The sequence below is a fragment of the Ochrobactrum sp. XJ1 genome, from assembly GCF_024701725.1.
Classification (GTDB): Bacteria; Pseudomonadota; Alphaproteobacteria; order Rhizobiales; family Rhizobiaceae; genus Brucella; species Brucella anthropi.
Genome location: NZ_VDGD01000016.1, coordinates 1 through 57,671, shown reverse-complemented (window position 1 = coordinate 57,671; position 57,671 = coordinate 1). Strand labels below are relative to the sequence as shown.

The following is a 57,671-nucleotide window of genomic DNA, read 5'->3' as shown; positions in this document are numbered from 1 at the left end:
CTATCGACAAGGTGTTTGGTAAAATTTCTCCAACCGGTGACGGCAATCTTGGTCTCATAGTGCGCGAAGCGGTCGGTGTTGTCGGTATGGTCTTGCCCTGGAATTTCCCGGCGGGCACGCTTTCGTGGAAGATCGGCCCAGCTCTTGCCTCCGGGAATTCTATTGTCGTAAAGCCCGCAGAACTTGCCTCTCTGTCGACGCTTCGTATTGCAGAACTGGCCCTTGAAGCCGGTATTCCTGCGGGTGTCTTCAACGTTGTGCCGGGCCTTGGCCACGTCACTGGCAAAGCATTAGGCTTGCATCCAGATGTTGATATGTTGACATTTACCGGATCCACAGAGGTCGGACGCCAGTTTCTGCACTATTCTGCTGATAGCAATCTGAAGAAAGTTGTTCTCGAATGCGGTGGCAAAAGCCCGCAGATCATCATGGATGATGTGGGTGACCGTATCGATCTGATCGCCGAGAATCTTGCCGGGGCGGCCTTTTGGAATATGGGGCAGAACTGTACATGTGGATCGCGCATTCTTGTACATTCCTCCATCAAGGATGCTTTCCTTGCAGCACTTATTAAAGCAACGGATCAGTGGAAAGTAGGGCAACCAACTGATCGCTCGACGAAGCTCGGTCCGCTGATTGAAGCCTCAGCGTTGAAAAGGGTTCTGGACGCCATTGAGACGGCGAAGGCGCAAGGAGCCAAGATCGTTACCGGTGGCAATCAGGCTCTCCTGGAGAGTGGGGGCTGGTTCGTTGAGGCGACCATCATCGATAATGTGAAACCCGGCATGGGGATTGCGCAAGACGAAATATTCGGTCCGGTCGTTGCTGTATTAAGTTTCGACACTGAGGAAGAAGCGGTCAGGCTTGCGAACGATACCCCTTATGGACTTGCCGCGACTGTATTTTCCAATGACATCAATGTGGCAGTCCGTATGGCTAGTAAGGTGCAAGCCGGTACAGTGGCAGTCAATGGTTACGGAGAAGGTGACATATCCACCCCCTTTGGGGGTTACAAGACTTCCGGCTTCGGGGGGTATGATAAAGGTCTAGAGGCCTTTGATCAATATACGCAACTGAAGACCATTTGGGTAACTTTGAATTGATCACACTCATAAGCGTTTCAGGCGGGCGATAAACTTTGCCTGAAGCGCCTTCCAACAAGGTTTCGCCGGAAAAAGATGATGACCCAGACGGTGACCATTAGTGTACTCGAAGCCACTCGGCTTAGTCTCGATATACTGGAAAGCACGGGGCTGAATTTAGATCAGTGCTTAGCGGTAACGGACGTCGTAATACGCGCTCAACAGGACGAATGTCATTCGCATGGCCTTTACAGGCTTATCGGATACGCCCATTCCGTCCGCGCCGGGTGCGTAAACCGACAGGCAAGACCGACAGTCATCGATCTTGCACCAGCCGTTGTGAAAGTTGATGCGGATCATGGGTTTTCTGCGCTCGCTTATAATGCTGGCGTCGGCCTTGCGGTTGACAAGGCCCGTTCGCAAGGCATGGCCGCCCTGGCAATTAATAATTGCTATCATTTTTCTGCGCTATGGCCAGAGATTGAACCGTTGGCAGAGCAGGGATTGGCCGCAATCGCGATGACTCCAAGTCATGCATGGGTTGCGCCTGCGGGCGGCAAAAAGCCTACTTTCGGCACCAATCCCTTCGCCTTTGCCTGGCCGCGTCCAGGCCGCCACCCTTTCGTCTTCGATTTTGCGACAAGTGCAACGGCGCGTGGTGAGATTGAGCTGCACCACCGTGCGAACCTCCCGATTCCGACAGGACTAGCTATCGACCGACATGGAGAACCCACTACCGATCCCGCAGAGGCACTTGACGGCGCAATGCTGACTTTCGGTGGCCACAAGGGTTCAGCACTCTCGGCTATGGTGGAGCTTCTGGCAGGTCCCCTCATCGGGGACATGTTGAGCATAGAATCAAAAGCATTCGATGGTGGGATTGGTGCGGCGCCAATGCACGGCGAACTCATACTTGTCATTGATCCAGCAGTTTTTTTAGGAGGTGACATCGGTGCCAATCTAGCGCGCGCAGAGGTGCTGTTCGAAGCTATTGCGGGGCAAGGCGCCAGGTTGCCGTCGGAACGCCGGTTTGCAGCGCGGGCACGTACGGCTGATAAAGGCATCACTATCCCGCGCGAACTCCATTTCGAACTACTGGCGCTCACGGGTCAATACGAAGCAGTGTAGAAAACCATGGTGCCGGAATATACAGAGAGGTAGGCTGAACATGTGCCTCGAGAGAAAAGTGCGTTTCGGTATCGTTGGAGCGGGCGTTGCCGCAGAAACTCATGCTCGGGAGTTGATCCAGGTGAACGGCGCTTCACTGGTGTCTGTTTATGCTCGTAATGAGAGCAAAGCACGGTCCTTCGCCAATAGTTTTGCAATTCAGCGACATTTCTCCGACTTGTACGCTTTTCTGGCGGATCCAGAACTTGATGCTGTCATCATAACGACGCCAAATGGATTACATCTCGATCTTGCGCTTGCCGCAGCAAAAGCAGGTAAGCATCTGGTAATCGAAAAGCCACTTGAAATCAGTGAGGTTCGCGCTGCACGTATAGTTGCGGCAAGCGAACAGGCAGGCATCAAGCTTTTTGTCGTCTATCAGAGACGCTTCTCCGATGCCGCTGCACAAGCCTATGCAGATATTCGCTCTGGCCGTATCGGTAAAGTTGTGCTGGTCAACATCGTTGACAATCAATATCGCAAGCCATCTTACTACATTGATAATGCCTGGCGTGGTACCCGGAACGTTGAAGGTGGAGGGTGCGTCATAACGCAGTCTACACACCTGCTTGATCTGGCACAGTATCTTGTCGGGCCAGTACGATCGCTCTTTGCGAATACCAGAACAACTTATCATGACATCGAAACCGAGGACGTAGCCGTAGCTGCACTGGAGTTCGAGAATGGGGCTATTGGTACGTTTTCCTCCTCTACGGCTGCGTTTCCCGGCTCACGTCATCTACTCACCATCGCGGGAACTCACGGGACAATCATAATTAATGGCGAACATGATCAAGTTGTGTTCCGCCAGATGGCAGCCGAACCTGGAATGATCGAACTTCCAGATGATTTTAGTTTCGTTGATCCGATCAATCCCCGAGATTATCCGACGCTTGGTCAAAGAAAGCAGCTGCAATTTATCGTTGATAGCCTGCGAAGTGGAGTAGCAGATGAGCGGATGCAGGGAGATCCTTTGTCGACAGTGAGGATAATAGATGCAATTTACCAATCCGCAGATCAAAACAAGAGGGTTTATTTGCGCGTAGATTGAAAAACGGATCCCGCACTTCGTTTGAAAAACATTTCGTGACGTGTTATATATTACCGATAATAGATTTACGGGGCCGAAGTGAAAAACCAATTACAACAATCGAATTTGCGTGATCAGGCGTTAGCGATATTAAAACTCCGTTTGGTGTCGGGTGATCTGGCGCCGGGACAAATTTACTCCGCTGCAGCCCTTGCAGCCGAACTTGGTGTATCGAATAGCCCCGTACGCGAAGCCATGCTGACACTCGTCAACCAGGGACTGATGGAGACCGTGCGCAATCGTGGATTTCGTGTCACGCCGCTCAGCAATACGGAAAGGCAAAATATCTATGATTTGCGTGTGCTTCTCGAGATTCCATCCATGTCCAAACTGGCGACCATGAAAGATAAGGTTGCTGGGCGTAAAAGCGAGTTTGCGCAAATTGCAACGAACATGGTGAGTTGTGCTCGCATTGGCGATGTCGTTGGATATTTGGAATACGACCGTCAGTTCCACATCGGTCTGCTTGAAATCCTTGATAACGACCATCTTGTCGCTATAGTCGCTAACCTTCGGGAGCAAACGCGCCAATATGGTCTTAGAACGCTGTCTGAGAGCGGCCTTCTCGTCCGTTCAGCTGAAGAACACCATCCAATATTGGACGCACTGGCCAGCGGAAATGTATCACTGACGACTGAATTGATGACGAGGCATCTCAGCCATCTCGTGGGCGACTGGGCAGGGGATGCGGGCTCATAACTGACCTATCTCGCCAAGAAACAATGCATTTTTCCCGTCTTGTGAATTGTTACATGCCGAGCGATAGCCAATTTGCATTGACGCCTTTATGGCGTTAGTAGTCTGTAACCGGCAAGCACGAAGAGGGTTGACATTGGAACCGCAGATCCAGACGAATAACTTACGCGATCAGGCCCTTATGATCCTGAAGTCTCGTCTTATTTCCGGTGAGCTCGTACCCGGGGAAATTTATTCTGCTGCTTCTCTAGCCAATGAATTAGGCGTATCGAACAGCCCAGTGCGCGAAGCCATGTTGACATTGGTTAATCAAGGGCTGATGGAGACGGTCAGAAACCGTGGTTTTCGGGTAATACCGGTTCGACGCAAGCAACTCGAGGACATTTACGACGTACGGATGCTTCTGGAAATTCCAAGCATTCAAAAACTGGCAGAAATTCCAGATACAGTTCGGAAAGTCGAACCTGAGTTGAGACAAATTATAAGGGAACTACGGCGTTGTTCTGAGGAAAGCGATATTGTCGGCTACCTGACCGCTGATAAGCAGTTTCACCTACAGCTGTTGGGTTTGCTCAATAATCCTTATCTTGTTTCGACAGTTGAAAATCTGCGTGATCAGGTTCGCCAATACGGTGTGTCAGCAAACGAAGTTCTTTCTCGTTCGGCGATAGAGCACGAAAATATTCTTGACGCGATCATCGAAGGAAACCCACCTAAGGCGGCTGAGTTAATGCGGCTGCATGTCCATCAACTGGTGAGTGATTTTAGCGGTACGAATAACGCGGACGCATAAGACGTGGCGCACTGATCGTTTTAAATTCGAATGTCGCTGATGTTGATATATGGGCGCTTTGGCTAGGCGGCGTGGACGAATTGGTTGACGAATTGATCGCAGCTTGATTCAAGACTGCTTTTTGGAGGCAGTCATGAGCCGAGGCGATCTGAGCGAATCCGAATGGCGTGTTCTGAAGGATTTATTGCCGATTGAAGCAGTCAATCGGGGACGCGGTCGTCGTCCGGAGCAAAATCGTGCGATCATCAACGGCATACTTTGGAGACTTCGCTGCGGGACGCCTTGGCGGGATGTCCCACCCAAATACGGCAATTGGAATACGATCTATCGGCGGTTTCGGCGTTGGAGCGAAGCCGGGGTCTGGGAGGCTGTTTCGATCACGCTCGCTGAGATCATGGCTGACAGCGGCCACTACAGCATCGATAGCACCACAGTTCGGGCCCATATTTCGGCAGCGGGCGGAAAGGGGGGATTCATCGACGCGCTCTTGGCCGCTCGCGGGGCGGGTTCACCAGTAAACTTCACTGTCTGGCTGATGCCAGAGGAAGACCGCTTGCCTTCCATCTGACGGTTGGCGAAGCCGCAGATTGCAAGGCTTACGACACTCTGATCAGCTTACCCGAGCAAGCGCCACAGGCGCTTCTTGCTGACAAGGGATATGATGCGGATGCCATTCGTGATGATCTTGCCAGCCGCAATATCAAGCCCGTCATTCCTGGCAGAGCAAACCGCCGCGTGAAGATTGAATATGATCGCACGCTGTATAAACAGCGCAACCTAATCGAACGGATGTTTGGCAGACTGAAAATCAACCGCGCCATTGCTACTCGATACGACCAACTCGCCGAGAGCTTCATCAGCATGGTTCATATTGCTACCGCAAGATACTGGCTCAAATTCGTCCACGCCGCCTAGGGACTAAGCGTCCATTAGCTTTATTGACTGGCAATCACGCGCTAGGCGCGTCTTTCACCCTCGAAATTAGAAAACTGAAGTTGTCATCGGATGCATCGTCAAAACGCTTTTGCGAAATTGAGAGCCGCGGCGCTCAAACTTGTCTGAGATTCAACCTGCTGCTTCAACACGCCCGTGAATCAAACAAGTAACAACATCTTTCGCAATACTTAGTTGGATCGACGAAGCCCATTTATCTGGATACTCACGATCTCTTTGGCCAAGGCAATTTTATCGTTCTCAGTTTGAATGCTTCTCGGCTGATACCAGATGGACAACCAGTTGATCGCGCCGAGTATGGCTTTGGCAGCTATCGAGACATCGACCTCCCGAATACTGCCGTCATCGATCCCGTCGCGAATTATCTGCTTGAACAAATCCTCGAACCGGCGCCGGATGGCAATAAGCTCGTTGAGTGTGCGGCGCTGATCTGGCGTGGTTGCCGCCAGTTTGTGCATATGGACGCCTTGCACCACCACGGCTTCGAAAGCGACGTTGGTCATCATGGCTAGTGCATGCGCCATGAGCATCTCCTCAAGTCGGTGCAGGCCGGAGCCGTTCATCGTCGTGACCGGTTCGACAGCCTTGAACAGTCGATTCATACCTTCGCGATGCACGTCGAAGAACAAATCCGTCTTCGATGAGTAGTAGTGATAAATGCGCCCTTTGGTCGAACCCATCCTGCGCGCCACATCATCGATGCTTGTTGTGGCGAAGCCTTGCTCCATGAAGCACTGAGCGGCGGTTTCCAGGATTACGACATTCCCGGTACTGTCCGTTCGGTTATTTCGGCGGCTGTCAGCCATCTGCTACTCCGATCTATGCATAGGTAAGCGGCAGCCTAGCCTAGCAAATTTCGATGCCAAAATGCCACTAGACAAAGCCATGTTCAAGTGCATACTACTCAGTATTATGTCGATCAATGCGACTACCGTCGATTTCTCGACGCATGGAGGAAGTAATTTTGGAAATTAGCCCTAATTCTGCTGCGTCAGCACTCCTTGCAAACGCAGAAAGCCAGTTCTTGTACTCGGACTGGATCAAGATCGATCAACAGCTTGTGGATCGGTTTGCGGACGTGATCGACGATCATCAATTCATTCACACAGACCCGGAACGCGCAGCGACGGAAAGTGTGTTCGGTGGCACCATCGCACACGGGTTTCTTGTGCTCGGCCTGTTGACCAAGCTCAGCCGCGAGGTTTTGCCGGAAGTTGCGGCCGGTACGGTTGAAATCAACTATGGTTTCGACAAGGTCCGCTTCCTCTCGCCGGTGAAGGTGGGTTCTTCCATTCGTGGCGTATTCAGTCCCAAGTCGGTGCAGCCGAAGGCTAACGGTCAGCTCCAGACCCTTGCAGCGACTGTTGAAATCAAAGACGAAACCAAGCCAGCGCTAGCCGCTGACTGGCTCATACTGACAGTAGGTTGAGGATCACATGGCCATTTCTTTTGAAAATCGTGTTGCAATTGTAACGGGTGCGGGCGGCGGGCTTGGGCGCACTTATGCCCTCGAACTGGCAGCGCGCGGCGCAAAAGTCGTCGTGAACGATTTCGGTGGCAGCCGCGACGGGACCGGCGGGGCATCGGAGGCAGCCGAAAAGGTCGTTTCGGAAATTCGATCCAAGGGCGGTGTCGCCATTGCCGACGCTGGCAATGTCACGAAGTTCGAAGACATGCAGGCGCTGGCGAAGAGCACGGTCGAAGAATTCGGTCGCATCGATATTCTCATCAACAATGCCGGGATCTTGCGCGACAAGAGCTTTGCGAAGATGGAAATGTCTGATTTTCGCGCCGTGGTTGACGTGCATCTTATTGGCTCGGCCAATGCCAGCCGCGCGGTGTGGGACGTCATGAAAGGCCAGAACTATGGCCGCATCCTGATGACGACCTCCACCTCAGGCGTTTATGGCAATTTTGGTCAGTCCAACTATGGTGCGGCCAAGGCAGGACTCGTCGGCCTGATGAATGTGTTGCATTTTGAAGGCGACAAATACGACATCCATGTCAATGCCATTGCGCCCACGGCTGCAACGCGCATGACCGGTGACGTGCTGGACGAAGAAATGCTGGTGCGCCTCGCACCCGAAAACGTCGTTCCGGCAGCTCTCTTCCTCGTCAGTGAAAAGGCGCCAAGCCGCACAGTGCTTCTGGCAGGTGCGGGAACTGTGGCCCGTATGGCGATTGTAGAAAGTGAAGGGGTTTATCTACCGAAGGGTGAGCGAACACCGGAAGCCGTTGCCGCTGCTTTCACAAAGATCGATGACATGACCAATTTCATCGAGACCGATGCCGGTTTGGCGCATGTGGACCGCATCATCGCGACGTCCCGCGCTAATGAGGTTATCGAATGACGGCGTCAAAACCCCGTCCGAAGGCTGAACCCCGGTCAGCCTATCGGGAGTTCTATGATATGCAGACGCGCTGGAGCGACATGGACATTTATGGCCACGTCAACAATGTCGTCTATATGCAATATTGCGATGCGGCATTGAACCGGTCGCTTATTGCGGCAGGTGCTCTGGAGCTGAATGGCTCCACGCCTATTGGTATCGTTGCACGCAATTCAACGAATTATTTCTCCGAGATTTCCTATCCTGACAATGTCGTTGTCGGGGTTCGCATCGAGCATATCGGCAATACCAGCCTGCTGTGGGGATTTGGCATCTTCAAGGATGGCGAAGAGCTGACCGCTGCTGTAAGTGAATATGTGCATGTCTATGTAGACCGAGACACGCGACGGCCTGTTCCGCTTACCCCGGAACTGAGAGAATTAGCTGAAAGGCTTTACGTTCCAGCGTCAGTGGAGGAGCTCTGATGAGAGAAGCTGTAATCGTATCAACTGCGCGCACACCGATTGGCAAAGCCTATCGCGGAGCTTTCAATGACACGTCTGCGCCAGCGCTGGCTGGCCATGCGATTGCCGCTGCGGTTGAGCGCGCGGGCATCGATGGTGCCGAAGTTGAGGACGTTGTACTTGGTGCTGCGCTTCAGCAAGGCACAACGCACATGAATATCGCTCGCACCTCCTTGTTGCGGGCTGGCCTTCCGGTTTCAGTTCCTGGCCAGTCGATGGATCGACAATGCGCTTCAGGGCTGATGGCTATCGCAACTGCCGCCAAGCAGATCACGGGCGACGGTATGACGATTGCCATCGGCGGCGGCGTAGAGCAGATCTCGCTCGTGCAGAACGACCATATGAACGTCTATCGATGGCGCGACCCTTGGTTGACGGAACATCTGCCTGCTACTTACATGAGCATGATCGAGACGGCGGAGATCGTTTCCGCTCGTTATGGTATATCGCGTGAGGCTCAGGATGAGTATGCGCTTCAATCGCAGCAGCGCACAGCGGCGGCACAGGCAGCAGGCCGCCTGAACGCAGAAATTGTACCGCTTCGCTCTTCCATGCTGGTCAAGGACAAGGCCACGGGCGAGGTTTCCGCGAAAAGCGTTGAGCTAGCGATGGATGAAGGCAATCGCCCCGAAACCACGCTGGAAGGCTTGCGCGGGTTGAAGCCGGTCTTTGCCGGTGGTCAGATGATCGCGCAGGGGAACTATATTACTGCTGGCAACGCCTCACAGCTTTCCGATGGTGCTTCGGCGTCTGTGCTAATGGAAGCAAAGGAAGCAGAAAAGCGGGGTCTTTCTCCGCTCGGTATTTATCGTGGAATGGCGGTCGCCGGATGCGAACCTGACGAAATGGGTATCGGCCCTGTTTATGCCGTACCCAAACTGCTCAAGCAGCATGGCCTTACAGTTGATGATATCGATCTGTGGGAGCTGAACGAAGCCTTCGCAGCGCAGGTACTTTACTGTCGAGACAAGCTCGGCATCGACAATGAAAAACTGAACGTCAGTGGCGGCGCTATTTCGATTGGCCATCCTTATGGAATGTCGGGCGCGCGTATGACCGGGCATGCCCTCATCGAAGGCAAGCGGCGCAATGGACGCTATGTGGTGGTGACCATGTGCGTTGGCGGCGGTATGGGCGCTGCGGGCTTGTTCGAAATATGTTGATTGAAACGAAAAAGGCCGGTTTAACCGGCCTCAGATTGATTACAAACCCCTCGATTTTTGGAAGCAGTCAAAAACGAGGGGTTTTGATTCCGATTTGTTCACGTTCTGAATCTGGGACGTTCCGTGAATCTGAGGTCATTTTGACCCTGCCGGAGGTTTGTCAGCAGCCTGAGGCCGGTTTAACCGGCCTTTTTCATGATGTTGTCAGCGGCGCTGTTAATAAGCGGCTTTATAAATCGCCAAGGCATCCGCCTCAGTGACCTTGCGCGGATTGTTGACCAGAAGGCGGGTCTGTTTCATGGCGTCGCGCGCAAGCAGGGGCAGGTCGTCTTCCGTAATATTCACTTCGCGCAATGTCTGCGGCACGCCGAGCTCACGGCTGAGGTCCGCCAGTTTTTCGACAAAGGCTTCAGCACGGTTTTCTGCCGACACGGTGTTCAGTTCCGGGAAAACATCTGCTGCAATTTCCGCATAAACGTGGCTTGCTTCCGGTAGGTTGAAGCGCAAAACATGCGCAAGCACGAGCGCATTAGACAAGCCATGGGGTACATGGAAATGCCCGCCAATCGGATAGGCGAGGGCATGAACTGCAGCAACCGGAGAATTGGCAAAGGCCTGACCGGCAAGCAGCGAGCCGAGCAGCATGGCGGCGCGTGCGTCGCGGTTACCGCCGTCAAAGACAGCTGTGCGAATATTGGCGCCGAGCAGTTGCAGCGCGTTGCGCGCCAATGAACGTGACAACGGGTTGTTGTTGGCGGAGGCCGAGGCATAGGCCTCGATGGCATGCACCATCGCATCGATACCAGTTGCAGCTGTTACCGCTGGCGGCAAGCCGACAGTCAAATCCGCGTCGAGGATTGCCATGTCCGGCAGCAGCAGTGGAGAGACAACGCCCTTCTTCTCCGATGCGCCAGTGGTGATGATTGAGATCGGTGTGACCTCGGACCCGGTGCCCGCTGTCGTCGGCACCAGAACGAGCGGAAGGCGCGGCCCACGTGCGATATTGACGCCGTAAACGTCGTTGAGTGCTTCGCCGCTCTTTGCGAGCAGAGCTGCAACCTTCGCAACATCCATTGATGAGCCGCCGCCAATGGCGAGAACGCCTGTCGCTTCATGCGCCAAGATGTGATCTTTCAGAGCCAGAACATTGTTTTCTGGCGGGTCGGCCTGCACATCATCAAAGATCGAAACGGCAATGCCTGCCTGTTCCAAAGCGTTTGTGGCCGGGTCCAGAAGCCCGAGTCTACGCAATCCCTTGTCGGTTACGATGACCACGCGCTTGCCCAGCAGATGCCCGGCAATATCAGCGATCTTCGCCAGCCCGCCGGTCTGCAGCACGATGGATAGCGTTGTATTGAAAACGAAATTTTCCATGATGTTCAGGTCTTTCGATTTTGAGAGATCAACCCGCGCGCTTCACATTGAGTTCGCGATCGATCGTATCTCCGGTAATGCCTTCGCTGCGTAGTACATGTTTCTGAATTTTACCGCTCGAGGTTTTTGGAAGAGATTCCAAAATTCGCACATAGCGCGGCACCATGAAGCGTGGCAGACGACCTGCGAGAAACTCCAGCAGTTCCCCCGCAACGATTTCCTGCCCTTCGACAGGAGTTACGGCGATCAGCACTTCATCTTCACTCAATTCGCTCGGCACTGCGATGGCCGCGCACTCTTTGACACTGTCGTGGAAAAGCACTTCAGCTTCCAAGGCGAAGGACGAGATATTTTCGCCGCGCCGCCGAATGACGTCTTTCAGGCGATCTACGAAGAAATAGACGCCATTTTCATCCTTGCGAAAGCTGTCTCCGGTGTGAAACCAACCATTGCGCATCGCTTCGACGGTGGCCTTCGGGTTGTTGTAGTAACCTTTCATCAACGCCCAGGGGCGGTCGGAGCGGATGACCAGTTCACCGGCTGTGCCATCCGGCACTTCGATGTCGTTTTCGTCAACCACACGCAGCTGATACCAGGGGCGTGGCTTTCCCGCTATTCCCTTTTGCGTAATGCCGGGTCCCGCAACAAGCGGGCTGGCGATTTCGGTCATGTTGTAGATGGTCCATGCCTCGACGCCGAATCTTTCCGCAAATAATGGGCCATCCTCGCCGAACGGGGTAATGAAGGCGCGCCGCAGCGGGTGGTTATGATCGTCCGGTGATGTAGGCTGCTTAAGAAGGAAGCTCGCCATGACGCCGAGCAACAGACAATAGGTCGAGTTCGTTTCTCGAACAGCCTGCCAGAAATGCTGAGTTTTGAACTCGCGCATCATGCCGATGGAAAGGCCGCGCGCCAGCATCGCATAGACATAGAGTGTGGAGCCGCAATGGAAGATCGGACCGCAGATCATGCAACGATCCGTTTCATCCACGCAGTCAAAGGCGTCAGGACCCATTGTATAAAGCTGCACATAAGAGGTTACGACACCCTTGGCATTGCCCGTCGTGCCAGATGTGTACATGATGGCAAGCGTGTCCCAAGGCTCAATCGGCTTGTCGAGAACAAGTTCGGTCTCGCTGACTGTTTCCACGTCAGTCAACGGCAGGATTTCTACGCCAGCAATGATGCAGTCTATGGTGCCTTCGACCACCAGAACTTTGCGCAGCTTGCCGGGGGTGATACTCAGCAATCGTTCCACCAGATCGGCGTGAGCAACCATCAGTGGTGCATCCGCGTCGTCCAGAATATGTTCCAGCGGGCGTCCACGTGCTGCAGTGTTGATCGGCACATAGACAGCGCCAATATAGTTGATCGCGAACCAGGTGGTGAGTAGATCCGGGCCGTTGCCCATAAAACAAAGCACGTGATCGCCGCGTTTTACGCCATGGGATTGCAGCGTTGCCGCGCGCTGGCGAACGCGGTCGCGGGTCGTCTTGTAATCCCATTCCGTCGACGGCCAAAAATGCACGAATGGTGCCGTGGGGCGCTCGGCTGCATATTGATCGAGAAGATATCGTAACACGGAATGGTTACGGTTGAGCGCGCGCTGGTCTGGCGTCATGTTCTGAATTCCTCCTGCCCGGCCGCAACTAAACCTTCAAAAGAGGGCAGTTGCAAACCTGTTTGGAATATGCAACATACTCGGTAGTATGTCAAAGCGAAAACATCTGGGAGGATGGAAATGGCCATAGTCGATATCAAGCGCGAGGGACCGATTGCGGTGGCGCGCTATGACCGTGGCGGCAAGGCCAATGCTCTCAATGAAGAATCGATCAAGGCGCTCATACAAGCGGCGGACGAACTATCGGCGGATGACAGTGTTCAGGTCGTTGTTATCGCCGGAACCGAAAGCCGATTTTCCGGTGGCGTTGATTTGAAGGATGAGAACCTGTGGCGCAACGATGCGGACGCTGTCTCTCGCCACACGGCCATGTCGCTCGGCGGCGTCATGTGTGATCGGTGGCGGTTGCTGCCGCAGATCACGATCGCAGCGGTCGAAGGCCCGGCCGTCGGTGGCGGCGGCATTCTGGCGTTGGCAGCCGATTTCCGCGTTATGGCAGAAGGAGCTTTCTTTCAGTTTCCAGAAGTCCGTCTGGGCATGACGCTGGGTTGGGGCGGGCTGCCGCTCCTTTCATCGCTGATCGGTCCGACGCGTGCTAAGCGTGCGCTCTTCGCCAATGAGCGGATCGGCGAACAGGACGCGCTCAATATGGGGCTTTGCGACAAGATTGCGCCTGCGGGTGGTGCGATCGAAACCGCAAAACTCTTCGCGCAGACAATCGCTGAATGCCCGCCTTTAGCCCTGCGGATGACCAAGAGGGCTATTGATCAAGAACACCGCGCCAACTGGGCCGCACCTTATGAAGCCGACCAGTTTTATCTGGCGAGGCTGATTGCAGAAAGCAGCAGTCAGTCGGGTTGACACCGTTATAATTTGGGAGGAGGAAAACATGAAAATGAAATCAATGATGCTGTCGGGTGCTTTTGCAGCGATGATGCTCGCAAGCCCGGCTTTGGCCGAACCCGTTCGACTGGGCGTGCTGACGGATATGTCCGGCATGAATTTCGATCTTGCTGGGGAAGGCTCGGTCGTTGCGGCCAAGATGGCTGTGGAGGACTTCGGTGGCAAGTTGAATGGCGAGGCCATTGAAGTCATCGTCGGCGATCATCAGAACAAGCCGGATATCGGATCCACGCTGGCGCGCAGCTGGATCGATGAGAAGAACGTCAAGGCCATTATCGACGTGCCGACATCGTCGGTCGCAATGGCGGTTCAAGAGATCACGCGTGACAAGGACGTAGCTTTTCTGGCATCGACCGCAGGTTCCTCGGACCTGACTGGCAAGGCCTGCTCGCCAACGACGGCGCAGTGGACCTGGGATACTTATTCACTTGCCAATGGTACCGGTCGCGCCATGACGCAGGAAGGTGGCAAGAAGTGGTACTTCATCACGGTTGACTACACCTTCGGTCATGCCCTCGAACGGGACACGACAGAAGCCGTCAAGGCAAGCGGCGGTGAAGTTGTAGGTTCAGTGCGTCACCCCCGTGAAACCACGGATTTCTCCTCCTTCCTGCTACAGGCGCAAGCGTCGGGCGCTGACGTGATTGCCCTTGCTAACTCCTCGGGCGATACGATGACTGCGCTCAAGCAGGCCAATGAATATGGTATTGCTCAGGGTGGACAGAAGATTGCGGGCATGTTGCTGTTTCTCTCCGACGTCCATAGCGTTGGCCTCGAGACTGCAAAAGGACTGACACTCACCACCGGCTTCTACTGGGATTATGATGACCAGACCCGCGCTTGGTCGAAGCGCTTCGGCGAACGGATGAACGGCAAAATGCCGACAATGGTTCATGCTGGCGTTTACTCGGCGGTCATGAATTATCTCAAGGCTTCGGAAGCAGCGAAGTCCACCAGCGGCAAAGTGGTTCTGGACAAGATGCGCACGATGGATATCAATGACTTCTTCGCCCGCAACGCAAAGCTGCGCGCAGACGGTCGTATGGTACACGACATGTATCTTGTTCAGGTAAAGTCGCCTGAGGAATCCAAAGGTCCGTGGGACTATTATAAAGTTCTGCGCACCATTCCGGGCGACGAAGCGTTCCGTCCGCTCGATAAGGGCGGCTGCCCGCTCGTGACGCAGTAAGAGGCTTTTTGGATGACAGCTTCTGGCAATGTGACGGCTCTGCGTGAAGCAGGGCCGGTAAGCTCGAATTCTTCATCGCAAGCCCCTCAGCGTCCTGTTTTGTCGGCGCGCGGCTTGGGCAAGTCGTTTGGCGGCTTTTATGCGGTGAGGAATGTCGATCTTGATGTGGACCATGCCCGCGTTCATGCGCTGATCGGCCCGAACGGGGCTGGCAAGACGACGGTGTTCAATCTCCTGACCAAGTTTCTCCAGCCGACAAGCGGCGAGATCACGCTTTTGGGCGAAACGATTACCAAGACCGATCCGGCCAAAGTGGCGCGGATGGGACTGGTGCGCTCGTTCCAGATTTCGGCAACCTTCCCGCATCTGACCGTGCTGGAAAACGTCAAGGTGGCGTTGCAGCGCCCGAACGGTCTTGCCACGCAGTTCTGGCGTTCGCTTGCAGCACTGGACCGGCTGGATGCGCAAGCCCTCGCGCTTCTGGAACGCGTCGGCCTTGCCGATGCCCGTCATGCACTGGCCGCCGATCTCTCCTATGGCCGCAAGCGCGCGCTCGAAATCGCCACCACGCTTGCGCTCGATCCCAAAGTCCTGCTGCTCGACGAGCCGATGGCCGGCATGGGCCATGAAGACGTCCACACCATCGCCGCCCTCATTGCCGATGTCGCAAAGGATCGCGCCGTTTTGATGGTGGAACACAATCTCAAGGTGGTGGCCGATATCGCCCACCATGTCACGGTGCTGCAACGCGGCGAGATCCTCGCCTCCGGCAGCTATGCCGACGTCTCGAAGGACGAGCGCGTGCGCACCGCCTATATGGGAACCGAACATGAATAAAGGCCAACCGCTCCTGTCCGTGCGCGGACTGAATGCCTGGTATGGCGAAAGCCATGCCCTGCATGGCGTCGATCTCGACATCTGGCCGGGCGAAACCATCACGCTTCTGGGCCGCAACGGCGTCGGCAAGACCACAACCTTGCGCGCCATCATGGGCATCATCCGCAAGCGCACCGGCACGATCACGCTGGACGGCCGGGATATCATGCGCGTGCCCTTGCATCGCAGCGCCCATGCGGGGCTTGGCTTCGTGCCGGAAGAGCGCGGCATCTTCGCCACGCTCAGCGTGCATGAGAACCTGTTGCTGCCGCGGGTCGTCGCAAAAGGCGAGCAGAGCCTGATGTCGCTCGATGAGATCTATGCGCTGTTCCCGAACCTGCATGAACGGCGCAACAGCCCCGGCACCAAACTGTCGGGCGGCGAGCAGCAGATGCTGGCCATTGCGCGCATCTTGCGCACCGGCGTAAAGGTGCTGCTGCTGGACGAGCCGACGGAAGGTCTGGCGCCTGTCATCGTGCAGCGCATCGGCGATGTGCTGGTGGAACTGAAGAAGCGCGGCATGACCATCCTGCTGGTCGAGCAGAACTTCCGCTTTGCCGCCAAGGTCGCAGACCGCTTCTATCTCATGGATCATGGCGTGGTGACGGAGAACTTCCCGACCGCCGAGCTGCCCGACCGCATGGCGGCCTTGAACGAAGCGCTGGGAGTCTGATGACATGACAATGATTTTTGGAATCCCTTTGCAGGCGCTTCTCGGGCAATTGCTGGTTGGCCTCATCAATGGCTCGTTCTACGCCATGCTGAGCCTTGGCCTTGCCATCATCTTCGGGCTGCTGCGCATCATCAACTTTGCCCATGGCGCACAATATATGCTGGGCGCTTTTGTCGGCTATCTGTTGTTGAGCTGGCTTGGCATCGGCTATTGGCCAGCACTTGTTCTGGCCCCGATCATCGTCGGTCTTGGCGGTGCGATCGTCGAGCGCGTGGCGCTGTCACGGCTTTATAATCTCGATCCGCTCTATGGCCTGCTCTTCACCTTCGGCCTGGCGCTCGTGATCGAAGGCACGTTCCGCTATTATTACGGCGCGGCCGGACAGCCTTATGCGGTGCCGCCATCGCTTGCAGGCGGGCATAATCTCGGCTTCATGTTCCTGCCGAATTATCGCGCCTGGGTGGTCGTGGCTTCGCTGATCATCTGCCTTGGCACCTGGCTTTTGATCGAAAAGACCAAGCTTGGCGCCTATCTGCGCGCCGCCACCGAAAACCCGACACTGGTCAAGGCCTTCGGCATCAATGTGCCGCTGCTTTTGACCTTCACCTATGCGCTGGGTGCAGCGCTTGCAGGTCTTGCCGGCATCATGGCCGCCCCGATCTATCAGGTCAGCCCGCTGATGGGTTCCAACATCATCATCGTGGTCTTTGCCGTGGTGGTGGTCGGCGGCATGGGCTCAATCCTCGGCGCCATCATCACCGGCTATGTGCTGGGGCTGGCCGAAGGGCTCACCAAGGTCTTCTATCCGGAAGCCTCCAGCATCGTCATCTTCGTCATCATGGCTATCGTCCTTCTGGTGCGACCCGCCGGACTGTTCGGGAAGGAGGCCTGATATGGCTGATACCGCTCTTAAAGCAACGGCTGCAAGCCAAGGCACCGCTGCATCCCGCAAGCCTGCGATCAACAGCCTCTCGATCATCGTGCTCGGCATTGCCCTCGTCGGGCTGCTGGCAGCACCCTTCATGGTCTACCCCATCTTCCTGATGAAGATGCTGTGCTTTGCGCTGTTTGCCTCTGCCTTCAACCTTCTGTTGGGCTATACCGGCATTCTGTCCTTCGGCCATGCGGCCTTCTTCGGCGGTGCTGCCTATATCACGGCCCATACGGTGAAAGTCTGGGGTGTCACGCCGGAACTCGGCCTCGTGCTTGGCGTTCTCGCCGCAGCAGCGCTTGGCCTCGTCATCGGTTATCTCGCCATTCGCCGCCAGGGCATCTATTCGACGATGATTACGCTAGCGCTGGCGCAGATGTTCTTCTTCTTCTGCCTGCAAGCCACCTTCACCCATGGCGAGGACGGATTGCAGGGCGTGCCCCGCGGATATCTCTTCGGCATCATCGACCTCAACCAGCCGATGAACATGTATTACTTCGTGCTGGCCGTGTTCGTCCTTGGTGTCTTTATCATCTGGCGCATCATCAACTCGCCCTTCGGCATGATCCTGAAATCGGTGCGCGAGAATGAAAACCGTGCGATCTCGCTCGGTTACTCCGTCAACCGCTACAAGCTTGCAGCCTTCGTCATGTCGGCAGGGCTTGCAGGCCTCGCAGGCGGCTTGAAGGCGCTTGTCTTCCAGTTTGCAACGCTGACCGATGTCGGCTGGCAGATGTCGGGCGAGGTCATCCTGATGACGCTTCTGGGCGGCATCGGAACACTCATAGGCCCCATCGTCGGCGCCGCCTTCGTCGTCGCACTGCAGAACTATCTCGCAACATCCGACTTCCCCGTCACAATCGTAACGGGCCTCATCTTCATGGCATGCGTCCTCCTCTTCCGTAAGGGAATCGTAGGCGAGTTCTATGCATGGCTAGAGCGGAGGAAATGAGCATGAGCGAAGCGTTACCCATATATCGCACAAGCGTTTCGCCGAACTGGATCGACTATAACGGCCATATGGGGGACTACGCCTATGGTATCGTCTTTTCCGATGCGGCGACCGCGTATATGAATCGAATTGGCATCGACGCTGTTTATCGTGCAAAAAACAATGCCACGCTCTACACGCTCGATAGTCGTATCGGGTATTTGAAAGAATGCCATGCCGGTGAAACATTGCAGGTAGAACTGGCCTTGATCGATGCCGATCACAAACGTTTGCATGTATTCATGAGATTGTTCACTGCCGATGGGGAGATATTGGCGCTTTGCGAGCAACTCTTGATGCACGTAAGTCGAGAAGGGGAGCATCCACGAGCAGCAAATCTGCCGAAAGAAGTGCGAGATGTCGTCTTGGCAGATCTCCGATCCTCGAAGTCTGTTGAGAAACCGGAGTGGATTGACAGGCGTATTGGTCTGTCTCAGATCGTCGCCCATGAGACTAAGTTGGATTACCGTTCGTGAATAAAGATTGAGTATTTAAACCGGTTGATTCAAAGCTTCGATTTGGAGGCAGCTTTGGGCGAACGGATAGGTCCGACGGACGATGAGTGGGCGGTGGTTCATCTTCGTCCAGCAAATCAGCTGGCGCGAGCATTGGCTATTCTGTCGGGATTGGACTGGGCAGGGCCACCGGAGGCTGGAGCTGGGGTGCAAACGGCGGCTCGGGCAAGTCGAACAGCAATGGCACAACGCAGGTTAATAGCCTCGCTACCGGGTCCGGCGATATCAACATCGAATCCGGTCGCGACACCAATCTGAAGCATGCGGTAGTCGAGAGTGAGACAATTACCGCCAATGTCGGGCGCGATCTCAACATCAACTCCGTTCCTGATACGGGTGAAAGCTCCAACAAATCGTCTTCGTTCGGTGTCAGCGGCTCATTGAGCGGCGGAACGCCGAAAGTTACCGGTGTGTCGCTGGGCTTCGGAACTGGCTCCGGTGAAACCAACTGGATCAGCGAGCAGTCTGGGCTCGTGTCGAAAGGAGAGATGGATGTTCGCGTCGAGGGCAATACGCATCTTGGTGCCGGAAGGATCATCTCTAAAAGCGGTGATCTGAAGCTCGATACCGGTAGGCTAACCCATGAGGATTTCTCTGGTTCGAAGAAACATGAAGGCTTCGACATTCAGGCCAATATCGACCTGACGCCGAAGAATGTAGATGGCGACAAGCAGCAGCCGGATCAGACGTCACAGCCGCGAACAACATGGCACTTATCAGCTCGACGATACACGTCCGGAAGTGTGTGCCACCGTCGGGACGGGCGAGATCATCATCCGTAACAAGGACAAACAGGCCGAGCTTGAAGCTCGCGCCAGACCAAAGACCTTGCCGCGCTCAGCCGCGATCGTGACAAAGCTTACGAGATCACCAAGGATAGCCAAAGTTCTTGACTGGCAATCACAGACTGGTCTGCTGCCGTCTTTCGTTTTCCGCAAAATCTGTCGATCATCTTTTTAGTAAGCCTTCTACAACATCGCAATCGAGTGCTTCTCTTAATGCTTCAAAACGAATGCAATCTGCGCTTCTGAAAACTTCGATGCCTTCATGGAACTCTCCTTCTCCCCGATAAGGGGTCAGAACAAGAGCTGCTCGAAATCGTACGCTAAGCTTGAACGGAGCGGGAACGCTTGATTGACCGCATTTCAAAAAGGGCATCTATGACCGGACATTCTGGAACCTGATCGCCGGTGCATTGCGCCGCCATATTCGACATGGCCCGCTCCAGACGCCGCAGATCGGCGATTTTCTGACGGATATCTTTCAAATGTTCGATGGTGAGCGCATGGACCTCCCGGCAGGTGTAGGTATGCCCATCGACCAGGCGAAGCAGGCCGCGCAACTCGTCCAGGCTGAAGCCGAGTTCACGGCCGCGCCGCACGAAATGCAGCCGCCTTGCGTGTTCAGTTGTGTAGATACGATAACCCGCTGCGCTGCGGGCGGGCTTCGGCATGACGCCGATTTTCTCGTAATAGCGGATCGTCTCTATGTTGACGCCGCTGCGCTCGGACAGCACGCCGATCGAAAATTCATCATTCTGTGTCATCACATAGCTCGCACAAATCCGTGAAAATTTCTCGCTTGACCCTGTAGTCGCTACAGGCACTAGGGTCACGATAGATCAATTGCGGGAGCATGTGAACGATGATGCAGGATGAAACACGGACGCTGGCAAATACAGTCACAGAGCCAGCCGAAAAGGGTTTTGATCGGGCAGCATTGCTGTCGGTCGGCGGCATCGTTGCGGCACTGGGCGCAGCAACCTGTTGCGTGCTACCCTTTGCCTTGTTCTTCGCTGGCATCAGCGGCGCGTGGATCGGCAATTTGACCGCGTTCGAACCCTACCAGCCTGTGTTTATCACGATCGCGCTCGCCTGCCTCGGCTACGGTTTCTATCTCGTCTATCGCAGGCCGAAGGCGGCTGAATGCGCCGAGGGTTCCTACTGCGCGCGTCCATCATCCCATCGGAACGCCAAGATCGGCCTTTGGGTCGCAACTGTCTTGATCATTATCGCCGTGGGCTTTCCCTACGCCGCCCGCCTTGTCCTCGATGCTTAATCCCAAGGAGAATCTCATGAAAATCCTGCCCCTCATTGCCCTTACTGCGTCCCTGCTGACGGGTGGTCACGCTTTTGCCGCCGAGCAGACCGTAACCTTGAATGTTGCCAATGCCACCTGCGAACTCTGCGGCCCGATTGTGAAGCGGGCGCTCAGCAACGTTCCAGGCGTGCTCGATGTTGATGTATCGGAGGCGACCGGCGCGGCGATCGCGAAGGTGCGCTTTGACGACAGCCAGACGAATGTCGCCGCGCTGATCACCGCAACCACCAATGCTGGCTATCCGTCCGGCGTTTCGCAGTAAGGAGGTTCAGCATGACAGATGGAAAGTTCATCGGCCTTGGCGAAGTCGGGTTTCTCGCCGTCATCTGTTGCGCCGCGCCATTTCTTTTGGTCGCCGCTGGCTCTTTTGGCTTTTCCGCATGGTTCGCAGCGGCCGGCTATGTGCTGATCCCGATCGCTCTCGCCGCGATTGGGGCGTCCGCACTTTATCTTTACCGGCGTCGGCGTTCCGCCTCATCAGCGGATGCCAATTGCTGCTCGATGAATAACAAGACAACAAAGGTGAATTGAATGTGTGAAGCTTGCGACGTTCCAACTTCCAACAAAGGCAACGGCCGTTATGATCTTGTGGTCGTCGGAGCTGGCTCGGCCGGTTTCTCCGCCGCGATCACGGCCGCCGAACTAGGCGCCCAAGTGGCTCTTGTCGGGCATGGCACGATCGGCGGTACATGCGTCAACATCGGCTGCGTGCCCTCGAAAGCCCTGATCCGGGCCACGGAGGCTGTACGTCACGCCAACGATGCGGCTGCCCGGTTTGATGGGATCGAAAGCGGCGCGCGCGTGGTTGATTGGGCCGCTCAGATCGCCCAGAAAGACGCTTTGGTTGCCGGTCTGCGACAGGCGAAATACGCTGATCTGCTGCCGGAGTACAACAATGTGGTCTACCACGAAGGTCCGGCCCGCCTCGTTGACGGCGGTGTCCAGGTCGCGGGCCAGCACATCGGCTCCGAGCGAATTATCATCACCACCGGTGCGCGTCCGGCGTTGCCGGGGATTCCGGGGATCGCTGACGTATCGCCGCTCGACAGCACGACAGCGCTCGCCCTGACCGAGCTGCCACGCTCGATGATAGTGCTTGGCGGCGGCTACATCGGCGTGGAGCTTGCCCAGACTTTCGCACGGGCCGGTGTCGAAGTGACACTCGTGTTCCGCAGCCGGCTTCTGCCGGAGGCTGAACCCGAAATCGGCGCTGCGCTTGCCACCTATCTGGCCGATGAGGGGATTAAAATCGTCAGCGGCATTACCTACGAGTCCGCCCGCAAGACCGATGATGGTGGTGTTGCCCTCGCCATCGCGCGGGACGGACGTCCGGAAATCTTGACTGCCGAGCGGATTCTTGTGGCGACGGGACGCCGCTCGAACACTGAAGCCCTTGGGCTTGCTGAAACCGGTATAGACCTGACACCGGCCGGGGCCATCATCGTTGATGATCGCATGCGCACCTCGAAGGCGGGCGTCTATGCCGCCGGCGATGTAACCGGAAAAGATCAGTTCGTCTACATGGCCGCCTATGGCGCAAAGCTCGCCGCCAAGAACGCATTGAACGGCGACAGCCTGAGTTACGACAACACCGCAATGCCCGCCGTGGTCTTTACCGATCCGCAGGTGGCGAGCGTCGGCATGACCGAAGCGCAGGCGCGGGCTGCCGGACATTCGGTTCGCACCTCCGTCCTTTCCCTCGACAATGTGCCGCGGGCGCTGGCGGCGCGCGACACGCGCGGCCTGATCAAGCTGGTCGCCGACGGGTCAACCCGGAAACTCCTTGGCGCTCACATCCTTGCACCAGAGGGTGCTGACAGCATTCAGACGGCAGCCTTGGCCATCCGCTGCGGCCTGACGATCGATGATCTCTCGGAGACGATCTTTCCATATCTGACGACTGTCGAAGGTTTGAAGCTTGCGGCTCAGACCTTCGACAGGGATGTGAAAAAACTGTCCTGCTGCGCGGGGTGAGGCGAAAGGGAAACGGGTGCCTACTCAAGTCACGGCTTAAACGGAGCGGTCGCCCTCGATCCTGACACGCATGATGGTCTGGCGGCTGGTGTCAAATTTTCTGGCGAGTGCGGAAACGCTCATCCCGCCCGCCAAATCCGAGAGAACATCCAATTTCTGCTTCTCATTGAGCCGAGCGGGACGGCCGAGGGTCTTGCCTTCCGACTTGGCTCGTTTGAGGCCCGACTGCGTGCGTTCGATCAGCAGATCACGCTCGAACTGAGCGACGGCATTGATGACGCTCATCGTCATCTTCCCGGCGGAACTCGCCAGATCGACGCCGCCGAGGGCCAGACAATGGACCCGCACGCCCAGCTCCTCCAGTTTCCTGACCGTCGTACTGACATCGATCGCATCTCGGCCGAGCCGATCGAGCTTGGTGACGATGAGCACGTCCCCGGCTTCGAGTTTATCCATCAGTCGCGAGAAACCCCGGCGCTGCGCAATGGCGACGCTGCCCGAGATGGTCTCGGTGACTATACGGCGTGGCTCGACGTGGAAGCCGGCCGCTTCGATTTCCTGAATCTGGTTTTCGGTGGTCTGTCCGGTCGTGGAGACACGGACATAGGCAAAGGTGCGTGGCATAAGGTTCAATTTCGTCCGAATAGGTTGTCCGAAAGGTGATGCCTGCCCACAAATAAGTCAAGATAATTTATGGACAGGGTGATTTAGGCCTGTACGCAAACGACCGTTTCCGGACATGCCCGGAACCATCGACGCAAGTTTGTATGGAGTAAAAAATGGCGCGGCGGAAGTTTCTCAAAATTCAGGATCAACAGGAGCTGTTCGGCGTACCGACCGATGAGGATAGTCTGATCCGTCACTACACTCTATCTCCATCGGACCGGCTGGAGATCGAAGTCCGCAGGCGAAAACATAACCAGCTCGGCTTTGCTGTCCAGCTTTGCATGATGCGGCATCCGGGCCGGGCTCTCATGGTGCACGAAATTCCGCCGAGGGCGATGCTCAATTATATAGCCGAACAATTGGATGCTGATCCGGAGAGTTTCCGTTCCTATGCCAGGCGGGAGGAAACTCGCCGCGAGCATATCGCGCATTTGCTTTCCTATTTTGGAAAACGAACAGCAACAGCACAGGACCGGCGCGCCGCCTTACTATCCGCCGTCGAAACGGCGACCGCAACGGACAAGGGCCATTCTATTGCCCAAGCTATTGTCACCACGCTGCGGGAGCGGAAGGTGTTACTTCCCGCACCTGACACAATAGAGCGGATCGGCTTTGCCGGCCGCGTAATAGCCCGCCGTCGCGCCGAGGCTGCCCTGATATCGGGCCTTTCAGCCGAAAAGCTCCAATCCCTCGATGATCTTTTGACGGTTGATCCCGAGATACGACAGACGCGATTCCATTGGCTGCGATCTGCGCCAGATGCTCCGGGAGCAACCAACCTGGTCACGCTGACCGACAGGATCGCTTTCATCCGCGCGCTCGATATCGATCCCCGACTACAAGCCCGCATCCACTCCGGTCGCTGGGAGCAGATGGTCCGGGAGGGCGATGTGACACCGGCATGGCTTGCCGCCGACTTCAACGCCAGTCGGCGGCGCGCGACGATCATCGCGCAGATCATCAAGCTTGGGCAAAAGCTCACCGACGCCGCAGTCACCATGTTCATCAAGCTGATCGGCAGGCTGTTTTCGCAGGCGAATAACCGCAAGAAGCAGCGCCATGTGAACACCCGGATGGAGACGGCTAAGGCACTACGGCTGTTTCTCGACACGATATCGGCTCTTCAGTGCGCCAATGACAATGATGAAGATGCAATTGAAACGCTCGACCGCCACGTCGGCTGGCATCGCTTGGTGCAGGCAAAGCCGACGCTTGCGGCGATGGTGGAAGACAATGACGCCTCACCCTTGCTTATTGCAGCTGAGCAATATGCCAATGTTCGCAATTATGCAGGCCGGTTCCTCCTGACCTTCACATTCCATTCAAGTCGTCGGTATGATCCTTTGCTGGCAGCGATCGAAACACTCAGATCCCTTTACGCGGAAGGAAGGCGCGTGCTTCCCGAACGTGTCCCGATCGCTCATCTCGGCGCGGCGGAGCGTAAACTGATCTTCGGGCAGGCAAAGGCCGATCGCCGTCTCTATGAGATTGCAACACTGGCAGCGTTGCGCGAGCGGCTTCGTTCGGCCGACATCTGGGTCGAAGGCAGCAGGGCGTTCCGGCCGATAAATGAAAATTTCATGCCCCGCCCTACTTTTACCAAGCTGAAGGAAACTGACCAGCTTGGGCTCGGTGTGCAGCGCGACGGGGTGGCTTGGCTCACCGAAATGCAACAATTGCTGGACTTCAATCTGAAACGTCTCGCCCATCGCGCCCGCAACGGCAAACTTGAAGGCGTCCGTCTCGATGCCGGAACCCTGATTGTAACACCGCTGGCGAGCGAAGTGCCCGCTGCAGCCGATGAACTAAATATCGAACTCAGCGAAATGTATCCGCTTGTCGAAGTGCCGGATCTCTTAAGAGACGTGCATGAGTGGACCGGCTTTGCCGACCAGTTCACCCATGTTCGAACGGGCGATTCACCGCAAAACATTCCGGCCATGCTCGCCGGCACGCTCGCGGACGCCACCAATCTTGGCCCGAAACGTATGGCCGGAGCCTCCAAGGGGATCAGCGCCCATCAGATCGGATGGATGCGCATGTTCCATGCCCGCACGGAAACCTATCGCGCAGCGCAGGCATGTGTGACCGACGCCCATGCGCGTCATCCCCACGCCCAGCTCTGGGGAACAGGGACGACCGCATCATCTGATGGTCAGTTCTTCCGGGCCAGTGATCGTGCCGCCAAACGCGGTGATATCAACCTGCATTATGGCAGCGAGCCAGGCTCGAAATTTTACAGCCACCTTTCCGATCAGTACGGCTATTTCAGCATTCTGCCGATCAGCCCGACCGAGAGCGAGGCAGCCTATGTTCTCGACGGCCTGTTCGACCACGACACCATCCTGGAGATCGAGGAGCACTTTACCGATACCGGAGGTGCGAGCGATCATGTATTTGCCCTCTTCACTCTGATCGGAAAGCGTTTTGCGCCTCGGCTGCGCAATCTCAAGGACCGGAAGTTCCATACTTTCGAAAAGGCCGACTCATATCCAGCACTGGCCAACCATATCGGCGCGCCGATCAATACCGCCCTCATTCTGGAACACTGGGATGACCTTCTCCATCTGGCGGCATCAATCACGACACGCTCTGTTGCGCCCTCAATGATCCTCAAAAAGCTGGCGGCATCCTCGAAACCGAGCCAGTTGGCGAAAGCCCTGCGTGAGCTCGGGCGCATCGAGCGATCCCTGTTTATGATCGAATGGTATTCCAACCCGGCACTTCGCCGGCGATGTCAAGCCGGTCTTAACAAAGGAGAATCCGCCCACAAGCTCAAGCGGGCCGTTTTCTTCCATGAGCGCGGCGAAATCCGCGACCGATCGTTCGAAAGTCAGGCATTCCGTGCCTCGGGCCTCAACCTTGTCGTCAGCGCCATCGTCCACTGGAATACCGTTTATCTCAGCCGTGCCGTAGCCCATCTGCGTCAAAGTGGTCGAACTATCCCCGACATATTGCTCAAGCATGTCTCGCCACTCAGCTGGGAGCACATAAATCTCACCGGCATCTATTCCTGGGACACCGAGCAGCAGATGCCCGAAGGCTTCAGGCCATTGCGACTTCCTGGAAGAATCCTCCGCGCTGCATGACGTTCCCGCTCCGTTCGGTCTTAGCGTACGATTTCGAGCAGCTCTTGTTCTGACCCCGATAAGGGACCATAAGTGGAAAATTCCAGTTCTGGATGGCCTAATTTAACGGGAGCACGTCACGGTGACGTGTCCCTATTAAAATGGTCCGGATTTAATGTTATTTTTCCAGCGGATTTTCCTGATTTGAGAAGGAGAATTTGCCATGACGAAGAGACGGTATTCGATTGAGCAGTTCGATCACAGACCATTCTGCATCTGTCCAGCCGGTTGCATAGCGTGTACTGCGTCGTTCATATTGCTGGCGAGCGATTAAAGTCGAGGTCATCCGGCCCGCGCCCACATATCGAACTGAGGCGTTATTCGCAATTTCGACACCAGGCTCGAAGGGCTGATTGCAGGTGTCGAGTTCACCTTTGACCTTTACATAGGCTTTGGCGAGGTTCTATTTGCGTGTGAACTGACGCTACCGGAGCTGGAAGCGCTCAAGCAGTCGGGGACTGAAATGTAAAACCCAGCGGTGGACAGTTGAATGATCCCGGCCGACACGCGTTCCGTAATCATTTCCCTAAAATTGTGTAGGCTCAGATTGTAATATTTATGCTCATTAATCAGGACCGATGCGCCCAATCTTGCACTCTGATTGAAATAATTCCAAAATGAGCAAAGCGGAGCCGAAGCTCCGCTTTCTAATTCGTAAACCAACCTTTCGGTCACTTTTCTACACGCTATCAATGAATTCAGATATCGTATTGTTTTCTCGCGATATCGCCCAAACCAGCTGCATCCAAATTCTTCAAAGGTGCCAAAAAGGTGACCTGAATGACACCAGGATCGCGCCCGATCTCAATTGCACCATTAACGGTCGCACGGTTGCGAACCTCGCCGACCGTCATGCCAAGTAGTTTTGCCGCTCTTTCGAGGCCATTCACGATGGCAGCATTCATATTGGGCGCTGTTCCGATTACTGAAATCGGCGCAACTTCTTCAGTCTGCTCGACGCCCCATTGCTCGGCTAACTTTGCTGCTTTCAGTTTTTCATCCGCAGTAAACGGTCGTGCTAGCGGTGGGAGGTCTTCCAGTAAAGGAAACAACACAGGCCCATCATTGTTGTATTTTTTGAGAATTTCGACTTGAAGCGTCACGCTTCCTGCAACGTCCATGGTATGGCCAGCAATTTCCCCATCCCCCTGAGAGGCGTGCATGTCTCCCATGTAGACGCCCGCACCTTTAACCTTCACGGGGCACACCAGGACTGCACCAGCACGAACCGCATCGATGTCCATATGACCATCTGTCTTATGTTCAAGTAACTGCTCTGACGTCAGTGCATAGCTGTGAGGAGCGCCAACAAGGAAGGCACCAAAATCTCCGGCGTTGTGTGAATCAGGCATCGCAATGGACGGCGTAGTGCCGAGCTGCCCTAAGAATGGCCGCATACGAACGATGGCGCCAACAAGATCGGCCGGCGCGTAGTTGAGGATGGAATGCTGCACGGAGTTGTCTGGTAGTGACGCATAATGGTCTGCATTCTGCGCAATCTTTTGTGCTGCCTGCTGCGGGAGCGTGAGGCCAACCGACTGTGTGTCATCAAAAACGACCGTGTAACCATGCTCCATCGTAAAGGGCTTGATAGCTCCTCCGCATTTGTTGCATTTCACGGAATCTTGGCCAATGCCTTCGATGTGTGTTTCAGGCCAAACTTCATCGCAAGTGGGGCATCGTGCTGCCACGAATGGATCACCGAGACAAAATTGGTTCGACACGGTGTCATGGCCAGACGCAGTTGCAAGAGATGTCACGGAGATATCTCGAATGCGAATGACTACGCCATCTCCTACTTCTGCTCCATCAATGAAAACCGGCTTGGTAACTTCATGCCCGCCGCGCAATCTGGGCGTTATCATTGGGCCCCAGCAGCCCGGCGCGGTATTCGCTATGATTGTGCCGCCATTCTGCAATGGTCCAAGCATTGGCTCTTTTGGATCGAGTACGCTGTTTGTGAAGCCATCAACCACGATGCTTGAACTGCCCCCCATTTCGACCGGACAGTCGGCATAAGCAGAAAGGCTCAAGCACAGGCTTGAGGACAGGCTTATGTCTAACGAGTATCGACACGTTGAATTGTTGACGGGTGATGTTCGCCGCAGGCGGTGGACAACCGAGCAAAAGCTGACGATCATTGAGCAGAGTTTTGAACCAGGCGAGACGGTATCTTCGACCGCTCGCCGCCATGGCGTTGCGCCCAATCTGCTTTACCGATGGCGCAGGCTCTTGAGCGAGGGAGGTGCTGCAGCCGTGGATTCTGACGAGCCGGTTGTCGGCAATTCGGAAGTGAAGAAGTTGGAAGATCGCGTTCGCGAGCTGGAGCGCATGCTCGGCCGCAAGACGATGGAGGTCGAAATCCTCCGCGAAGCTCTTTCCAAAGCGGACTTAAAAAAACGGATATCGCGGCCGATCTTGTTGCCGAAGGACGGTTCGCGATGAAGGCTGTCGCCGAAACTTTGGGCGTCTCCCGTTCCAACCTCATCGAGCGGTTGAAAGGCAGATCAAAGCCGCGCGGGTCCTATCATAAGGCCGAGGATGCGGAGCTCCTGCCCGTCATCCGCAGGCTGGTGGACCAGAGGCCGACCTATGGCTATCGGCGGATCGCCGCGCTCCTCAATCGCGAGAGGCGAGCCGCCGATAAGCCTGTCGTCAACGCCAAACGGGTCCATCGCATCATGGGCAACCACGCCATGCTGCTGGAGAAGCATACCGCCGTTCGCAAGGGCCGCATCCATGACGGCAAGGTCATGGTTATGCGATCCAACCTGCGCTGGTGCTCGGACGGTCTGGAGTTCACCTGCTGGAATGGCGAGGTCATTCGTCTCGCTTTCATCATCGATGCGTTCGACCGGGAGATCATTGCCTGGACGGCAGTTGCCAATGCGGGCATCTCCGGCTCGGACGTGCGCGATATGATGCTGGAGGCGGTCGAGAAACGCTTCCAGGCAACACGAGCCCCGCATGCTATCGAGCATCTCTCTGACAACGGCTCGGCTTATACCGCGCGGGACACGAGGCTGTTTGCTCAAGCCCTCAATCTGACGCCCTGCTTCACGCCGGTGGCCAGCCCGCAGTCGAATGGAATGTCCGAGGCATTCGTTAAAACCCTGAAGCGGGATTACATCCGCATCGCAGCACTACCGGACGCACAAACAGCGCTCCCGCTCATCGACGGATGGATCGAGGACTATAATGAAATCCATCCACATTCCGCGCTCAAGATGGCTTCCCCTCGGCAGTTCATCAGGGCTAAATCAAATTAGCCGACGTGTCCGGTGAAACGGGGTGCACTCCAATGCTGCGCCGTGCACCTGAAAAGTTACCGTCCGCCATAATAGCCCTCCTATCAGCTTTTCATGTACTCTAGCCGCGAGACGCATTTTTGCGAACTCATTTTTTGCGGCTTTAGGACGCAACTGCCCTTACAAACGTCGTCGTCCTTGGTATTGGGGGCGTTGGTGCATCAATCGCCGGTGAGTTTCAGAGTTTTTATAGCATTGGCTTTTAATGTTTTGGTTCGTTGAGAATTTGGATCAAGCCAATGCCTTTCAAGCACGATTCCGCCCGTCGTCACCGGATACCCAAGCAGAAGTTCAAGGTCACGAACTGGGCGGAGTACGAAGCAGGCTTGCGTCAGCGCGGGAGTGTTACTTTCTGGATCAGTGAAGCAGCTATAGCCGGATGGATTGCACCACTGCGCAAGACGCGCGGTGGTCAATGTCGCTATTCTGACCTGGCTATTGAGACGACGCTGATATGTGGCAAAGTGTTTAACCAGCCTCTGCGTCAGACAGAAGGCTTAATGGCCTCGTTGTTGCGGCTACTCAATGTTGAACTGCCGGTGCCAGATCACACAACATTCAGCAGACGCTGCGCCAATCTTGTTGTTTCCAGCTTAACCCGGTGCACCAGGAGGGATGGAACAGATGAACCTCTTCATGTGATCGTCGATAGCACTGGTATGAAGATATATGAAGCTGGCCAATGGCTTGAAGAAAAGCATGGCGCTAAATCTGCCCGAAAATGGCTCAAGCTGCATCTTGCTATTGATGCAGATAGCAATCAGGTCATTGCAGAAACACTGACTGATCAAAATACAAGTGACCTCAGCCAGGTTCCTGATTTGCTTGATATGATTGATCGCCCCATCGCTTGTTTCATGGCAGATGGTGCTTATGACAGTGATCAAACCTATCAAGCTTTACGCAGTCATAGTCCCGGTGTGAGCATTATCATTCCGCCACGAATACGAGACTTACAAGAAGCGTCATATGGCCCACCTGATCAGCGTGACTGCCATAGCCGCACAAATGCTCAACGCGGTCGGATGGAGTGGCAAAATCTTACCGAGTATGGGAAGCGAGCGAGAGTAGAAAACGCCATAGGCAATTATAAATCAACAAACGGGCCAAAGCGAAGATCACGCAAATTCACCAACCAGAAGACTGAAGTTAAACTTGGATGCGGCGTCCGTAACCGCATGCTGCAGACACCACGCCCGAAATCCGTCCGCGTCAAAGTTGAAACCACATAAGCCAGCATCAAAGATCGGAATCCGCCACCAATTCGTTTCACGCAACAACGCCTCTCGGGAGCAGGAACGAGAACGTTTATGCCTTCGCGGAAAAGAAGCACTGTGCGGATAGGCTCGTAGATCAGGTAATCAAGGAACCGCAGATTCTCCGCCGACGCGCCGCCGAGGGCGGGCATGGGCGATGGCTTGCCAGTGTATTCTTCTGATCCCCGATTTCCGGTCAGGAACTCCACCCGATAGCCTTTGGCGTTCATGAAGGCGACAACCTTGGCGTTATCGGCTTGGTGCGGAATCGCTCGGAATACGCCTTTAACTCCGAAGCGATGACAGCTTATCGGCTGTCATCGCTTCGAGAGCCGATCTTACATCTTTGCTCTGGGCCGAACTCGGACCACATAGCCAGAGGTCCAGATGTCCGCTATTGCCATTCGGACTCCAACATTGGACAGTCTGCGCGCGGCCCCATTTGCCGCCGTTCAAGTTCCCAGGAATAAAATCCTGATGACCCATCAGGTACCAGCTTCTGGAGTAATCAACACTCTCGCCTTTAATCGGAATGATTAGATTCATTCCAGGTTTGCGTTTTTAGTCGTTTTTGGAGCGCGGCGAGAATGCACTATCATCAATCAGTTAGCTTCATGATAGGAGTCGAGCGGATTAATTTCCAACATACATTAAACTCGCCGCGCTTGGGCTTCATCCCGTCCGTTTAGCCGGAGATTACTTTAACTTCCGTAAAGTCTTCCAACCCCCATTTCCCGCCTTCACGGCCGTTGCCGGATTGTTTGTACCCGCCGAACGGGCTCCCGGGACCAAGCGATGAGCCGTTGATCTGCACCATGCCGGCGCGGAGCTTCCGCCCAAGGCGTTTGGCGCGTTCAACTGATCCGGTCTGGACATAAGCGGCTAAACCATAAGGTGTATCATTCGCGATAGCGATCGCATCCTGTTCATCGTCAAATGGAATGATGACCAACACCGGACCAAATATCTCTTCGCGCGCAATCGTCATATCGTTCCGTACATCCGCAAATACGGTCGGGCGGACGAAGTTGCCAGCGTTAAATCCATTCGGATGACCGAGGCCACCTGCAACCAGACGTGCACCTTCATCAATGCCCGCTTGGATGAGACCTTGAACTTTGTCAAAATGTGCTTTCGATGATAGCGGCCCGATATGATCTCCTTCTAGAGCTGGGTCACCGACCCGCATCTGATCGGTGGCACGGGCGGCGAGCTGCACGACTTGATCGTAAACCGAATTTTCGACCAGCAACCGGGTGGGGGCATTGCAGGATTGACCGGTATTGTTGAAGCATTCCGCAATGGCGCGCCCTACCGCGCTTTCAATGTCGCTATCCGCGAAAATCAAATTGGGGGATTTGCCCCCGAGTTCAAGTGAGACACGTTTGACTGTATCTGCCGCGCCGCGCGTGACGGCCGTTCCCGCACGGGTCGAGCCGGTGAATGACATCATGTCGATGTCTGCGTGGCGCGACATGGCTTCGCCTACGACCAAACCTTCGCCGTTGACAAGGTTGAATACGCCTTTTGGAAGCCCTGCTTCATGGAGATTTTCGGCAAAGAGCATCGCAGACATCGGTGCTATTTCGGAGGGTTTCAAAACTACCGTGCATCCGACCGCGATCGCTGGAATAACTTTCAAAGCGATCTGGTTCATCGGCCAATTCCATGGGGTAATCAGACCGCAGACGCCGATTGGTTCACGCACGATGATCTCGCCGGAGTTATCTGTTCGTCTTTCCTCGAATTCGAAGTTTTCCAGCGCCTGGATGAAAGCGTTGAGGTGATACAAGCCTACAGCGGCCTGTTGATCGCGGGCCATGGTGATAGGCGCACCCATTTCAAGCGAAATGGTTTTGGCCATATCTTCGAGACGCGCCTCATAAATTTCTGCGATTTTGCGCAAGAAGCGGGCGCGCTCCGCAACCGGGGTTTCGCTCCAGGAAGAGAATGCCCTACGGGCGGCTGCGACCGCTCGATCAACATCCTGAGCGGAGCCTGCTGAAATGGTTGCATAAGGCTGTTCATTGGCGGGGTTGATGACAGCAATGGTGTCGGTTCCGAAAGGTTCGACCCAAGCGCCATCGATATAAAGGTCAGTCTTTACGATGCAATTGGTATTCTGGTCGGATTGGAGCACGATATTTTCCTCTCTGGTAATTGCTTGGTTTTGCAGTGTGACGTGGAATACAACGGTTTCCGTCGGGCGCGATCTCGTTTCAGTATCCGAGAAATTGCACCGGTTGCTTGCTCGGGAAGTTGCGGATGGCGGCCCGGAAATCCTGCGTATAAGTGGCTTCCATGAAGGCTGCCTTTTCTGCCTCAAGTTGAGCCGCCAAAGAAAGATCTGCGGCCAGCAGTTGCTTGAACAGTCCAAAGGCTCGCGTCGGGCCAGAGGCAAATTTTTGTGTCAGGGCAGAAAGCTGTTCCTGGTAACTACTATCCTCAACCACGTCGTTGACGATTCCGATTTCTCTGGCCTGACTGGCATTGAGTTTGCCACCCTTGAGCATAAGAGCAAAAGCAGCACGCGGCCCCAGCTTTTGCCGAAGATACCAGCTGCCGCCGCAGTCGGGCACCGTCGCCAGTCGATCATAAGCAAGAATGAACTCTGCTGATTGACTGCAGATGGCATAGTCTGCCGACAGAACCATGCTCAATCCGGCGCCAGCTGCGGGTCCGTGTATTGCCGCGATGACAGGCACCGGCAATTGCTGCAGGATTAACAAAGCTGGGTGCATGTGGCGCAATATGCGCTGTAAGACAAGATCAGCCCGATCAGGGTCGGCTGCAAAAGCCGCCACATCTCCACCTGCCATAAACGCTTTGCCCGCGCCTTCGAGAACGACGCAACGTATGCCCTTGTCCGATGCTATGGCTTGCACGGCCTCATGAAAGGCCGCTGCCATCGCCTCATCGAGAGCGTTGTATTTTTCCGGGCGGTTGAATGTGATTGTGCTGACGCCGGTTTCTTTATTCCGGTCGACAAGGATTGGGGTCGTCATTTGTGGGTCCCTTGATACAGTTCTGCGAATTCGGTTGCGGATCGATGCGGCTGGTTTTGATGGTCAATGTGACGCTGCCCAGAATGATGAGCGTGCCGAGAATGGCATTGAGACTCGGATGAATGCCCCAGAACAGCCAGGTGACCGTAATCGACCAGATCAGCCCCGAATAACCGAAGGGGGCGAGGAGGGCAGGTGATGTCGTGCGGTAGGCAATGGCGCTTAAACCTATGCCCATGCTGGAGAATGCCGCCGCAGCCCCAAACTGGGCAAGGTGTGGGACTTGCAGTCCACGCCAATGCTCAATGGCGAACGGGGCGACAAAGAGCGCCGAAAAGAACGCGCCGAAAAACGAGATCGTCCACAGGTTGTCTTCGGACGGAATCCAACGCGAACTGATCGCATTGATGGCGTAAAACACGCTCGATGTACCAGCCAGCCCCATAGCGTAATTGAAGTTGGATGCCCGTGGATTGATCGCCACAACCACGCCAAGGAAACAGAAACAGATCGACAGCCATGTGCGAAAGCAGACATTCTCCTTGAGCAGAAAACGGGACATCGCGGTGATAATAACGGGTGTCATAAAGAGAATGACTGTAGCCTCAGCCACAGTCAGAGTTTTCAGGGAAGCGATGTATAAATAGGCGGCGATCAAGCCAAAAGCCCCCCGCAGCGCATGGAGCCCAATTCTGGCCGACCATATCTTGCTTCGCCCGGTTGTGCGCACATGAAACAGGTAAAGAATCGGCAAGGCCATCAGGCTGCGGATCAAAATGATTGATGACACATCATAGTCGCTGATGAGAAACTTGGTCGTCGTATCATTCAGGGTAAAAGCAAGACTGCTTGTGCAAAGAAGGGCAGCGCCAAGGAAACGCAGTGGGATCATGCAGCCCCCTCAAGGTCGGTCGCGACCTGAAGATAATCACAAGGACAGTGCTTACGGTGGGGAAGGTTTATCGCAGTCGTTACATCATACATGTGGACGCGCCATGACCGCGACAGGTTGCCGCTCTGGAGACCACGCCCGAACTATCAGCCCTGCTGTCGGTGACACGGGATCCGGGGTCCCTGCGCGCTGCTCCGGGGGTGGTGAATTCGAGGATATTGAGCTGTGATTTAGACTACGCCCTTGATATGTCGTGATCTTTCGCGGTTTCATGATGTTCCCCCTCCATTTGGCCCTCTTTATGGGGCTCCGACGAAAATCATCGTTTTATATCTGCATGTTAATAAAAAGTTGGACGTTCAGCAAATTTTTTGTTTGACTTCATCTGCGGCGAGTTTCAGTATTTAATCATCAGGTTTGATTGCAGCAGGGAGTGGGGCGTGAAGACCCGAGTAACCGAGCTATTGAAAATAAAATACCCGATCATTCAGGGCGGAATGCAATGGGTTGGTCGTGCCGAACTTGCATCAGCTGTATCGAATGCGGGCGGCCTTGGAATCTTGACAGCACTGACGCAGCCTAGTCCCAAAGCGCTGTGCGAAGAGATCGCTCGCTGCCGGCAGATGACCGACAAACCATTTGGGGTCAATCTCACGATACTCCCCACGACAGCGCCTCCACCTTATGAAGAATATCTTGATGCGGCGCTGCAGTCGGGTATGAAAGTGATAGAGACGGCGGGACGCAGTCCAAAAGAGTTCATCGAGAAAATAAAGACGGCTGGTGCGGTTGTCGTTCACAAGTGTACGGCTGTACGTCATGCGCTGTCAGCGGAACGGGCTGGTGTCGACGCCATTTCCATCGATGGATTTGAAGCGGCGGGGCATCCGGGTGAGGATGATGTTGGCGGTTTGGTCCTTTTTGCCGCTGCAGCGGCGCAGGTCAAAATTCCATTGATCGCCTCGGGCGGCATCGGCACCGGCGAAGGCATGGCAGCAGCTTTCATGCTCGGTGCCGAAGGCGTGAACATGGGGACGCGCTTTTGTGCCACCAAAGAAGCTCCCATTCATGAGAACATCAAACAGGCGCTGGTCAATGCCGGTGAGCGCGACACCAATTTGATCTTTCGAACTTTCAGAAACACTGGGCGCGTTTTGAAGAATGCCATTTCCGATGAAGTCGTCGCTATCGAAGGTCGGCCGGGCGGTGCGAAGTTTACAGACGTTCGACCGCTGGTTTCCGGAGAGCGAGGTCGCCACGCGCTGACAACTGGCGAACTGGATAGCGGTCTGGTCTGGGCAAGTCAGACGCTTGGGTTGATCAAGGATATTCCGAGCTGTCAGGAGCTTATCGAGCGTATTGTCAGTGATTGCCGCCTTGCCATGACAAGGGGGTTACACACATTTTCCAACTGACTTTTGTCAGCGGAATGCCGAATAAGGTGCTTTGGAGGAAGTACCTTTGCCGGTTGTTGCATGCAAAAAAACGCGGCTAGTGAGCCGCATAGGGAGGAGGAACAATGAAAAAGACATTCATACTGGGTGCAGTGCTTGCCATGGCTGCCGGTTCGGCTGTGGCTGAAGAAAAGGTCAGTTATGCGTCCTATGGCGGCGCCTATCAGGAAGGCGTGCGAAAGGCCATTCTTGACCACTTGCCCCAAGACCATGGCATGACCGTTGTCGATTATGTACTGGCTGGTGGTATCCGCGATATCCGTACCAAGGTGCGTGCAAATGCGGTCGATATCGATGTGGCCGAACTCTATGGTGGTCTGTGTGACCTGGCCGGTAAAGAAGAGCTTCTGGTTCCGCTCGATTATTCAAAAATTCCCAATGCCGCTGGAATCCCGGAACACCTGCGCTCAAAATATTGGGTAGGGTTCACCGCCTATACGTCGGTCCTTGCCTATAACAAAAACGTTTATGGTGACAAAGGGCCACAAAACTGGGCCGATTTCTTCGATACGGAAAAGTTCCCCGGCAGCCGCGCTATCTCGGGTAATTCGCCAGCGACAAATATGGAAATTGCCCTGATGGCCGATGGCGTGGCCAAGGACAAGATTTATCCCATTGACATGGAGAGGGCGATGGCCAAATGGTCCACGCTGAAACCGAATATCAGTGTTCAGTGGGCCACGGGCGCGCAGGCCACCCAGCTCGCAACGTCCGAAGAGGTCGATATGTTATCGATCTGGGCAGCCCGTATAGATGCCGCCATCAAGGAAGGCGCACCATATACCTATAAGCTTGATGACGCGGTGATGGATGTGGAATGCCTGGTCATTCCCAAAAATTCACCCAATCCGGAAGGTGCAATGCGCCTGGTCAACCATCTGCTCGATCCAAAATATCAGGCGAACCTGCCAAATTATATCGCCTATGGGCCTATGAACCAGGATGCCTTCAAACAAGGGCTTGTACCCGCCGACAAGGCGGCGAGCATTGTCACGAGCACTGAGAATCTCAAGAAGCAGCTCATCACCAACATGCCGTACTGGGCCGAAAATCACGAAAAGGCGCAGACCATGTGGGACAAGGCTATGATGCAATAGCTGGTTCTGGAAGGTTGGAGGCTGTGGCCTCCAACCCGGGAATTTTCTTCATGGAGCCCAAGATTACAATCTGTAGCTGACAATGCTGCGGTGTCCTGTTGTGCGCTGATGGAAAGCAGAGATGAAACACTCCTCGACGACGGCTTTGCCGGTTACGATCCAATCACTGTCCAAACATTACGGTACGGTTCGGGCGGTTGACGACGTATCGCTGGCGATTAAAGCCGGTGAATTTCTCACATTGCTCGGCCCTTCCGGGTCAGGAAAAACAAGCCTTCTGATGATGATTGCGGGCTTTTCCCGTCCGACGGATGGTTCGATCAAGATTGGCACACAGGAAATCGTGCATCTTCCGCCCCATAAGCGCAATATCGGCATGGTTTTTCAGAACTATGCCTTGTTCCCGCATATGTCGGTATTCGAGAATGTCGCTTATCCGCTGCGTTTGCGTAAGATAGGTCGTGCCGAAATCGAGGAACGGGTCAAGAAAGTACTCGATCTGGTGCAACTCGGTGGCTATGGCGAGCGTAAGATCACCGAACTGTCTGGAGGACAACGCCAGCGTATAGCGCTGGCGCGTGCCATCGTGTTCGAGCCGCGCATTCTGCTGATGGATGAACCGTTGTCCGCGCTCGACAAGCAACTGCGGGAAACGATGCAGATCGAAATCCGCAAACTGCATGACCGGCTGGACATGACGACCATTTCTGTCACGCATGATCAGCGTGAAGCGCTCACAATGTCGGACCGGATTGCCGTATTCTCGAAGGGCAAACTGGCCCAGATCGCGTCGCCGACCGATCTTTATGAACACCCGGAAAGCCGATTTGTTGCTGAATTTATTGGTGAAACCAGTTTTCTGCCGCTCCGGCGCACTAACGCAGGTGTCAGCTATGGCGACCAGGGCGTGAATTTGTCGGATGGTGTTGGCGAACTGCACGACGACATGTTGCTGAGCATGCGCCCCGAGCGTCTGCGCTTTGCCACAGACGAAGCGGCGGCGCGAGCATCGGGAGCAAACCTGTTTTCCGGTCAGGTCGTCACGGCCATCTACCAGGGTGAATGCCTGCTTTTCGAGGTCATGCTGGATGGCGGCCATAAGGTATTCACACGCATTGCCAACCGCTCGGAAAATCTGCGGGCAGTGCCAAAGGTTGGTGAACGCGTGGCGCTGCGTCTGGAACGGGCGGACGCGCGGCTTGTACGCGCGGAGGCTTGATGATGACAAAAGCTGTTGTCTCATTTCCTGTTGCAGCCCCCAAGTCGGTGACGCAAGCCGAACTGGATGAGAACCGTCGTGCACTGAGCCTCGAACAAAAATACGAAAGCTGGTCGATGGTGCGCCTCACCATCCCTGCACTCGCTATTGTTTGTATCTTGATGGTGGCACCGCTGTTGTGGTTGCTGTCGATGTCTTTTGTCGACGTCAATGGAGAATACGGCCTCGGTAATTTCCGACTGTTCTTTTCGGAAGCTGTCTACATCGAGATGTTTCTCAATACTTTCAAGATTGCGCTCATCGTCACCGTTATCTGCCTGCTGCTCGGCTATCCGGTTGCCTATCTGATGTCGATCCTGTCGTCCAAATGGGCGGGGCTACTGATGTTGGCAGTGCTGGTGCCCTTCTGGACTTCCGGGTTGGTGCGCACCTTTTCGTGGCTGATCATTTTGCAGCGCAACGGCGTGGTCAACAAGTCATTGCAGGGCCTTGGCTTGATCAATCAGCCACTGGCACTGGTCAACAACACCACCGGCGTTGTCATCGGTATGGTGCATATCATGATCCCGTTTCTGGTGCTGCCGCTTTATGCATCGATGAAGGCCATCGACGCCAATCTGATGCGTGCTGCCGCCAATGTGGGGTCGTCGCCAACGCACGCGTTCCTGCGCATCTTCTTCCCGCTTTCGATGCCCGGATTGGTCGCTGGCGCCATAATGGTGTTCGTCATGTGCCTCGGCTTTTACATCACGCCCGCACTGCTCGGCGGTGGCAAGGTGAAGATGATTGCGCAGCGCATTGAGGAGATGATTTCGCTTTACCCGACATGGGGCCCTGCGGCTGCACTTGCTGTGTTGCTGCTGGCAATGACGGCTCTTTGCTTGTGGATCAGTCTGGTGCTGGTGCGCCGGCTGTCGTCGGATCGATAGGTGGTATGATGGAAGCTCACGTTTCTCACCGTGCACGTCTCTGGCTCTACATCCTCGTCGGACTGGTGCTGTTTTTCCTGATCGTTCCCACCCTGGTCGTCATTCCGGTCTCGTTCAGCTCAACGACATCAATGGTTTTCCCGCCAGCAGGCTGGTCTACACGCTGGTATGCTTCATTTTTCGGTCAGGAAAAGTGGATCAGCTCACTCTGGGTGTCGCTGCGGGTCGCATTTGGGACCATGATCGTCGCGACTGTTACCGGCGTGGCGGCATCCTATGCTCTTAATCAGGGACGCATCGCCGTTCAGGGTCTTTTGAAGACGGTGCTGGTTGCGCCACTTGCCGTACCGTCGATCCTGATCGCTGTCGGCATTTTCTTTGTCTATGCAAAGATCGGAATGCTGTTGAACACCATTTGGGGCATGATCCTCGGCCATTCCGTGGTAGCGATGCCGTTTGTGATCCTGACCATGCTGGCCGGTTTTAGCAGTTATGACTCATCGCAGGAAATGGTGGCACGCAGTCTTGGAGCCAATCGGCTGAAAGCCTTTCTGACTGTAACTTTGCCTCAGCTCAAGCTTTCGGTCGCAACCTCGATGCTGCTGTCTTTCCTGATCTCTTTCGACGAATTGATTATCTCGCTGATGGTGGCATCGGGGCCCATGTCGACATTGCCGCGCGTTACCTTCTCCACGCTGCGCGATGATCTTGATCCCACATTGGCGGCGGTTTCAACACTCATGCTGATTGTCACATCGCTACCACCGCTTCTGCTGCACATTTACAGCCAGCGGGCAGCAAAGAACGGTGGTTGACATGATTGCAGAACTTAACCGGGAAATGGATGGCTTTGTCCACCTTGAGAGACACGGATCCGTACTTGAGATCCGTATGGTCAAGCCAAAGGTCAATGCGATCTGCCGCAGTCTAAGCCGCAATCTGGAGAAGGCAGCGCTCTATTTGCAAGGTGATCCCGATCTGCGCGTCGGTATTCTGTCCAGCGGGTCAGAGCGTGCCTTTTCAGCTGGCTATGACTTCAAGGAAGGAACGGACCGCAACAGTGGTGTGAGCACCGAAGGCGCAAAAGAGGGTGGTTTTGGCGGTATCACGACGCTGTGGTCCCTCAGAAAGCCCCTGATCGCTGCTATCAACGCCCCGGCCATTGGCGGTGGACTCGAAATATCGTTGGCTTGCGATATTCTGTTGATGGCGGATGACGCCTTCATCCAGTTGCCCGAGCTTGAGCGGGGATTGCTGCCCGATGGCGGGGGACTGCAACGTCTGCCACGTCGTATACCTTATTATGTGGCGACCGGAATGATCTGGACCGGCGACCGCATGAACGCGCAAGACGCGCAGCGTTGGGGTTTGGTTTACCGCACCTCGTCACGAGAAGGTCTTATGCCGATGGCGTTGGAAATAGCCCGGAAAATTGCGCGGTCCGCACCACTGGCTCAGCAGGCGCTGAAAGAAACGCTGCGTGCGGTGGACGGCATGTCGGACCGTGATGCCATGCAATTGCGCGCTGGTGACAATCCGGAGCTGTCAACCTTTGCCGCCATGCTGTGTTCGGAGGATATGATCGAAGGCCAAAAAGCCTTCCTCGAAAAACGACCCCCGCGCTGGCGCGGACGCTGAACCAATAACTGAATGACAATTGAGACTGCCTAATCCTTGTGGCTGGGCAGAAAGGGAGAGCTATGTATAAATTTCTGGAAATAGAACGTCACGATGCGGTGGGCGTTATTGCCCTCAATCGGCCCGAGGCGCGCAATGCGCTCGGTATGGGGATCACCATAGAACTGCGCAAGGCACTCAAGGAAGCGGCGGCTGACCAAACTCTCCGCACCCTTATTCTGGCTGGACGCGGTGGTGCCTTTTCAGCCGGCGCAGATGTGAAGGAATGGGCGGCGGGCAGAACGGATTGGCCGGACATGAACTGGGTGGAGGAGTCGCTGCGACTGGTCCAGCAGGTCCATGAAATGCCAAAGCCCGTTATCGCCATGATCGACGGTGCAGCTGTGGGTGCGGGTCTCGATATGGCTTTGGCGTGCGACTTCCGCTACGCATCCGAAAAGGCCAAGTTCATCTGTTCCTATACCAATGTCGGTTACAACCCGGACTGCGGCGGAACCTGGTTGATGCCGCGTGTGATCGGCCTCGAGGCAGCAAAGCGTTTTGCCTATACGGGCGAACTATGGACCGCCGAGGTCGCGCTTCAAAACCGGCTTGTCAGCCATGTCAGCACTCCGGAAAACCTGTGGCAGGACACATTTGCTTTCGCCCGGCAACTTGCAAGCGGACCGACGGTGGCCATCGCCCAGACCAAGAAATTGCTGAACAGCGCCCATACGCGCAGCCTTTCCGACCAACAGCTGGAAGAAGTGGCGGCAGGAAAGGTCTGCGCACAGACACAAGATCACAAAGAAGGCCTGGCCGCTGCCAATGAGCGCCGCGCACCGAATTTCATCGGCGCGTAAAGGGGGAACACCATGGATTTTGCATTAAGTTTCGAACAACAGGCGCTCATCGATTCACTGGAAGAGTTCTGCAAGCGGGAACTTTATCCGCACGAGAATCTCGTTGAGGAACTCCGTTACGTTCCTGAGGAAATCAAACAGGAAATTCAGCAAAAATCGATCCAGGCGGGCTTTGCCGGTATGAATCTGCCGGAAGAATGGGGTGGCCCGGGTCTCGACAAGCAGACCAAGATGCAGGCTGAACGCGTGCTTGGCAAATCGAGCGCCGCGCTCACCATGTGCATGAACCGCGGCGTTACCGGCATCCTCTTCAAATGCAAGGGCGACCAGATTGAAAAATATCTGAAGCCGGCTATCCGAGGCGAACGTAAGGATGCCTTCGCGCTCACGGAACCCGGTGCGGGGTCTGATGCTCGCGGCATTACGACCAAGGCCGTGCGCGATGGAGATCACTGGGTTATCAACGGGGTGAAACAGTTTATCTCGCACGCCGATATCGCAGATTTCATCGTTCTCATTGCCGTTACCGGCGTGGATGAAACGCCACGCGGACCGCGCAAGCGTTTTACAGCGTTTCTCCTCGACAAAACCCTGCCGGGACTGCGTGTCGAGCCGATGAAGTCGATCGTCACCCGCGGCTATAATCCGACGATGGTCTATCTCGAAGATGTTCGTGTTCATAGCGATGATATTCTGGGCGAAGAGGGCAAGGGCTTCGATACTGCCAATGAGTGGCTCTACGATGGCCGGGTTGCTTTGGCCGCCCATTGTGTCGGTCGTTCTGAACGCATCTTCGAAATGACCAAGGAGTGGGCCGGAACCCGCAAGGCGTTTGGCAAAACAATTGGTGAATTCCAGGGGGTCGGTTTCAAGGTTGCCAATATGGCGGTTGATATAAAGCTCGGTGATCTTATGGTGAAAGAAGCCGCGTGGAAAATTGAGAATCAGACGATGAACCGCACTGAAGCGTCAATGGTGAATTACTGGTGCTCGGAAATGGTGTTCCGGGTTGCGGATGATGCCGTGCAAATCTTTGGTGGCATGGGCGTCATGGAAGAATTCCCCATCCAGCGTTTCTGGCGAGATGCGCGTATCGAACGTATCTGGGAAGGTACGTCCGAGGTCCATCAGGATATTATCGCAAAGGATCTGTTGAGACCGTATCAATAATAAGTGTCGCCGTTAGTCATCGGCCTTCGAGAAGGTAAAGAATGCGGAAAGCTGTCAAAAAGAGGCAAACCAACGAAATCAGGCGACAGGATCTGATCCTTGCGACGCTGAATTCAATAGTCAAACATGGCTATCTGAATTCGACGATCAACACGATCAGTGAGGAATCTGGTTTTTCACGTGGATTGATAAACCACTATTTTGACAGCAAGGAAGATTTGCTGACCGCAGCACATCGCTATTACCTTCAAAATGGGGACGATTATTACCGGCACCTTGTGTCATCGGTGAAGACCGGGAATTTCGATACGCTATACTTTGTTGCCTGTGGGCCATTTTTCCAAGGACGCGGATATCAGCAGGTTCATATTCACTACAACAGTGCCGCTTGGATTGTTCCAGAGATCATGGCATTACATCGCGAACTATGGGGCAAATACCGCGCGTTTCTCGGACGTCGGCTTGCCAAGGTCGCGGCAGAAAAGAATATGGAAATTGATGTCCGCCTGGCGGCCATCGCTCTTACGCAATTGGCGGACGGGCTATGGCACGGCTGGGTCATGGAAGAGGCCTATTCGGCCGAGGATTGCTGTATCATCATCCGCAAATGGCTGTGCGATCTGTTTGGCGAAAATCCCGCCGATCATCCGCTGCTGCCCAATTTCGATGTGGAGAATTTCCCGACGTCTGCACCTCTTACCAGTCAAGCTGGAACGAGCGCTGCCGTGGAAGTTTGAGCCCGCTGGGCTGGCAGTGCCTTAAGTTAAGAGGCAGAAAAATATGCTACAGGTGAGTACGAGCGTGGAGGAGGGCCGTATCAGCCCTACGCTGCGAGAGAATTTTGCGCGTCTTCTTGCACCCCGCACCATGGCCTTCATTGGTGGTGGCCAGGTCGAGGCAACATTGAAAACATTGCGTCAGCAGGACTATGCTGGCGATGTCTATGTGGTGAATCCCAAGCGCAGCGAAATCGCCGGATATAAATGCATTCTGTCGATTGCCGATCTGCCTGTTTCGCCTGATGCAGTATTTCTGGCCGTCAATGCCGATGCGACCATCAACGCATTGCGTGAACTGTCAGCCATGAAGGCCGGTGGTGTCGTTTGCTATGCTTCCGGCTTTTCCGAAATTGGCGCGGCGGGGTTTGAACGCAATCTGGCTTTTGTCGAAGCTGCATGCGACATGGCGGTGGTCGGCCCGAACTGCTATGGCCTCGTCAATTACGTCAATCATGGCTCGATCTGGCCAGCACTTTATCCGAAGTTGCAGAACAGTCGCGGCGCGGCGGTCATTTCCCAGAGTGGCAACGTCACCGGGCATCTGGTTTCCAACGGTCGTTCGGTGCCTTATTCCTATCTGATCAGCGCGGGCAACCAGGCCGTTCTCGGCTTTGAAGACTATATTGATTACCTCATCGATGACCCGAACGTGACCTGTCTGGGTCTGTTTATGGAAGGCATACGTGATGTGGCCGCGTTCTCGCAGGCCGCCTTGCGGGCGCGTGCAAAGCGTATTCCGGTCATCGTCTGCCGTTCCGGGCGTTCAGAACTTGGTGCGGTGATGGCCGCCAGCCATACGAGTTCGTTGGCCGGGCAAAATGAATATTATGAAGCATTGTTTGCCCGTCTCGGCGTGATTGAGACCGATACGGCCCCGCAATTCCTCGAAATGATGAAGCTTGCTTCGATTGCCGCACCGCTTGAAGGCGAGCGCATCACCGTGTTTTCCAGTTCCGGCGGCGATAATGGCCTGGCTGCGGATTATTGTTCCTTTGCTGGCCTGCAATTGCCACAGCCAAGTCAGCAACAGAAAGATATCATTAAGCCGACATTGCCTGACTTTGGTCATGTGTCCAACCCGCTCGATTTCACCGCAGGCTATTGGGGCAGCGAAGAACTGCTGACACCCATGTTCACCACCATGCTGAACGGTGATTACGATGCGGCCATGCTGGTGATCGATTATCCGCCGGTCGGATCGCCCTATAAGGATAAATCGGCGCATCAGGCTATGGACCGGGCTCTGGCTGCTGCTGGCAAGATTGCGGGTAAGCCGGTATTTCATGCATCGGTGAATACGGAAAGCATACCGCCTGAAGACGCCGAAGCGCTGATCGCGCAAGGGATCGTGCCATTGAATGGTCTGCATGATGCTGCGCAGGTTGTCGCGAAATGGGCGAATTATTGCAAAATGGTTGGGCACGACCGGCGGCAGGGCGATGCTGCCCTGGAACCCAAAGTCCCGTTTGCAGTCACCGCTTTGCCTTTAAACGGCGTGACAGTGAATGAAGCGGAATCCAAGCGGCGATTGAGCTCCTATGGGTTGAACGTGCCGAACGGCGACATTTTGACTATTGAGACGATGCGTGAACTGCCGGAAACCTTCGATGCCCCGGTGGTACTGAAGGTTCTGCACGATCAGCTGGCGCATAAGACAGAAGTTGGCGGTGTTGCTCTCAACATTCGTAGCCGAAATGATGCCATCGCCGCAGCCGAGCGCATGGTCGCATCGGTCAAACAGCACGATGCTTCAATCGAGCTCACGACATTTCTGATGGAACCGATGCAAGCGCCCCCACTTGCTGAACTGATCGTCGGCGTCAAACGCGACCCGCTATTCGGACTGGTTCTCGTCATCGGTGCGGGAGGTATTCTGGTGGAATTGTTGAAGGACGCCACACCATTGCTGTTACCGGTCAGCCGTGCAGACGTTGAAAATGCCTTACGCGGGCTGAAAAGCTTTGCGCTCCTCGACGGTTTTCGCGGCAAGGCAAAGGTGCAACTGGAGCCGGTTATCGATGCTATCATGGCCATTGCTGCCTATGCTGGCGATCATCGGCATAATCTGCTCGAACTCGATGTTAACCCGTTGATGCTGGGAACCGACAGCGCCGTCGCAGTGGATGCCCTCATCATAGAGATAGAGCATCGTTAGAATGAAGCCGCTGGCCGCCGTCCTCGTATGGCGGCCATGTTCACTCAAGTCCGACTGGAAACATTATGAACAGACCGCATCTTACTGGAGCTGAAGCGCTCGTCCATAGTCTTGTTGCCGCCAAGGTAGATACCTGCTTTGCCAATCCCGGCACGAGTGAAATGCATTTTGTCGCGGCGCTCGATCGGATACCCGGCATCCGGTGCGTGCTGGGTTTACAGGAGAATGTGGTGACCGGCATGGCTGACGGCTATTTCCGCGTCACGCAGCGCCCGGCAGTAACACTGCTGCATTGCGGTCCGGGCTATGCCAATGGCATTGCCAATATTCACAATGCTCGTCGTGCTGGCAGCGGCATGCTTAATATTGTTGGCGACCACGCAACCGATCATGTTGCGTATGACAGTCCGTTGACCGCTGATGTGGAAGCGCTCGTAGGTGGCAGTTCTGAATGGCACCGCTTCGGCACAGAACCCGCATCGATCGGTGCCGATGCCATGGCTGGTTTGAAAGAGGCCGCTTATGGATATGGCCAGATCGCTTCTCTGGTCCTGCCAGCGGACGTGTCATGGAGCGAGGGAGGTGAAACGGCTGAACTCGAAAGCGTCGAAGGACCATATCCAGTTGACCCGGCCGTCGTGATGCAAGTTGCCGATGCACTGAAATCTGGGCGCAAGGCTGTCATCATTCTCGGTAATCCGGCTGTCGTCGAAGAGTTGCATCCTTTACTTAAGGGCATCGCCGATCAAACCGGCGCTGAGCTGATGGGAAGTTCAACTATTTCCAATATGCCGAAGGGCAAAGGACGGCTGGTGCTGCCGACCGTGCCTTATGTGGTAACGGAAGCGCTACAGTGTCTCAATTCTTATGATCTGGTTGTGCTGGTCAATTGCCCACCGCCAGTCGGCTTCTTCCGCTATCCGGGTCTGCCGAGCCTGCTGCATCGCGCCGATGCCGAGGTTCTGACTCTGACGACCGCTCATCAGGACGCGAAGGGCGCGTTGGCTGCTTTAGCCACAGCGCTCGGGGCTCGTGAAAGCGACATCGCCATCCAGAATGGAGAGATCGAGGTGCCGGTGGATGGTCCGGTAACGCCGAATTCTTTGGCCCAGATTGTAGCGCGTCAGATTCCGGAGAACAGCATCATCGTCAATGAGGCGCTGACCTCAGGAGGTGGTTTTGCTGCGGTCATGCCATTGGCTGCTCCATGTTATTGGCTGACTGTGACAGGCGGTGCAATCGGTGGAGGACTGCCGCTAGCAACGGGCGCTGCCATAGGGGCGGAAGCTGTTGGCGACAAGCGACGACGGGTCATCGCTTTGCAGGCTGATGGTTCCGCCGCCTATACGGTACAGGCATTGTGGACGCAGGCCCGCGAAAACTTGCCCGTCACCACATTGCTGCTCGACAACCGCTCCTACGCCATTCTGCTCGGGGAATATGCCAAGGTTGGTGCCGAACCCGGTCCGACAGCGCTCAACATGATGAGTTTGGTTCGTCCGGAAATCGACTGGGTATCGATTGCACGGGGCTTTGGCGTCGAGGCGGTGACGGTGACGACCAATCGCGAACTGGATTTAGCCTTGAGCAAAGCTCTGGCCGAGGACGGACCGGTGCTCATTGATGTACGACTGGACTGAGATGACGACATGCAGAATCTGATAGCAAAAGTCGCGGGTGCCGAGGCAACCGGAATAAAGAAAGTAGGGATCATCGGAGCCGGCGCCATGGGGGCGGGTATTGCAGCGCAGTTTGCCGATGCCGGTATTGCGGTTGAACTGCTGGATATTGCCCGCGGCGACAACCGTATCGAACCAGCGGAAACCGGAATTTCCCGCCAGCTTCAATTGGGCGGGTTCACGACGCCGGACGCTGCAGCCCGAGTACGTCCCGGCAATATTGACGATCATCTCGCCCGGTTGCAGGATGCCGACTGGGTCATTGAGGCGGTGGTGGAAAAACTCGACGTTAAACGCGCGTTGTTCCGGAAAATCGCACCCTGTATGAAACCGTCGGCAATTCTTTCTTCGAACACATCGACCATCCCGCGTCATGACCTGGTAGCGGGTATGGAAAGCAGTCTTGCACGCCGTTTTGCCATTACGCATTTCTTCAATCCGCCGCGACTGATGCCGCTTCTGGAAGTTGTTGTCGACGATCAGGCTGATCCTGAACTGCGCGATCGGTTGCATCAAGCGGCCAGAATATTGCTGAGCAAAACCCCGATTGATTGCCATGACACTCCTGGCTTTATTGCTAACCGTATCGGCTGTTTCTGGATAGCAGTGTCGGTTACGGAAGCTTGTCGTTTTGGACTGGATATCGAAACCGCCGACGCTGTGCAGACGGTACTCGGTGTTCCAAAGACCGGTGTTTTCGGATTGCTCGATCTGATCGGTATTGACCTCGTGCCAACCATCTGGGGCGGATTGATGCAGGCGCTGCCGACAGATGATGCTTTGCAGATCTATAATCTGCCGGGCAATCCGCTCATCACTGAGTTGCTGGCGAAAGGATCGTTTGGGCGCAAGGCGGGCGGCGGGTTCTATCGCAAGACGACCGATGGACAGTTTGAAGTGCTCGATACAGACAAATTGCTTTATCGTGCCCCCCGCCCGGTACTATTGTCTAGGGAACTGCAGGAACTGCTCAGCGAACAAGGTCCCGTCGGGAACTATGCGCGTTCGGTGTTGCGCAAGCTGATTAGCTACTGTGAAATACATCTGTCCGAGATTGCATCGGATGCCAGTGCAATCGATACCGCTATGCAGCTTGGCTATTCCTGGCGCGAAGGGCCCTTTGCACTTGCAGCCAAAGCTGTAGAAATCATCGAATGTTAATGTGATTTACCCCAGTTCTCATCAACCAGACCAGAGCGAGATGTTCGCATAGACGGTAGCCGTCCAGTTGGTCCCGATTGTGTCTGGTGCCGGTGGAATGGGGCAGAAAAAATTCAAAGGAGTAAGGAATGAAAGTCCTTGTCGCAGTAAAGCGGGTTGTAGATTACAACGTAAAGATCCGTGTTAAGGGAGATGGTTCGGGCGTTGAGCTATCGAACGTGAAGATGTCGATGAACCCTTTTGACGAGATCGCGGTTGAAGAAGCGATCCGTCTGAAGGAAGCTGGCAAGGTGACGGAAATCGTCGCGGTTTCGGTCGGCCCGGCACAGGCACAGGAAACGTTGCGTACTGCACTTGCCATGGGTGCGGATCGCGCGATCCTGGTAAAGTCGGACGAAACGGTTGAGCCGCTTGGCGTTGCCAAGGTTCTGAAGGGCGTGGTCGATGCGGAAAAGCCGGATCTCGTCTTCCTCGGCAAGCAGGCAATCGATGACGATTCAAACCAGACCGGCCAGATGCTGTCGGCGCTCCTCAACTGGAGCCAGGCTACGTTCGCCTCAAAGGTGGAGTTGGGTGACGGTTCGGCCAAGGTAACGCGTGAAGTTGATGGCGGTCTCCAGACCATCGACGTGAAGCTTCCGGCGATTGTCACGGTCGATCTTCGTTTGAACCAGCCGCGTTATGCGTCGCTGCCGAACATCATGAAGGCCAAGAAGAAGCCGCTCGACGAAAAGTCGCCTGCTGATTTCGGTGCCGACATTGCGCCGCGTCTCAAGGTCCTGAAGACGGAAGAGCCAGGCGGCCGCAAGGCTGGTGTGAAGGTCGGCTCCGTTTCCGAACTGGTCGAGAAGCTCAAGGCCGACGGCGTACTGTAAAGAAATCGGAAGGGACAAGACATATGGCTATTCTTCTTATTGCCGAACACGATAATGCAACCCTTTCCGACCAGACGGCGAAGGCGCTGACGGCGGCTGCCCAGATTGGCGGCGACGTGGATGTTCTGGTTGCAGGCAAGGGCGCAAAGGCTGCGGCCGATGCAGCCGCCAAGCTGAAAGGCGTGCGCAAGGTTCTGCTGGCTGAAAGCGATGCGCTGGAAAACCGTCTGGCCGAGCCAACGGCAGCTCTCATCGTGGAACAGGCAGGCAATTACGATACGATCATCGCACCGGCGACGACCTCGGCCAAGAACATCCTGCCGCGCGTGGCAGCGCTTCTCGATGTGATGCAGCTTTCGGAAATCATGGAAGTCGTATCTGCTGATACGTTCAAGCGCCCGATCTATGCAGGCAATGCAATCCAGACCGTGCAGTCCACCGACGCCAAGAAGGTGATCACGGTGCGCACGGCTTCGTTCCAGGCCACGGGCGACGGCGGTTCGGCTGCCGTTGAAAGCGTCAATGCAGCAGCCGATCCGGCGCTGTCGAGCTTCGTTGGCAATGCGTTGTCGGATTCGGATCGTCCGGAACTGACCTCGGCCAAGATCATCATCTCGGGTGGTCGTGCACTCGGCTCTGCCGAAAAGTTCCAGGAAGTGATCCTGCCTGTAGCCGACAAGCTCGGTGCGGCGGTTGGCGCCAGCCGTGCTGCGGTCGATGCGGGGTATGCACCGAACGACTGGCAGGTTGGCCAGACGGGCAAGGTGGTTGCACCGGACCTTTACATTGCGGTCGGTATCTCCGGCGCAATCCAGCATCTGGCGGGCATGAAGGATAGCCGCGTGATCGTGGCGATCAACAAGGACGAAGAAGCGCCGATCTTCCAGGTCGCCGATTATGGGCTGGTAGCTGATTTGTTCCAGGCTTTGCCTGAAATGGCTGACAAGGTTTGAGAAAGATCAACATGAAACGTTCAGTGGTTATTGCTTCCGGGGTTCGCACACCAATCGGAGATTTTGGTGGCTCTCTTGCGGGTATTCCTCCGTGTGAACTAGGAGCCGCAGTGGCGCGCGAAGCGATCGCGCGTGCTGGCATCGAACCCAATCAGATTGAGCAGACAGTCTTCGGCAATGTCATTCACACCAGACCGGAAGATATGTATATTTCGCGCGTCGTTGCGGTTCGCGCCGGGGTTCCTCACACATCACCTGCGTTGACTTTGAACCGCTTGTGCGGGTCAGGCCTTCAGGCGGTCGTTTCCGCTGCCGAGCAAATTGAGCTTGGCAAAGCCGATATCGTGCTTGCTGGCGGTGCGGAAAGCATGAGCCGCTCCGGCCATTTACTGACGCAGGCACGCAACGGTCAGAAGATGGGCGATGTGACCGCGATTGATATGATGGTGGGTGCTCTGACCGATCCTTTCGGTCACGGTCACATGGGCATGACCGCAGAGAATATTGCCGAGCGGTCTGGCATCGATCGGGCAAAGCAGGATGCTTTCGCGGTTGAATCGCACCGTCGTGCTGCAGCAGCAATCGCAGATGGCCGCTTTAGCGGCCAGATACTGCCAATTACCGTCAAGCAAAGTCGGACAGAAAAACTGTTTGATACGGATGAACACGTGCGCAGCAATGTTTCTCTGGAGGATATGGCCAAGTTGCGCCCTGCTTTTAGCAAGGACGGCACCGTAACGGCGGGCAATGCATCGGGTCTCAACGATGGCGCGGCAGCTCTGGTTCTTATGGAGGAGGGCGTCGCTAAGGCCCATGGCGTCAAGGCATTAGGCCGCATTATCGCAACTGGACTTGGTGGCGTCGCACCCGAGGTAATGGGTATGGGGCCCGTTCCGGCCAGCCGACAGGCTTTGCGGCGGGCCGGTCTAACCGTAGCTGATATGGATGTGATCGAATCCAACGAAGCGTTTGCGGCGCAGGCCTGTGCGGTCAGCGCGGAATTGGAGTTTCCGGAAGATAAGGTTAATCCGAATGGCGGTGCCGTTGCTTTCGGCCATCCTGTAGGAGCGTCGGGAGCGATCATCCTCATCAAGCTTTGCTATGAACTGGAACGTATCGGTGGCCGCTACGGGTTGGCAACAATGTGTATCGGTGGCGGGCAAGGCATTGCGATAGTGATCGAGCGAGGCCAAGGACAATCATTGTGAGAGACGCGGACTATCGGCTGCGTCGAGGCGCAAATTCTGACTGGCAATCAAAGCAGTGAGGCACTTCTCAATGGTCAGTGGTGCACCGGTTCGGCGTTCATGCAATGGAAGAAAACCTCGCTTCGAAGCCGTCTTTCATGCCAGATGCCGGGGAGGAAAATTCCAACCGACCGCCTGCTCCAGTAGCAATTGTTTTGGCAATGGCAAGACCAAGTCCTGCACCGCGCACAAGAGCCTGACCGCGCTCGAACGGCTCACTCAGCCGAGCAAGCGTTTCGGGCGGCACGACTGGGCCGCCATTAACAACACGCAGTTCCCCGTCGCTTTTAAAACTTACGAGAACAGGCATGTCCTGTGCACCGTGTTTGAGTGCGTTTTCGATTAGGTTGCGCGCTAGTATGGCAAACGCATCCGCATCAATGCTCTTAAGCACGGGGCAATCAGGGAGAGTCAACTCAATGCGACCGATAGCATCAGTAGATCCGTTGAACTCGCCTACAACTAATCGAAGGATTGCAGCAATATTTACTGGCTTTTCGGCCAGGAGCCGTCCGCCCTCGGCTCTTGCCAACTGCATCAGTTTTTCTGTCAAGCGGGCGAGGCGGCGCAGCGCCGTTTCCATGTCCTCGGCACGTTCGCGCGTGGTAGCATCGGGCGCCTCGACGATCAGTCTTTGCGACTGTGCGAGCGCCGCTGCCACCGGGGTGCGCAATTCGTGGGCTGATTTGGCTGCAAGACTGCGTTCGGCTTCCAGGGTCAGTTTCAAACGGTCCAACAACCGATTTACCGCTATGGCTACAGTGTCAATTTCGGAGGGAAGCCCATTTACGGCGACCGGATCAAGATCTCCGCTGCCACGCGCCTCAATCTGATCGCGAAAACTGCGAACCGGCGCCATGGAAAGACGCACGATGAGCCAGACACCGATCAAGCCAAGGAGGACGGCCAGGGAGAGAGGTACAGCAAGCGTGTATAATATGTGCTTAGCCGTATCGCGCCGGTGGGAGAGGGGTTCAGCGACAGTAATTGTGAGGCTACCCTGCATTGCGGCGTCAGAGTAGAGCCTGTGGGTTGGTGTGCTGCTGAAACCCATTTTTGAATAGGTCGGAAAAATGGTTACATCCGCACTATGCGAACGCATCTGCACGGTTCCGGCCGCGTCACGCACCACATAGGTGAAATATTCGTCGTGCTGGCGCAGGGTGGCAACCCGCTGTTCGGTGTCGTCGGCATCGCGTCCCAATATCTCAAGCGCTGCGACTGGCAGAATGCGTTGCGCCGTTTCTTCGAGGGCGCTGTCAAAGGCCTTATTCAGTTCCTGGCGCAGAAGCTGTGCTGTCACAATCGTTGTAACAACCCACAACAGGGCCGCGCCGAGCCCGAGCCAGAGCGAAAGTCTCCATTGCAGGCTCTTCGGTTGGATCATTTTGCGTTTCCAAGCCGGTATCCGATGCCGCGAACCGTCTCGATGATCGCATGTCCAAGCTTTTTGCGGAGACGGCTGACATGGACCTCAATTGTATTGCTCTCGACTTCTGAGCCAAAGGCATAGAGCCGATCCTCGAGTTGCGACTTGGTCAATGCAATACCAGGTCGCTGCAGGAAGTTTTCTAGCAGTGCCCATTCGCGACCGGTCAGTTCAACGGGGCGCCCGTCCTGCCTCACGGTCTTGGCGGCCAGATCGATCTGGAGGTCGCCTATTTTGATCAATGGGTTGGGATTGCCGCTGTAACGTCGCGCAACGGCATTCAGTCGTGACGACAGTTCCGCCAGATCGAACGGTTTGATCATGTAATCGTCTGCCCCGGCATCGAGTCCTTCGATCCGGTCGGAAATCTGGTCCAGTGCCGTGAGGATAATGACAGGCGTGACACTGCCTTTGGCGCGAAGATTGCGTAAAAAATTGACACCCAGCCCGTCGGGAAGCATCAGGTCCAACAGCATTAGGTCGTAGACTGCAGAGTTGACATGCTCTATTGCGTCGTCGAGCCGGGTCACCCAATCCACGGAATGGTTGACGGCGATATGGTCGCGAACGGCCTTGCCCAGGATTGTATCGTCTTCGATCAACAGAACCCGCATACAACAGCACCCTTTATTCGATAAGAAGCGGCCCCGTGTCGACCCGATTCAGTCAGATGTGAACATATTCTAACTGAAGCTGTAACCTGTCATTCCTCTGACGTCATACCCTTGCCAGCTTCAGCTGTTCGTCAGAAATAGCTGGCATTATTCTCTTCAAAGCGCATTGATCAGGAACAATGATATGATGGTAAATTACCTTGCTGCAATCTCCCTTTTATTGATTTCAGCAGGAAGCGGCGTGGCGCGAGCCGATGATGACTGCCATGTGTCGATGGACAAGTGGCAATCCAGGGACGCGGTTCAGGCTATGGCTACTTCTCGCGGCTGGACCGTAGCGCGGATCAAAATCGACGACGGCTGTTATGAAGTCCGCGGCTCCGACAAAACCGGAATTGCTTTCAGGGCCAAAGTTGATCCGGCGACGCTTGCTATAGTCAAGATAAAACACAAGGTCGGCGAATCCGACCACGACGATGATCGCCGTCGCAAATCAAGAGATAACTAGGGATAGGTGTCAAGCGCTGCGTCGGCATGCTTTCCAGCCGCTTGCTCGACAAAACTCCCTGCCAAATAAGCACCCGGCGCTCCGCTAATAGAGCGCGTTTAGTCAAGGAAAGACTTGTCATGCCTCGCAGTCCTGATCGTTATTCAAAAAGCATGGTTGTGATTCACTGGTTCACCGCAGCGTTGATCCTCGGAGCATGGTTGACGTCGGTGGGTGGACGCCGTATGGCGGAAAATCCGCCTTTGTTGCATTTTTCTCTAGGGCTTGCCGTGCTCGTGCTTGTTTTCCCACGCATTCTCTTGCGTCTTTCTGGCGCTGCGCCGTCAGCATCTCAGACGCAAGGGATGCTAGCGCTTGCGGCCAAGGCAGGTCATGCAATCCTCTATCTGTTTCTGCTCGCCTTGCCGTTCAGCGGCTGGTATGCCGCCTCGCGGATTGGCGTTCCCATATCATTCTTCGGCCTTTCCGTTCCAGCCATTACGGCCCCAGTGCAAGGCTCCCCCGGATTGATCGCCGACTTCCACGAGAATGCCGGCACCATCATTCTTTATCTGGCCGGTCTTCATGCACTGATGGCGATATGGCACCAGTTCGTTTTGCGCGATGGCACGCTCAAGCGCATGTCGCTGCATTGATAACAGCCCGCATCGTCGGTTCTTAAAACGGTGGACCTGCTGGCAGGTCCAGCGTTTTCGTTATGTCTTTCCTGACAAAGCGCTGAAGCAGAAATTACATCAGTGTCAGGCGGCGTTCAGCTCATCTTGCGAGAGTGGCTGGCATGAACACGGATCCGGTTCAGGTCCGTGCGCCCGTTTCTTTGAAAGAGGTAGTCTGACATGAAAGTACTTCTCGCAGTATTGGCAATGACCACGGCACTTACGCTTCCGGGTATCGCCATGGCGCGACCCGTAACTCTGACCGCGACGCTGAACAGCTATGGCGGGGACGGCGCTTATCTTGCCTATTACGTCACCGATGCTCAGGGCAAATATGCTGGTAGTCTTTGGATGGCTGGTAGCAAATCCAAGTATTACGAACACCTGTCTGGGTGGTATCGCGCAACGGGTGGCAACACGAGCGAAATCAATGGTATCACGGGCGCGAGCGTCGGGACAGGCAAGACGCTTAAAATCACAGTTGATCTGGCCGATGCGTTTTTTGATGCGGGCTACACATTGCACGTCGACGCTGCGGTGGAAGACATGCGCGACAGTCCCAATGAGGTGGTTATCCCGCTGACATCCGGCGGTGTGAAAGCTCCAGTCAAAGGACGCCGTTACATCGCAACAGCCGATTATTCACTATAAACGGTGATTGCTATGTTCCGCGTTATCCATCGTTGGCCGGGACTTCTTGCCGCGTTGTTCCTGATTGTGCTCAGTATCAGCGGTGCAGCACTGTCGATTTTTCCCGCTGTCGAAAGTATTTCGTCTCCACAGGCAGATGTGACACGTACGATCGCCGATCTGGCGGGGCGTGTTCAAGCGGTCTATCCGCAGGTGGAGCAAATCCGGCGGGCGCCGTCTGGCCGGATGACGGCCTATTGGTTCGATAATGGTGCGCCTCAGGCGGCGGTCATCGATCCCGCCACCGGTCAGGCTATCGCTTCTGCCGATCCGAATCCAGTCGAACGCTGGCTGACAGGTCTGCATCGTTCGCTCTTTCTTGATGATAGCGGTCGCATGGTCATGGCTGCGGGCGCTGCCGCCATGATGGTGCTGAGCCTATCCGGGGTGGCGCTTGTCGCACGTCGGGCCGGGGGTTGGCAGCACTGGTTCTCGCGCCTGCGTGGCCCGCTCTCCGGGCGTCTGCATGTCGAGGTCGCCCGACTGGCCGTCGCAGGCCTGCTGCTTTCCTCGGCCACGGCTTTGTGGATGACGGCCTCCACCTTCGATCTGTTGCCTGATAGTGCGGTTTCGCCGGTCATGCAGACTGAGGCAAGCGGCCAGACTGGAGCGCTTCCGGCGACGATGGAACCGCTGCGGCAGATACCGGTTGCGGAAATGCGCAGCCTGTCATTCGCCGATCCATCCAACCCGATGGACATTCTCACCCTTAAGACCGACCGGGGCACCGGCTATATAGATCAGGGCACGGGCGCGCTTCTCGGCTGGAGCGGCCTGACCGGATGGCAACGTCTGTCGGAAACCATTTATATGCTCCATACGGGACGGGGGGCTTCTGTTCTGGCGCTGATCCTTGGCCTGGCGGCTCTTGGTGTACCAGTCATGGCGGGCACGGGCGTTGTTCTCTGGTTCGACGGGCGTCGCGGACGGCCACGTATTCGCGGCAATGTTTCCGCAGGAAAGGCGGAGACGATCATTCTCGTCGGCAGTGAAGGCGGTAGCACATGGGGCTTTGCCGCTACGCTGCATGCGGCGCTGTCCGACGCCGGTCAGGCCGTCCATGCCGCGCCAATGTCGGCTTTCGACCCGGCCCGTTACGGGCAGGCGCGGCGCATCCTCATCCTGGCCGCGACTTATGGCGACGGCGATGCACCCGCTTCGGCCAAGGGGTTTCTCGAAGGACTGTTATCTCAGGAAGCGGATTCGGCAATTCCGCTGGTTGTGCTCGGTTTTGGCGATAGTAGCTTTCCAGCCTATTGTGGATTCGCGCGAGCGGTGACGGAGACGGCGCATGCCGTCGGATGGAGAATGCTCATACCCTTTGACACAGTGGACCGTCAGTCGCCGCAGGCTTTTGCCCGATGGGGGCGGACAC

General features: G+C 55.5%; 54 protein-coding genes and 3 pseudogenes (1 of these 57 running past the window's edge). 44 read left to right on the top strand and 13 right to left on the bottom strand.

The genetic code is table 11. The features are described 5' to 3' along the window. The 6 genes and pseudogenes from FG152_RS23200 to FG152_RS23175 form a co-directional block, all read left to right on the top strand. Window positions 1–1,103: the 3' portion of an aldehyde dehydrogenase gene (locus tag FG152_RS23200; RefSeq protein WP_498988694.1), read on the top strand. The gene continues 370 nt to the left of window position 1, outside the view; 1,103 of the gene's 1,473 nt are visible here — the last part of the coding sequence; the start codon falls outside the window, past its left edge; the stop codon is at window positions 1,101–1,103. Window positions 1,104–1,181: 78 nt separating this feature from the next. Next, the gene (locus FG152_RS23195; RefSeq protein ID WP_498988692.1) at window positions 1,182–2,210 is read left to right on the top strand and encodes an Ldh family oxidoreductase; all 1,029 of its coding nucleotides are present in this window, start codon (window positions 1,182–1,184) and stop codon (window positions 2,208–2,210) included. 58 nt (window positions 2,211–2,268) lie between these two features. Next, window positions 2,269–3,300 (top strand): Gfo/Idh/MocA family protein, encoded by a 1,032-nt coding sequence (locus FG152_RS23190; RefSeq protein ID WP_498988689.1) that lies wholly within the window; start codon window positions 2,269–2,271, stop codon window positions 3,298–3,300. 78 nt (window positions 3,301–3,378) lie between these two features. Then, window positions 3,379–4,038 carry a GntR family transcriptional regulator gene (locus FG152_RS23185; protein ID WP_498988686.1) on the top strand — a complete coding sequence of 220 codons (660 nt, stop codon included), beginning with the start codon at window positions 3,379–3,381 and terminating at the stop codon, window positions 4,036–4,038. A 133-nt stretch (window positions 4,039–4,171) separates the two neighbouring features. After that, complete coding sequence (locus FG152_RS23180) at window positions 4,172–4,828, top strand: GntR family transcriptional regulator (protein ID WP_498988684.1); 657 nt, start codon at window positions 4,172–4,174, stop codon at window positions 4,826–4,828. A 133-nt stretch (window positions 4,829–4,961) separates the two neighbouring features. After that, window positions 4,962–5,743, top strand: a pseudogene (locus FG152_RS23175) (IS5 family transposase). A gap of 209 nt (window positions 5,744–5,952) precedes the next feature. On the opposite strand, the gene FG152_RS23170 reads toward FG152_RS23175, so the two are convergent. Continuing rightward, window positions 5,953–6,588, bottom strand: a complete 636-nt coding sequence (locus FG152_RS23170; RefSeq protein ID WP_094513356.1) for a TetR/AcrR family transcriptional regulator — start codon at window positions 6,586–6,588, stop codon at window positions 5,953–5,955. A gap of 164 nt (window positions 6,589–6,752) precedes the next feature. On the opposite strand from FG152_RS23170, the gene FG152_RS23165 reads away from it, so the two are divergent. Genes FG152_RS23165 through FG152_RS23150 form a run of 4 tightly spaced genes read left to right on the top strand, consistent with a single transcriptional unit; the run spans window position 6,753 to window position 9,799 of the window. After that, window positions 6,753–7,211, top strand: a complete 459-nt coding sequence (locus FG152_RS23165; protein ID WP_498988728.1) for a MaoC family dehydratase — start codon at window positions 6,753–6,755, stop codon at window positions 7,209–7,211. A gap of 7 nt (window positions 7,212–7,218) precedes the next feature. Next, on the top strand, window positions 7,219–8,133 hold the full coding sequence (locus FG152_RS23160) for an SDR family NAD(P)-dependent oxidoreductase (protein WP_498988680.1): 915 nt from the start codon (window positions 7,219–7,221) through the stop codon (window positions 8,131–8,133). Beyond that, window positions 8,130–8,597, top strand: coding sequence for an acyl-CoA thioesterase (locus FG152_RS23155; RefSeq protein ID WP_498988677.1), 468 nt, complete (start codon window positions 8,130–8,132; stop codon window positions 8,595–8,597). Before FG152_RS23160 ends, FG152_RS23155 begins: the two co-directional genes overlap by 4 nt. Beyond that, entirely contained in the window at window positions 8,597–9,799 is a 1,203-nt protein-coding gene (locus FG152_RS23150; RefSeq protein ID WP_498988674.1) for an acetyl-CoA C-acyltransferase, read from the top strand. The genes FG152_RS23155 and FG152_RS23150 overlap by 1 nt, the downstream gene beginning before the upstream one ends. Before the next feature lie 216 nt (window positions 9,800–10,015). Here the strand turns inward: FG152_RS23150 and FG152_RS23145 are convergent, their stop codons facing one another. Both FG152_RS23145 and FG152_RS23140 read right to left on the bottom strand, forming a co-directional pair. Further along, window positions 10,016–11,173 carry an iron-containing alcohol dehydrogenase gene (locus FG152_RS23145; RefSeq protein WP_498988671.1) on the bottom strand — a complete coding sequence of 386 codons (1,158 nt, stop codon included), beginning with the start codon at window positions 11,171–11,173 and terminating at the stop codon, window positions 10,016–10,018. 28 nt (window positions 11,174–11,201) lie between these two features. Beyond that, on the bottom strand, window positions 11,202–12,794 hold the full coding sequence (locus FG152_RS23140) for an AMP-binding protein (RefSeq protein ID WP_498988668.1): 1,593 nt from the start codon (window positions 12,792–12,794) through the stop codon (window positions 11,202–11,204). A 120-nt stretch (window positions 12,795–12,914) separates the two neighbouring features. On the opposite strand from FG152_RS23140, the gene FG152_RS23135 reads away from it, so the two are divergent. The 8 genes from FG152_RS23135 to FG152_RS23100 all read left to right on the top strand — a co-directional run bounded on the left by FG152_RS23135 (window position 12,915) and on the right by FG152_RS23100 (window position 19,654). Next, complete coding sequence (locus tag FG152_RS23135; protein WP_498988666.1) at window positions 12,915–13,655, top strand: enoyl-CoA hydratase/isomerase family protein; 741 nt, start codon at window positions 12,915–12,917, stop codon at window positions 13,653–13,655. 28 nt (window positions 13,656–13,683) lie between these two features. Further along, complete coding sequence (locus FG152_RS23130) at window positions 13,684–14,886, top strand: ABC transporter substrate-binding protein (RefSeq protein WP_498988663.1); 1,203 nt, start codon at window positions 13,684–13,686, stop codon at window positions 14,884–14,886. A gap of 12 nt (window positions 14,887–14,898) precedes the next feature. After that, window positions 14,899–15,723, top strand: a complete 825-nt coding sequence (locus tag FG152_RS23125) for an ABC transporter ATP-binding protein (RefSeq protein ID WP_498988660.1) — start codon at window positions 14,899–14,901, stop codon at window positions 15,721–15,723. Beyond that, window positions 15,716–16,435: an ABC transporter ATP-binding protein gene (locus FG152_RS23120; protein ID WP_498988658.1), complete on the top strand. Its 720-nt coding sequence runs from the start codon at window positions 15,716–15,718 to the stop codon at window positions 16,433–16,435. The genes FG152_RS23125 and FG152_RS23120 overlap by 8 nt, the downstream gene beginning before the upstream one ends. 4 nt (window positions 16,436–16,439) lie before the next feature. Then, entirely contained in the window at window positions 16,440–17,327 is an 888-nt protein-coding gene (locus FG152_RS23115; RefSeq protein ID WP_498988655.1) for a branched-chain amino acid ABC transporter permease, read from the top strand. A 1-nt stretch (window position 17,328) separates the two neighbouring features. Further along, window positions 17,329–18,318 (top strand): branched-chain amino acid ABC transporter permease, encoded by a 990-nt coding sequence (locus FG152_RS23110; protein WP_498988652.1) that lies wholly within the window; start codon window positions 17,329–17,331, stop codon window positions 18,316–18,318. Between the two features lie 2 nt (window positions 18,319–18,320). Then, window positions 18,321–18,833, top strand: coding sequence for a thioesterase family protein (locus FG152_RS23105; RefSeq protein ID WP_498988649.1), 513 nt, complete (start codon window positions 18,321–18,323; stop codon window positions 18,831–18,833). A gap of 86 nt (window positions 18,834–18,919) precedes the next feature. Next, on the top strand, window positions 18,920–19,654 hold the full coding sequence (locus tag FG152_RS23100) for a hemagglutinin repeat-containing protein (protein ID WP_498988646.1): 735 nt from the start codon (window positions 18,920–18,922) through the stop codon (window positions 19,652–19,654). A gap of 323 nt (window positions 19,655–19,977) precedes the next feature. Here the strand turns inward: FG152_RS23100 and FG152_RS23095 are convergent, their stop codons facing one another. After that, a complete protein-coding gene (locus FG152_RS23095; protein ID WP_023517540.1) occupies window positions 19,978–20,418 on the bottom strand; it encodes a MerR family transcriptional regulator in 441 nt (146 codons plus the stop codon). 98 nt (window positions 20,419–20,516) lie between these two features. Here FG152_RS23095 and FG152_RS23090 point away from each other — a divergent pair, with 98 nt between their 5' ends. The 4 genes from FG152_RS23090 to merA are packed head-to-tail and all read left to right on the top strand — an operon-like array spanning window position 20,517 to window position 22,946. Then, window positions 20,517–20,930, top strand: coding sequence for a mercuric transporter MerT family protein (locus FG152_RS23090; protein ID WP_003501072.1), 414 nt, complete (start codon window positions 20,517–20,519; stop codon window positions 20,928–20,930). A 16-nt stretch (window positions 20,931–20,946) separates the two neighbouring features. Next, window positions 20,947–21,234, top strand: coding sequence for a cation transporter (locus FG152_RS23085; RefSeq protein ID WP_010661778.1), 288 nt, complete (start codon window positions 20,947–20,949; stop codon window positions 21,232–21,234). An 11-nt stretch (window positions 21,235–21,245) separates the two neighbouring features. Next, window positions 21,246–21,503: a mercuric ion transporter MerT gene (gene merT, locus FG152_RS23080; RefSeq protein WP_023517539.1), complete on the top strand. Its 258-nt coding sequence runs from the start codon at window positions 21,246–21,248 to the stop codon at window positions 21,501–21,503. Further along, window positions 21,504–22,946, top strand: coding sequence for a mercury(II) reductase (merA, locus tag FG152_RS23075; RefSeq protein ID WP_085462631.1), 1,443 nt, complete (start codon window positions 21,504–21,506; stop codon window positions 22,944–22,946). It abuts the gene before it with no gap. A 36-nt stretch (window positions 22,947–22,982) separates the two neighbouring features. Here the strand turns inward: merA and FG152_RS23070 are convergent, their stop codons facing one another. Further along, window positions 22,983–23,570, bottom strand: a complete 588-nt coding sequence (locus FG152_RS23070) for a recombinase family protein (RefSeq protein WP_003501080.1) — start codon at window positions 23,568–23,570, stop codon at window positions 22,983–22,985. A 155-nt stretch (window positions 23,571–23,725) separates the two neighbouring features. Between FG152_RS23070 and FG152_RS23065 the strand changes: the two genes are divergently transcribed. Then, window positions 23,726–26,701 carry a Tn3 family transposase gene (locus FG152_RS23065; protein ID WP_003501082.1) on the top strand — a complete coding sequence of 992 codons (2,976 nt, stop codon included), beginning with the start codon at window positions 23,726–23,728 and terminating at the stop codon, window positions 26,699–26,701. 466 nt (window positions 26,702–27,167) lie between these two features. Here the strand turns inward: FG152_RS23065 and FG152_RS23060 are convergent. Both FG152_RS23060 and FG152_RS23055 read right to left on the bottom strand, forming a co-directional pair. Beyond that, a pseudogene (locus FG152_RS23060) lies at window positions 27,168–27,292 on the bottom strand (IS6 family transposase); the annotation flags it as partial. Between the two features lie 146 nt (window positions 27,293–27,438). After that, complete coding sequence (locus FG152_RS23055) at window positions 27,439–28,773, bottom strand: acetamidase/formamidase family protein (RefSeq protein WP_498988640.1); 1,335 nt, start codon at window positions 28,771–28,773, stop codon at window positions 27,439–27,441. A 22-nt stretch (window positions 28,774–28,795) separates the two neighbouring features. On the opposite strand from FG152_RS23055, the gene FG152_RS23050 reads away from it, so the two are divergent. After that, window positions 28,796–30,009, top strand: a protein-coding gene (locus FG152_RS23050; RefSeq protein ID WP_331665047.1) for an IS3 family transposase whose coding sequence is annotated in 2 segments (ribosomal slippage) — window positions 28,796–29,132 and window positions 29,132–30,009 — 1,215 coding nt in all. Because the reading frame shifts where the segments join, the coding sequence is not laid out codon by codon here. Window positions 30,010–30,287: 278 nt separating this feature from the next. Further along, window positions 30,288–31,280, top strand: coding sequence for an IS5-like element ISOcan1 family transposase (locus FG152_RS23045; protein WP_498988637.1), 993 nt, complete (start codon window positions 30,288–30,290; stop codon window positions 31,278–31,280). Window positions 31,281–31,309: 29 nt separating this feature from the next. Here FG152_RS23045 and FG152_RS23040 read toward each other — a convergent pair. The 4 genes and pseudogenes from FG152_RS23040 to FG152_RS23025 form a co-directional block, all read right to left on the bottom strand. Next, window positions 31,310–31,582: pseudogene (locus tag FG152_RS23040) on the bottom strand (GSU2403 family nucleotidyltransferase fold protein); the annotation flags it as partial. A 407-nt stretch (window positions 31,583–31,989) separates the two neighbouring features. Next, window positions 31,990–33,444 (bottom strand): aldehyde dehydrogenase family protein, encoded by a 1,455-nt coding sequence (locus tag FG152_RS23035; protein ID WP_498988723.1) that lies wholly within the window; start codon window positions 33,442–33,444, stop codon window positions 31,990–31,992. A 79-nt stretch (window positions 33,445–33,523) separates the two neighbouring features. Then, the gene (locus FG152_RS23030; RefSeq protein WP_498988634.1) at window positions 33,524–34,309 is read right to left on the bottom strand and encodes an enoyl-CoA hydratase/isomerase family protein; all 786 of its coding nucleotides are present in this window, start codon (window positions 34,307–34,309) and stop codon (window positions 33,524–33,526) included. Further along, entirely contained in the window at window positions 34,278–35,201 is a 924-nt protein-coding gene (locus FG152_RS23025; protein ID WP_498988631.1) for a DMT family transporter, read from the bottom strand. The genes FG152_RS23030 and FG152_RS23025 overlap by 32 nt, the downstream gene beginning before the upstream one ends. A 440-nt stretch (window positions 35,202–35,641) precedes the next feature. Here FG152_RS23025 and FG152_RS23020 point away from each other — a divergent pair, with 440 nt between their 5' ends. The 15 genes from FG152_RS23020 to bktB all read left to right on the top strand — a co-directional run bounded on the left by FG152_RS23020 (window position 35,642) and on the right by bktB (window position 52,360). Next, a complete protein-coding gene (locus tag FG152_RS23020; protein WP_498988721.1) occupies window positions 35,642–36,616 on the top strand; it encodes an NAD(P)H-dependent flavin oxidoreductase in 975 nt (324 codons plus the stop codon). A gap of 104 nt (window positions 36,617–36,720) precedes the next feature. Beyond that, window positions 36,721–37,752: an ABC transporter substrate-binding protein gene (locus FG152_RS23015; protein ID WP_140025937.1), complete on the top strand. Its 1,032-nt coding sequence runs from the start codon at window positions 36,721–36,723 to the stop codon at window positions 37,750–37,752. A 121-nt stretch (window positions 37,753–37,873) separates the two neighbouring features. Continuing rightward, window positions 37,874–38,971, top strand: coding sequence for an ABC transporter ATP-binding protein (locus FG152_RS23010; protein WP_498988628.1), 1,098 nt, complete (start codon window positions 37,874–37,876; stop codon window positions 38,969–38,971). Beyond that, window positions 38,971–39,900 carry an ABC transporter permease gene (locus FG152_RS23005; RefSeq protein WP_498988625.1) on the top strand — a complete coding sequence of 310 codons (930 nt, stop codon included), beginning with the start codon at window positions 38,971–38,973 and terminating at the stop codon, window positions 39,898–39,900. Before FG152_RS23010 ends, FG152_RS23005 begins: the two co-directional genes overlap by 1 nt. 5 nt (window positions 39,901–39,905) lie before the next feature. Beyond that, on the top strand, window positions 39,906–40,715 hold the full coding sequence (locus FG152_RS23000; RefSeq protein ID WP_498988623.1) for an ABC transporter permease: 810 nt from the start codon (window positions 39,906–39,908) through the stop codon (window positions 40,713–40,715). Between the two features lies 1 nt (window position 40,716). Further along, the gene (locus tag FG152_RS22995; protein ID WP_498988619.1) at window positions 40,717–41,538 is read left to right on the top strand and encodes an enoyl-CoA hydratase-related protein; all 822 of its coding nucleotides are present in this window, start codon (window positions 40,717–40,719) and stop codon (window positions 41,536–41,538) included. Window positions 41,539–41,600: 62 nt separating this feature from the next. Continuing rightward, window positions 41,601–42,380 (top strand): enoyl-CoA hydratase/isomerase family protein, encoded by a 780-nt coding sequence (locus tag FG152_RS22990; RefSeq protein ID WP_199058544.1) that lies wholly within the window; start codon window positions 41,601–41,603, stop codon window positions 42,378–42,380. A gap of 12 nt (window positions 42,381–42,392) precedes the next feature. After that, window positions 42,393–43,550: an acyl-CoA dehydrogenase family protein gene (locus FG152_RS22985; protein ID WP_006188555.1), complete on the top strand. Its 1,158-nt coding sequence runs from the start codon at window positions 42,393–42,395 to the stop codon at window positions 43,548–43,550. 41 nt (window positions 43,551–43,591) lie between these two features. Beyond that, window positions 43,592–44,287, top strand: coding sequence for a TetR/AcrR family transcriptional regulator (locus FG152_RS22980; RefSeq protein ID WP_498988615.1), 696 nt, complete (start codon window positions 43,592–43,594; stop codon window positions 44,285–44,287). Window positions 44,288–44,330: 43 nt separating this feature from the next. Next, a complete protein-coding gene (locus tag FG152_RS22975; RefSeq protein WP_498988612.1) occupies window positions 44,331–46,484 on the top strand; it encodes an acetate--CoA ligase family protein in 2,154 nt (717 codons plus the stop codon). A 65-nt stretch (window positions 46,485–46,549) separates the two neighbouring features. Continuing rightward, on the top strand, window positions 46,550–48,124 hold the full coding sequence (locus FG152_RS22970) for an acetolactate synthase large subunit (RefSeq protein ID WP_498988609.1): 1,575 nt from the start codon (window positions 46,550–46,552) through the stop codon (window positions 48,122–48,124). A gap of 9 nt (window positions 48,125–48,133) precedes the next feature. After that, window positions 48,134–49,324 carry a 3-hydroxyacyl-CoA dehydrogenase family protein gene (locus tag FG152_RS22965; protein WP_498988607.1) on the top strand — a complete coding sequence of 397 codons (1,191 nt, stop codon included), beginning with the start codon at window positions 48,134–48,136 and terminating at the stop codon, window positions 49,322–49,324. 128 nt (window positions 49,325–49,452) lie between these two features. Continuing rightward, the gene (locus FG152_RS22960) at window positions 49,453–50,199 is read left to right on the top strand and encodes an electron transfer flavoprotein subunit beta/FixA family protein (RefSeq protein WP_498988604.1); all 747 of its coding nucleotides are present in this window, start codon (window positions 49,453–49,455) and stop codon (window positions 50,197–50,199) included. A 23-nt stretch (window positions 50,200–50,222) separates the two neighbouring features. Then, on the top strand, window positions 50,223–51,152 hold the full coding sequence (locus tag FG152_RS22955) for an electron transfer flavoprotein subunit alpha/FixB family protein (RefSeq protein WP_498988601.1): 930 nt from the start codon (window positions 50,223–50,225) through the stop codon (window positions 51,150–51,152). An 11-nt stretch (window positions 51,153–51,163) separates the two neighbouring features. Then, window positions 51,164–52,360 (top strand): beta-ketothiolase BktB, encoded by a 1,197-nt coding sequence (gene bktB, locus FG152_RS22950; protein ID WP_498988598.1) that lies wholly within the window; start codon window positions 51,164–51,166, stop codon window positions 52,358–52,360. A gap of 97 nt (window positions 52,361–52,457) precedes the next feature. Here the strand turns inward: bktB and FG152_RS22945 are convergent, their stop codons facing one another. After that, a complete protein-coding gene (locus FG152_RS22945) occupies window positions 52,458–53,786 on the bottom strand; it encodes a sensor histidine kinase (protein ID WP_498988596.1) in 1,329 nt (442 codons plus the stop codon). After that, on the bottom strand, window positions 53,783–54,442 hold the full coding sequence (locus tag FG152_RS22940) for a response regulator (protein ID WP_498988593.1): 660 nt from the start codon (window positions 54,440–54,442) through the stop codon (window positions 53,783–53,785). Before FG152_RS22940 ends, FG152_RS22945 begins: the two co-directional genes overlap by 4 nt. A 184-nt stretch (window positions 54,443–54,626) precedes the next feature. Here FG152_RS22940 and FG152_RS22935 point away from each other — a divergent pair, with 184 nt between their 5' ends. From FG152_RS22935 to FG152_RS22920, 4 genes are all read left to right on the top strand, one after another. Continuing rightward, the gene (locus FG152_RS22935) at window positions 54,627–54,950 is read left to right on the top strand and encodes a PepSY domain-containing protein (protein WP_374788925.1); all 324 of its coding nucleotides are present in this window, start codon (window positions 54,627–54,629) and stop codon (window positions 54,948–54,950) included. A gap of 119 nt (window positions 54,951–55,069) precedes the next feature. Then, window positions 55,070–55,585, top strand: a complete 516-nt coding sequence (locus FG152_RS22930; protein WP_112591144.1) for a cytochrome b — start codon at window positions 55,070–55,072, stop codon at window positions 55,583–55,585. A gap of 201 nt (window positions 55,586–55,786) precedes the next feature. Next, window positions 55,787–56,257, top strand: a complete 471-nt coding sequence (locus FG152_RS22925) for a DUF2271 domain-containing protein (RefSeq protein ID WP_109366323.1) — start codon at window positions 55,787–55,789, stop codon at window positions 56,255–56,257. 12 nt (window positions 56,258–56,269) lie between these two features. Beyond that, window positions 56,270–57,671 (top strand): PepSY-associated TM helix domain-containing protein (locus FG152_RS22920; RefSeq protein WP_498988589.1); only part of this gene is annotated, 1,402 nt, incomplete at its 3' end.

Bases quoted from the DNA above. Each gene is read 5' to 3' on its own strand.
- FG152_RS23195 (WP_498988692.1), top strand. From the start codon at position 1,182: ATGACCCAGACGGTGACCATTAGTGTACTCGAAGCCACTCGGCTTAGT.
- FG152_RS23170 (WP_094513356.1), bottom strand. From the start codon at position 6,588: ATGGCTGACAGCCGCCGAAATAACCGAACGGACAGTACCGGGAATGTC.
- FG152_RS23160 (WP_498988680.1), top strand. From the start codon at position 7,219: ATGGCCATTTCTTTTGAAAATCGTGTTGCAATTGTAACGGGTGCGGGC.
- FG152_RS23155 (WP_498988677.1), top strand. From the start codon at position 8,130: ATGACGGCGTCAAAACCCCGTCCGAAGGCTGAACCCCGGTCAGCCTAT.
- FG152_RS23150 (WP_498988674.1), top strand. From the start codon at position 8,597: ATGAGAGAAGCTGTAATCGTATCAACTGCGCGCACACCGATTGGCAAA.
- FG152_RS23145 (WP_498988671.1), bottom strand. From the start codon at position 11,173: ATGGAAAATTTCGTTTTCAATACAACGCTATCCATCGTGCTGCAGACC.
- FG152_RS23140 (WP_498988668.1), bottom strand. From the start codon at position 12,794: ATGACGCCAGACCAGCGCGCGCTCAACCGTAACCATTCCGTGTTACGA.
- FG152_RS23135 (WP_498988666.1), top strand. From the start codon at position 12,915: ATGGCCATAGTCGATATCAAGCGCGAGGGACCGATTGCGGTGGCGCGC.
- FG152_RS23130 (WP_498988663.1), top strand. From the start codon at position 13,684: ATGAAAATGAAATCAATGATGCTGTCGGGTGCTTTTGCAGCGATGATG.
- FG152_RS23125 (WP_498988660.1), top strand. From the start codon at position 14,899: ATGACAGCTTCTGGCAATGTGACGGCTCTGCGTGAAGCAGGGCCGGTA.
- FG152_RS23120 (WP_498988658.1), top strand. From the start codon at position 15,716: ATGAATAAAGGCCAACCGCTCCTGTCCGTGCGCGGACTGAATGCCTGG.
- FG152_RS23115 (WP_498988655.1), top strand. From the start codon at position 16,440: ATGACAATGATTTTTGGAATCCCTTTGCAGGCGCTTCTCGGGCAATTG.
- FG152_RS23110 (WP_498988652.1), top strand. From the start codon at position 17,329: ATGGCTGATACCGCTCTTAAAGCAACGGCTGCAAGCCAAGGCACCGCT.
- FG152_RS23105 (WP_498988649.1), top strand. From the start codon at position 18,321: ATGAGCGAAGCGTTACCCATATATCGCACAAGCGTTTCGCCGAACTGG.
- FG152_RS23095 (WP_023517540.1), bottom strand. From the start codon at position 20,418: ATGACACAGAATGATGAATTTTCGATCGGCGTGCTGTCCGAGCGCAGC.
- FG152_RS23090 (WP_003501072.1), top strand. From the start codon at position 20,517: ATGATGCAGGATGAAACACGGACGCTGGCAAATACAGTCACAGAGCCA.
- FG152_RS23085 (WP_010661778.1), top strand. From the start codon at position 20,947: ATGAAAATCCTGCCCCTCATTGCCCTTACTGCGTCCCTGCTGACGGGT.
- merT (WP_023517539.1), top strand. From the start codon at position 21,246: ATGACAGATGGAAAGTTCATCGGCCTTGGCGAAGTCGGGTTTCTCGCC.
- merA (WP_085462631.1), top strand. From the start codon at position 21,504: ATGTGTGAAGCTTGCGACGTTCCAACTTCCAACAAAGGCAACGGCCGT.
- FG152_RS23070 (WP_003501080.1), bottom strand. From the start codon at position 23,570: ATGCCACGCACCTTTGCCTATGTCCGTGTCTCCACGACCGGACAGACC.
- FG152_RS23065 (WP_003501082.1), top strand. From the start codon at position 23,726: ATGGCGCGGCGGAAGTTTCTCAAAATTCAGGATCAACAGGAGCTGTTC.
- FG152_RS23045 (WP_498988637.1), top strand. From the start codon at position 30,288: ATGCCTTTCAAGCACGATTCCGCCCGTCGTCACCGGATACCCAAGCAG.
- FG152_RS23030 (WP_498988634.1), bottom strand. From the start codon at position 34,309: ATGACGACCCCAATCCTTGTCGACCGGAATAAAGAAACCGGCGTCAGC.
- FG152_RS23025 (WP_498988631.1), bottom strand. From the start codon at position 35,201: ATGATCCCACTGCGTTTCCTTGGCGCTGCCCTTCTTTGCACAAGCAGT.
- FG152_RS23015 (WP_140025937.1), top strand. From the start codon at position 36,721: ATGAAAAAGACATTCATACTGGGTGCAGTGCTTGCCATGGCTGCCGGT.
- FG152_RS23010 (WP_498988628.1), top strand. From the start codon at position 37,874: ATGAAACACTCCTCGACGACGGCTTTGCCGGTTACGATCCAATCACTG.
- FG152_RS23005 (WP_498988625.1), top strand. From the start codon at position 38,971: ATGATGACAAAAGCTGTTGTCTCATTTCCTGTTGCAGCCCCCAAGTCG.
- FG152_RS23000 (WP_498988623.1), top strand. From the start codon at position 39,906: ATGATGGAAGCTCACGTTTCTCACCGTGCACGTCTCTGGCTCTACATC.
- FG152_RS22995 (WP_498988619.1), top strand. From the start codon at position 40,717: ATGATTGCAGAACTTAACCGGGAAATGGATGGCTTTGTCCACCTTGAG.
- FG152_RS22990 (WP_199058544.1), top strand. From the start codon at position 41,601: ATGTATAAATTTCTGGAAATAGAACGTCACGATGCGGTGGGCGTTATT.
- FG152_RS22985 (WP_006188555.1), top strand. From the start codon at position 42,393: ATGGATTTTGCATTAAGTTTCGAACAACAGGCGCTCATCGATTCACTG.
- FG152_RS22980 (WP_498988615.1), top strand. From the start codon at position 43,592: ATGCGGAAAGCTGTCAAAAAGAGGCAAACCAACGAAATCAGGCGACAG.
- FG152_RS22975 (WP_498988612.1), top strand. From the start codon at position 44,331: ATGCTACAGGTGAGTACGAGCGTGGAGGAGGGCCGTATCAGCCCTACG.
- FG152_RS22970 (WP_498988609.1), top strand. From the start codon at position 46,550: ATGAACAGACCGCATCTTACTGGAGCTGAAGCGCTCGTCCATAGTCTT.
- FG152_RS22965 (WP_498988607.1), top strand. From the start codon at position 48,134: ATGCAGAATCTGATAGCAAAAGTCGCGGGTGCCGAGGCAACCGGAATA.
- FG152_RS22960 (WP_498988604.1), top strand. From the start codon at position 49,453: ATGAAAGTCCTTGTCGCAGTAAAGCGGGTTGTAGATTACAACGTAAAG.
- FG152_RS22955 (WP_498988601.1), top strand. From the start codon at position 50,223: ATGGCTATTCTTCTTATTGCCGAACACGATAATGCAACCCTTTCCGAC.
- bktB (WP_498988598.1), top strand. From the start codon at position 51,164: ATGAAACGTTCAGTGGTTATTGCTTCCGGGGTTCGCACACCAATCGGA.
- FG152_RS22945 (WP_498988596.1), bottom strand. From the start codon at position 53,786: ATGATCCAACCGAAGAGCCTGCAATGGAGACTTTCGCTCTGGCTCGGG.
- FG152_RS22940 (WP_498988593.1), bottom strand. From the start codon at position 54,442: ATGCGGGTTCTGTTGATCGAAGACGATACAATCCTGGGCAAGGCCGTT.
- FG152_RS22935 (WP_374788925.1), top strand. From the start codon at position 54,627: ATGATGGTAAATTACCTTGCTGCAATCTCCCTTTTATTGATTTCAGCA.
- FG152_RS22930 (WP_112591144.1), top strand. From the start codon at position 55,070: ATGCCTCGCAGTCCTGATCGTTATTCAAAAAGCATGGTTGTGATTCAC.
- FG152_RS22925 (WP_109366323.1), top strand. From the start codon at position 55,787: ATGAAAGTACTTCTCGCAGTATTGGCAATGACCACGGCACTTACGCTT.